General features: G+C 72.8%; 52 protein-coding genes, 4 tRNA genes and 1 pseudogene (2 of these 57 only partly in view). 43 read left to right on the top strand and 14 right to left on the bottom strand.

Going from position 1 to position 54,509, the window contains the following annotated elements:
* Window positions 1-717: the final stretch of an ATP-binding cassette domain-containing protein gene (locus ACP7BI_RS03585; protein WP_425843800.1), read on the top strand. Its footprint begins 1,542 nt before the window's first position; 717 of the gene's 2,259 nt are visible here — the last part of the coding sequence; its start codon lies beyond the left edge, outside the window; its stop codon occupies window positions 715-717.
* A 6-nt stretch (window positions 718-723) separates the two neighbouring features.
* Here ACP7BI_RS03585 and ACP7BI_RS03590 read toward each other — a convergent pair whose 3' ends face one another.
* Complete coding sequence (locus ACP7BI_RS03590; protein WP_425843801.1) at window positions 724-873, bottom strand: hypothetical protein; 150 nt, start codon at window positions 871-873, stop codon at window positions 724-726.
* Between the two features lie 42 nt (window positions 874-915).
* Between ACP7BI_RS03590 and ACP7BI_RS03595 the strand changes: the two genes are divergently transcribed.
* Together ACP7BI_RS03595 and ACP7BI_RS03600 are read left to right on the top strand one after the other, a co-directional pair.
* Window positions 916-1,200: a hypothetical protein gene (locus ACP7BI_RS03595; RefSeq protein WP_425843803.1), complete on the top strand. Its 285-nt coding sequence runs from the start codon at window positions 916-918 to the stop codon at window positions 1,198-1,200.
* A gap of 10 nt (window positions 1,201-1,210) precedes the next feature.
* The gene (locus ACP7BI_RS03600; RefSeq protein WP_425843804.1) at window positions 1,211-2,107 is read left to right on the top strand and encodes an alpha/beta hydrolase; all 897 of its coding nucleotides are present in this window, start codon (window positions 1,211-1,213) and stop codon (window positions 2,105-2,107) included.
* Between the two features lies 1 nt (window position 2,108).
* On the opposite strand, the gene ACP7BI_RS03605 is transcribed toward ACP7BI_RS03600, so the two are convergent.
* Complete coding sequence (locus tag ACP7BI_RS03605; RefSeq protein WP_425843805.1) at window positions 2,109-2,792, bottom strand: helix-turn-helix transcriptional regulator; 684 nt, start codon at window positions 2,790-2,792, stop codon at window positions 2,109-2,111.
* A 131-nt stretch (window positions 2,793-2,923) separates the two neighbouring features.
* On the opposite strand from ACP7BI_RS03605, the gene ACP7BI_RS03610 reads away from it, so the two are divergent.
* The 3 genes from ACP7BI_RS03610 to ACP7BI_RS03620 all read left to right on the top strand — a co-directional run bounded on the left by ACP7BI_RS03610 (window position 2,924) and on the right by ACP7BI_RS03620 (window position 5,514).
* Complete coding sequence (locus ACP7BI_RS03610) at window positions 2,924-3,370, top strand: hypothetical protein (protein WP_425843807.1); 447 nt, start codon at window positions 2,924-2,926, stop codon at window positions 3,368-3,370.
* Between the two features lie 62 nt (window positions 3,371-3,432).
* Entirely contained in the window at window positions 3,433-4,455 is a 1,023-nt protein-coding gene (locus ACP7BI_RS03615) for an alpha/beta hydrolase (protein WP_425843808.1), read from the top strand.
* Between the two features lie 9 nt (window positions 4,456-4,464).
* Entirely contained in the window at window positions 4,465-5,514 is a 1,050-nt protein-coding gene (locus ACP7BI_RS03620; RefSeq protein WP_425843810.1) for a lipoate--protein ligase family protein, read from the top strand.
* Window positions 5,515-5,526: 12 nt separating this feature from the next.
* Here ACP7BI_RS03620 and ACP7BI_RS03625 read toward each other — a convergent pair whose 3' ends face one another.
* Window positions 5,527-6,588 carry a PucR family transcriptional regulator gene (locus tag ACP7BI_RS03625; RefSeq protein ID WP_425843811.1) on the bottom strand — a complete coding sequence of 354 codons (1,062 nt, stop codon included), beginning with the start codon at window positions 6,586-6,588 and terminating at the stop codon, window positions 5,527-5,529.
* Window positions 6,589-6,762: 174 nt separating this feature from the next.
* On the opposite strand from ACP7BI_RS03625, the gene ACP7BI_RS03630 reads away from it, so the two are divergent.
* From ACP7BI_RS03630 to ACP7BI_RS03655, 6 genes are all read left to right on the top strand, one after another.
* Window positions 6,763-8,091, top strand: coding sequence for a cytosine permease (locus tag ACP7BI_RS03630; protein WP_425843813.1), 1,329 nt, complete (start codon window positions 6,763-6,765; stop codon window positions 8,089-8,091).
* On the top strand, window positions 8,091-9,626 hold the full coding sequence (locus ACP7BI_RS03635) for an amidohydrolase family protein (protein ID WP_425843814.1): 1,536 nt from the start codon (window positions 8,091-8,093) through the stop codon (window positions 9,624-9,626). Before ACP7BI_RS03630 ends, ACP7BI_RS03635 begins: the two co-directional genes overlap by 1 nt.
* An 87-nt stretch (window positions 9,627-9,713) precedes the next feature.
* Window positions 9,714-10,556: a TerC family protein gene (locus tag ACP7BI_RS03640; protein ID WP_425843816.1), complete on the top strand. Its 843-nt coding sequence runs from the start codon at window positions 9,714-9,716 to the stop codon at window positions 10,554-10,556.
* A 39-nt stretch (window positions 10,557-10,595) separates the two neighbouring features.
* Entirely contained in the window at window positions 10,596-10,928 is a 333-nt protein-coding gene (locus tag ACP7BI_RS03645; RefSeq protein WP_425843817.1) for a GNAT family N-acetyltransferase, read from the top strand.
* 180 nt (window positions 10,929-11,108) lie between these two features.
* Window positions 11,109-12,593, top strand: coding sequence for a cell wall-binding repeat-containing protein (locus ACP7BI_RS03650; protein WP_425843819.1), 1,485 nt, complete (start codon window positions 11,109-11,111; stop codon window positions 12,591-12,593).
* Window positions 12,594-12,686: 93 nt separating this feature from the next.
* Window positions 12,687-12,760, top strand: a tRNA-Gly gene (locus ACP7BI_RS03655).
* Window positions 12,761-12,807: 47 nt separating this feature from the next.
* On the opposite strand, the gene ACP7BI_RS03660 is transcribed toward ACP7BI_RS03655, so the two are convergent.
* A complete protein-coding gene (locus tag ACP7BI_RS03660) occupies window positions 12,808-13,317 on the bottom strand; it encodes a hypothetical protein (protein ID WP_425843821.1) in 510 nt (169 codons plus the stop codon).
* A gap of 48 nt (window positions 13,318-13,365) precedes the next feature.
* Entirely contained in the window at window positions 13,366-14,307 is a 942-nt protein-coding gene (locus ACP7BI_RS03665; RefSeq protein WP_208064985.1) for an EamA family transporter, read from the bottom strand.
* Between the two features lie 137 nt (window positions 14,308-14,444).
* On the opposite strand from ACP7BI_RS03665, the gene ACP7BI_RS03670 reads away from it, so the two are divergent.
* The 8 genes from ACP7BI_RS03670 to ACP7BI_RS03705 all read left to right on the top strand — a co-directional run bounded on the left by ACP7BI_RS03670 (window position 14,445) and on the right by ACP7BI_RS03705 (window position 25,980).
* Complete coding sequence (locus ACP7BI_RS03670) at window positions 14,445-15,479, top strand: ABC transporter ATP-binding protein (RefSeq protein ID WP_425843823.1); 1,035 nt, start codon at window positions 14,445-14,447, stop codon at window positions 15,477-15,479.
* 77 nt (window positions 15,480-15,556) lie between these two features.
* The gene (locus ACP7BI_RS03675; protein WP_425843825.1) at window positions 15,557-16,582 is read left to right on the top strand and encodes an ABC transporter permease; all 1,026 of its coding nucleotides are present in this window, start codon (window positions 15,557-15,559) and stop codon (window positions 16,580-16,582) included.
* Between the two features lie 142 nt (window positions 16,583-16,724).
* Complete coding sequence (locus ACP7BI_RS03680; protein WP_425843826.1) at window positions 16,725-17,198, top strand: YbaK/EbsC family protein; 474 nt, start codon at window positions 16,725-16,727, stop codon at window positions 17,196-17,198.
* A 144-nt stretch (window positions 17,199-17,342) separates the two neighbouring features.
* Window positions 17,343-19,586, top strand: a complete 2,244-nt coding sequence (gene glgX, locus ACP7BI_RS03685; RefSeq protein WP_425843828.1) for a glycogen debranching protein GlgX — start codon at window positions 17,343-17,345, stop codon at window positions 19,584-19,586.
* Between the two features lie 8 nt (window positions 19,587-19,594).
* The gene (gene treY / locus ACP7BI_RS03690) at window positions 19,595-21,919 is read left to right on the top strand and encodes a malto-oligosyltrehalose synthase (RefSeq protein ID WP_425843830.1); all 2,325 of its coding nucleotides are present in this window, start codon (window positions 19,595-19,597) and stop codon (window positions 21,917-21,919) included.
* 556 nt (window positions 21,920-22,475) lie between these two features.
* Complete coding sequence (locus ACP7BI_RS03695) at window positions 22,476-23,051, top strand: hypothetical protein (protein WP_425843832.1); 576 nt, start codon at window positions 22,476-22,478, stop codon at window positions 23,049-23,051.
* Between the two features lie 68 nt (window positions 23,052-23,119).
* Window positions 23,120-24,844 carry a malto-oligosyltrehalose trehalohydrolase gene (gene treZ, locus ACP7BI_RS03700; protein ID WP_425843834.1) on the top strand — a complete coding sequence of 575 codons (1,725 nt, stop codon included), beginning with the start codon at window positions 23,120-23,122 and terminating at the stop codon, window positions 24,842-24,844.
* Between the two features lie 119 nt (window positions 24,845-24,963).
* Window positions 24,964-25,980 carry a hypothetical protein gene (locus tag ACP7BI_RS03705; protein WP_425843835.1) on the top strand — a complete coding sequence of 339 codons (1,017 nt, stop codon included), beginning with the start codon at window positions 24,964-24,966 and terminating at the stop codon, window positions 25,978-25,980.
* On the opposite strand, the gene ACP7BI_RS03710 is transcribed toward ACP7BI_RS03705, so the two are convergent.
* Window positions 25,947-26,954, bottom strand: a complete 1,008-nt coding sequence (locus ACP7BI_RS03710) for a GlxA family transcriptional regulator (protein ID WP_425843837.1) — start codon at window positions 26,952-26,954, stop codon at window positions 25,947-25,949. The genes ACP7BI_RS03705 and ACP7BI_RS03710 overlap by 34 nt on opposite strands.
* Before the next feature lie 96 nt (window positions 26,955-27,050).
* Between ACP7BI_RS03710 and ACP7BI_RS03715 the strand changes: the two genes are divergently transcribed.
* The 7 genes from ACP7BI_RS03715 to ACP7BI_RS03745 all read left to right on the top strand — a co-directional run bounded on the left by ACP7BI_RS03715 (window position 27,051) and on the right by ACP7BI_RS03745 (window position 33,926).
* Window positions 27,051-27,335: a hypothetical protein gene (locus ACP7BI_RS03715; protein WP_425843838.1), complete on the top strand. Its 285-nt coding sequence runs from the start codon at window positions 27,051-27,053 to the stop codon at window positions 27,333-27,335.
* A gap of 104 nt (window positions 27,336-27,439) precedes the next feature.
* Window positions 27,440-27,619: a hypothetical protein gene (locus tag ACP7BI_RS03720; protein ID WP_425843840.1), complete on the top strand. Its 180-nt coding sequence runs from the start codon at window positions 27,440-27,442 to the stop codon at window positions 27,617-27,619.
* Between the two features lie 45 nt (window positions 27,620-27,664).
* Window positions 27,665-29,131, top strand: coding sequence for an amidohydrolase family protein (locus tag ACP7BI_RS03725; protein ID WP_425843841.1), 1,467 nt, complete (start codon window positions 27,665-27,667; stop codon window positions 29,129-29,131).
* 170 nt (window positions 29,132-29,301) lie between these two features.
* Window positions 29,302-31,491 carry an acyl-CoA dehydrogenase gene (locus tag ACP7BI_RS03730; protein WP_425843842.1) on the top strand — a complete coding sequence of 730 codons (2,190 nt, stop codon included), beginning with the start codon at window positions 29,302-29,304 and terminating at the stop codon, window positions 31,489-31,491.
* A 213-nt stretch (window positions 31,492-31,704) separates the two neighbouring features.
* Entirely contained in the window at window positions 31,705-32,799 is a 1,095-nt protein-coding gene (locus ACP7BI_RS03735) for a fatty acid desaturase family protein (RefSeq protein ID WP_425843843.1), read from the top strand.
* Window positions 32,796-33,434: a 1-acyl-sn-glycerol-3-phosphate acyltransferase gene (locus ACP7BI_RS03740; RefSeq protein ID WP_425843844.1), complete on the top strand. Its 639-nt coding sequence runs from the start codon at window positions 32,796-32,798 to the stop codon at window positions 33,432-33,434. The genes ACP7BI_RS03735 and ACP7BI_RS03740 overlap by 4 nt, the downstream gene beginning before the upstream one ends.
* A gap of 48 nt (window positions 33,435-33,482) precedes the next feature.
* Window positions 33,483-33,926, top strand: a complete 444-nt coding sequence (locus tag ACP7BI_RS03745) for a pyridoxamine 5'-phosphate oxidase family protein (RefSeq protein ID WP_425843845.1) — start codon at window positions 33,483-33,485, stop codon at window positions 33,924-33,926.
* Window positions 33,927-33,937: 11 nt separating this feature from the next.
* Here the strand turns inward: ACP7BI_RS03745 and ACP7BI_RS03750 are convergent.
* The 3 genes and pseudogenes from ACP7BI_RS03750 to ACP7BI_RS03760 form a co-directional block, all read right to left on the bottom strand.
* Window positions 33,938-35,096, bottom strand: a pseudogene (locus tag ACP7BI_RS03750) (RNA polymerase sigma factor).
* Complete coding sequence (locus ACP7BI_RS03755; protein WP_425843846.1) at window positions 35,093-35,479, bottom strand: YciI family protein; 387 nt, start codon at window positions 35,477-35,479, stop codon at window positions 35,093-35,095. The pseudogene ACP7BI_RS03750 and the gene ACP7BI_RS03755 overlap by 4 nt, the downstream one beginning before the upstream one ends.
* A 1-nt stretch (window position 35,480) precedes the next feature.
* On the bottom strand, window positions 35,481-35,867 hold the full coding sequence (locus ACP7BI_RS03760) for a YciI family protein (RefSeq protein ID WP_425843848.1): 387 nt from the start codon (window positions 35,865-35,867) through the stop codon (window positions 35,481-35,483).
* Window positions 35,868-36,075: 208 nt separating this feature from the next.
* On the opposite strand from ACP7BI_RS03760, the gene ACP7BI_RS03765 reads away from it, so the two are divergent.
* Window positions 36,076-36,753 carry an NADPH-dependent F420 reductase gene (locus tag ACP7BI_RS03765; RefSeq protein ID WP_425843850.1) on the top strand — a complete coding sequence of 226 codons (678 nt, stop codon included), beginning with the start codon at window positions 36,076-36,078 and terminating at the stop codon, window positions 36,751-36,753.
* A gap of 54 nt (window positions 36,754-36,807) precedes the next feature.
* Here the strand turns inward: ACP7BI_RS03765 and ACP7BI_RS03770 are convergent.
* The 3 genes from ACP7BI_RS03770 to ACP7BI_RS03780 all read right to left on the bottom strand — a co-directional run bounded on the left by ACP7BI_RS03770 (window position 36,808) and on the right by ACP7BI_RS03780 (window position 37,149).
* Window positions 36,808-36,883 (bottom strand) — tRNA-Phe (locus ACP7BI_RS03770).
* A gap of 74 nt (window positions 36,884-36,957) precedes the next feature.
* Window positions 36,958-37,035: transfer RNA gene (locus ACP7BI_RS03775), tRNA-Asp, on the bottom strand.
* Window positions 37,036-37,076: 41 nt separating this feature from the next.
* Window positions 37,077-37,149 (bottom strand) — tRNA-Glu (locus ACP7BI_RS03780).
* A gap of 222 nt (window positions 37,150-37,371) precedes the next feature.
* Between ACP7BI_RS03780 and ACP7BI_RS03785 the strand changes: the two genes are divergently transcribed.
* Complete coding sequence (locus ACP7BI_RS03785) at window positions 37,372-38,805, top strand: peptidoglycan DD-metalloendopeptidase family protein (protein WP_425843851.1); 1,434 nt, start codon at window positions 37,372-37,374, stop codon at window positions 38,803-38,805.
* Between the two features lie 111 nt (window positions 38,806-38,916).
* Here ACP7BI_RS03785 and ACP7BI_RS03790 read toward each other — a convergent pair whose 3' ends face one another.
* The gene (locus ACP7BI_RS03790) at window positions 38,917-39,462 is read right to left on the bottom strand and encodes an inorganic diphosphatase (protein ID WP_283245015.1); all 546 of its coding nucleotides are present in this window, start codon (window positions 39,460-39,462) and stop codon (window positions 38,917-38,919) included.
* 47 nt (window positions 39,463-39,509) lie between these two features.
* Here ACP7BI_RS03790 and tilS point away from each other — a divergent pair, with 47 nt between their 5' ends.
* The 9 genes from tilS (at window position 39,510) to ACP7BI_RS03835 (ending at window position 47,568) form a co-directional block, all read left to right on the top strand.
* Complete coding sequence (gene tilS / locus ACP7BI_RS03795; RefSeq protein WP_425843852.1) at window positions 39,510-40,502, top strand: tRNA lysidine(34) synthetase TilS; 993 nt, start codon at window positions 39,510-39,512, stop codon at window positions 40,500-40,502.
* Between the two features lie 110 nt (window positions 40,503-40,612).
* Entirely contained in the window at window positions 40,613-41,329 is a 717-nt protein-coding gene (locus tag ACP7BI_RS03800; RefSeq protein ID WP_425843853.1) for a hypothetical protein, read from the top strand.
* 70 nt (window positions 41,330-41,399) lie between these two features.
* A complete protein-coding gene (hpt, locus tag ACP7BI_RS03805) occupies window positions 41,400-41,957 on the top strand; it encodes a hypoxanthine phosphoribosyltransferase (protein ID WP_425843855.1) in 558 nt (185 codons plus the stop codon).
* Between the two features lie 97 nt (window positions 41,958-42,054).
* On the top strand, window positions 42,055-42,789 hold the full coding sequence (locus ACP7BI_RS03810) for a hypothetical protein (RefSeq protein ID WP_425843856.1): 735 nt from the start codon (window positions 42,055-42,057) through the stop codon (window positions 42,787-42,789).
* Between the two features lie 64 nt (window positions 42,790-42,853).
* On the top strand, window positions 42,854-44,833 hold the full coding sequence (ftsH, locus tag ACP7BI_RS03815; protein WP_425843857.1) for an ATP-dependent zinc metalloprotease FtsH: 1,980 nt from the start codon (window positions 42,854-42,856) through the stop codon (window positions 44,831-44,833).
* Window positions 44,833-45,399 carry a GTP cyclohydrolase I FolE gene (gene folE / locus ACP7BI_RS03820; RefSeq protein WP_425843859.1) on the top strand — a complete coding sequence of 189 codons (567 nt, stop codon included), beginning with the start codon at window positions 44,833-44,835 and terminating at the stop codon, window positions 45,397-45,399. Before ftsH ends, folE begins: the two co-directional genes overlap by 1 nt.
* Window positions 45,400-45,401: 2 nt before the next feature.
* The gene (gene folP, locus ACP7BI_RS03825; RefSeq protein ID WP_425843860.1) at window positions 45,402-46,604 is read left to right on the top strand and encodes a dihydropteroate synthase; all 1,203 of its coding nucleotides are present in this window, start codon (window positions 45,402-45,404) and stop codon (window positions 46,602-46,604) included.
* Complete coding sequence (gene folK / locus ACP7BI_RS03830) at window positions 46,601-47,101, top strand: 2-amino-4-hydroxy-6-hydroxymethyldihydropteridine diphosphokinase (protein ID WP_425843862.1); 501 nt, start codon at window positions 46,601-46,603, stop codon at window positions 47,099-47,101. Before folP ends, folK begins: the two co-directional genes overlap by 4 nt.
* Window positions 47,098-47,568: a DUF3180 family protein gene (locus ACP7BI_RS03835; RefSeq protein WP_425843864.1), complete on the top strand. Its 471-nt coding sequence runs from the start codon at window positions 47,098-47,100 to the stop codon at window positions 47,566-47,568. The genes folK and ACP7BI_RS03835 overlap by 4 nt, the downstream gene beginning before the upstream one ends.
* 129 nt (window positions 47,569-47,697) lie before the next feature.
* Here the strand turns inward: ACP7BI_RS03835 and ACP7BI_RS03840 are convergent, their stop codons facing one another.
* On the bottom strand, window positions 47,698-48,696 hold the full coding sequence (locus tag ACP7BI_RS03840; RefSeq protein WP_425843866.1) for an LCP family protein: 999 nt from the start codon (window positions 48,694-48,696) through the stop codon (window positions 47,698-47,700).
* 92 nt (window positions 48,697-48,788) lie between these two features.
* Here ACP7BI_RS03840 and ACP7BI_RS03845 point away from each other — a divergent pair, with 92 nt between their 5' ends.
* From ACP7BI_RS03845 to ACP7BI_RS03865, 5 genes are all read left to right on the top strand, one after another.
* Window positions 48,789-49,286, top strand: coding sequence for a PH domain-containing protein (locus tag ACP7BI_RS03845; RefSeq protein ID WP_425843867.1), 498 nt, complete (start codon window positions 48,789-48,791; stop codon window positions 49,284-49,286).
* Window positions 49,283-51,502 carry a PH domain-containing protein gene (locus ACP7BI_RS03850; RefSeq protein WP_425843869.1) on the top strand — a complete coding sequence of 740 codons (2,220 nt, stop codon included), beginning with the start codon at window positions 49,283-49,285 and terminating at the stop codon, window positions 51,500-51,502. Before ACP7BI_RS03845 ends, ACP7BI_RS03850 begins: the two co-directional genes overlap by 4 nt.
* A 21-nt stretch (window positions 51,503-51,523) precedes the next feature.
* Window positions 51,524-52,240 carry a DUF2520 domain-containing protein gene (locus ACP7BI_RS03855; protein WP_425843870.1) on the top strand — a complete coding sequence of 239 codons (717 nt, stop codon included), beginning with the start codon at window positions 51,524-51,526 and terminating at the stop codon, window positions 52,238-52,240.
* 128 nt (window positions 52,241-52,368) lie between these two features.
* Window positions 52,369-53,229, top strand: coding sequence for a pantoate--beta-alanine ligase (gene panC / locus ACP7BI_RS03860; protein WP_425843871.1), 861 nt, complete (start codon window positions 52,369-52,371; stop codon window positions 53,227-53,229).
* A 62-nt stretch (window positions 53,230-53,291) separates the two neighbouring features.
* Window positions 53,292-54,509: the 5' portion of a lysine--tRNA ligase gene (locus ACP7BI_RS03865; protein ID WP_425843872.1), read on the top strand. 528 nt of this gene lie beyond the right edge of the window; 1,218 of the gene's 1,746 nt are visible here — the first part of the coding sequence; the start codon lies at window positions 53,292-53,294; its stop codon lies beyond the right edge, outside the window.

Below are 54,509 nucleotides of genomic sequence, written 5' to 3' on the forward strand. Positions count from 1 at the left end.
CGGCGGTCGAATCCCGCGACCTACACGGGCATCCTCGAACCCATCCGGAAGGCCTTCGCGACCGCGAACGGCGTGAAGCCCGCGCTCTTCTCCGCGAACTCCGAGGGCGCGTGCCCCGAGTGCAAGGGCCTCGGCGTCATCTACTCCGACCTCGCCTTCATGGCCGGCGTCACGACGCCGTGCGAGCTGTGCGGGGGCCGGCGCTTCACGGCGGAGGTGCTCGAGTACGAGCTGCGCGGCAAGTCGATCGGCGACGTGCTCGACATGTCGATCGAGGAGGCCGCCGCGTTCTTCACCGAGAAGCAGGTACGGCCGATGCTCGGGCGGCTCGTCGACGTCGGCATCGGCTACATCACGCTCGGGCAGACGCTCACGTCGCTCTCGGGCGGCGAGCGGCAGCGGCTCAAGCTCGCGATCGAGATGGGCACGACCGCCGACGTCATCGTGCTCGACGAGCCGACGACGGGCCTCCACATGGCCGACGTCGACAACCTCATCCGGCTCCTCGACCGCATCGTCGACGCCGGTCGCACGGTCATCGTCATCGAGCACAACCTCGACGTCGTCTCGCGCGCCGACTGGCTCATCGACCTCGGCCCCGGCGCGGGCGCGCAGGGCGGTCGAGTCGTGTTCGAGGGCACGCCGATCGCGCTCGCGACCGAGCCGGGCGACTCGCTCACGGGCCAGCACCTCGCGAAGCGGCTCGCGGCGGTGTGATGCAGCTCAGTCGACCGGGCCGGTGAGCTCGCGCACCGCGCGGGCCACCGCAGCCGGCCGGTCGTTCGCGATGTAGTAGCCCGAGCCCGCGGCGGTGGAGATCCGCAGGTCGGCGGCCGTGCCCCGCCACGGCCCGAGCGTCGCCTCGCTGAGCACCGGATCCTCGCCCGCGCGCACGATGCGCGTGGGCGGCGCGAGGTGGCGCCCGTCCCCGTCGAGGCGCTCGTCGAGCAGTCGGCACGGGCGATCGAGCTCGTGACCGGACCGCTGCGCGTGGGCACTGCAGCGCGGCTCGCGCTCTTCCTCGAAGCGTCTCGCGACGAGCGCCTGCGCTCCGCGAGCGAGGGCATCATCCTGCACCGCATCGCGCGACACGACGAGCGCGACCCACGGCCGCTGCTCGAGGCCGTCGTGCGTGGCGCGCTCGCGGCTCCCGCCACTCACCCGGCCGCGCTGTCGGCGGCTCCCGAGCAGTCGACGTAGACTCCGCGGCATGCAGATCACCGCCCTCCGCGACGAGTCGACGTTCGTCGACCTCCAGGGGGTGACGATCCACCTCTACAAGTGGCAGCCGGGGAAGCCCAAGGGAGCGGTGCTCATCGCGCACGGCCTCGGCGAGCACGCGCTGCGCTACGAGCACGTCGCACAGCGGCTCGTGCAGTCCGGTTACGCCGTCTGGGCGATCGACCAGCGCGGGCACGGCGCGACGGGCGTCGAGCAGCACGGCGGCGACCTCACGAAGCTCGGCCGCGTCGGTCCCGGGGGCGTGCGCGCCGTCGTCGGCGACCTCGTGAACGCGCTCAAGCGGCTGCGCGCGGCGCACCCCGCGATCCCGATCGCGATCCTGGGTCACTCGTGGGGCTCGCTCTCCACCCAGATCCTGCTCAACAGCCACAGCGATCTCGTCGACGCGGCGGTCCTGAGCGGTACCGCCTATCGCGTGCCGGGCTGGATGAATGCCGGCGACCTCAACGCGCGCCACGCCCACCTCGGCACGACCGGCTTCGAGTGGCTCTCCCGCGATCCCGCCGTCATCACCGCGTTCGTCGACGACCCGCTCACCTTCCCCGCCGACGCGCGCCGATCCTTGGGCGTCGTCGACGGGCGTCGCCTGTACGGCGTGCCGAAGCGCATCCAGCCGCCCATCCCGCTGCTCATCGCGGGCGGCTCCGACGACTCGCTCGGCGGCGCGAAGTCGCTGCGACGGCTCGCGGAGGCGTACCGCCGTCGCGGCGGCCTCGACGACGTGACGCTCACGATCTACCCCGGCGCGCGGCACGAGATCTTCAACGAGATCAATCGCGCCAAGGTGCTCGACGACCTGGCCGCGTGGCTCGACGAGCGACTGTTCGAGCCTCGGGTCGAGACCGAGCGCCCGATCGGCAGCTGACTCAGCCCGCGCTCGGGCCGATCTCGAGCACGACGCAGCACCGCCCCGGTGCGGGGTCCAGGCGCGCGTGCACCGCCCCGGGTGCGAGTGCCTCGACGAGTCCGCCGATCAATGAGGCGTTCATGCCGCAGACGAGCGCGGTGTGCGCGCGCGAGAGCTCGTGGAAGGGGCAGTTCGCGAGCTCCACCACGTCGCCCTCTCGGTGCGGCTCGAAGCCGAGCTCCGCGAGCGCCGCGGCCGCGGCGTCGAGCGCGTCGCCCGCCGGCACGCCGCCGCGCGTCGCGAGCGCTCGGCCGCGCTCTCGCGCGACGCGCGCCACGGCCGCCGCCACCGGTTCGCCGGTCGCGGTCGCCGCATCGATCGCGCTCGCGAGCAGGGAGCCGGCGAGGTCGTACTCGCGCGGCGGCAGCGAGACCGCGACCTCGCGATCGGCGCGCCGGTACCGCTTCGCGGGGCGCCCGGCGCCTGGGCCGGAGCGTCCCGGGGCGCGCGCGTAGTCGGCTTCGAGCAGTCCCGCCCTCTCGAGCCGCTCGAGGTGGAATCGCACGCGGTGCAGCGGCATGTCGAGGGCCGCGGCCGCCTGCTCGCGCCCGACGGGCGCGCGCTGGGCGACCACGAACTCGTAGAGCGCTCGGCGGGCGTCGTCGGCAAGCGCCGCCACTGCCGCGGTGTCGTCGTCCGGCATGCGGAGCCCTTCTATCGAGCGAAGATCTTGACGATACAGTACGTCGGGTCTATCGTGCGGATCAATGACAGTTACAACCTGATCCGCCGGCGGATCACCGCTCGCGGATCCTTCGAGGAAGGAGCGGTGCCATGGCCACGAGCGTCTCGCCCACCACCGCACGCGGTGGGAGCCGCGATCGGATGCCGGCGCGCAGCGCCTCGGCGTGGGCATTCCTGCTGCTGCGATCGGCCTTCACCGTCGCGCCGATCCTGTTCGGGATCGACAAGTTCACCAACCTGCTCACCGACTGGACGCAGTATCTGGCGCCCTGGATCGACGCGATCGTGCCCGGTGACGCGCAGTTCGCGATGTGGGGCATCGGCATCGTCGAGATCGCCGCGGGTCTGCTCGTCGCGGTGCTGCCCCGCTGGGGAGGCCTCGTCGTGGCGGCCTGGCTGCTCGGCATCATCGTCAACCTGCTGACGCTGCCGGGCTACTTCGATGTCGCGCTCCGCGATGTCGGGCTGCTCGCGGGAGCGCTCGCGCTCGCGCTCCTCGCGCGCGACCACGACCGCCGGGTGCGCACGGCGGCCTGAGCCGGCGCGAGCGCGGAGCCGCGCTGGCTGCCGGTCGGCGCGGTTCCGCTTAGGCTGGCTCGATGGCAGAGCCGTGGATCCCCGACGTGCTCGGCGCCCCGTTCGAGCAGCGCACGCTCCCGCTCGGCGACGACGCCGAGGGCGAGCTCGTCGCGACGCTCGTGCGCAGCCTGCCGGGTTGGGGGCAGCGGTTGCTCGCGCCCCTCGACGACGTCGATGTCCTGTATGTGCACGGATGGTCGGACTACTTCTTCCAGGCAGAGCTCGCGCGGGCGTGGAACGACCTCGGTGCCCGCTTCTACGCGCTCGACCTGCGCAAGTACGGCCGCTCGCTGCGCGACGGGCAGACCCCCGGCTACGTCGACTCGCTCGACGCCTACGACGACGACGTCGCCGCGGCCCTCGACGCGATGGGCCATGCCGGTGAGGAGCGCTCGCGACGGCTCGTGCTGCTCGGCCACTCGACCGGCGGCCTCACGCTCACGCTCTGGGCCGCGCGGCACCCGGGCGTCGCCGCTGCGCTCATCCTCAACAGCCCGTGGCTCGAGCTGCAGACGGGCGCGGTCGCGCGGCAGGCGATCGCGCCGCTGCTGCGTGCCCACGCGCGAGTCGCGCCGCTCAGCGCACCGCCCGCGATCGAGCTGAGCACCTACGCGCGGGCGCAGCGCGAGATCGGCTCGCTCCCCGCCGCCGAGGGGCGAGAGCGCTGGCGTCCCTCCGAGGCCTTCGCGGTCCACCCCGGCTGGCTCAACGCCGTCCTCGCCGGTCACCAGCAGATCGCAGCCGGCGTCGATGTCGGCTGCCCCGCGCTCGTGCTGCTCTCGGCGCGCTCGATGCCGCCCTTCCGATGGGTCGAGGGGCTGACGAGATCCGACTCGGTGCTCACGGTCGACGACATCGCCCGCGCGGCGACGCGGATCGGATCGCTCGTCACGATCGCGCGGATCGAGGACGCCATCCACGACGTCTTCCTCTCGTGGCCGCAGCCGAAGGACGAGGCGTACCGCGTGCTCCGCGCGTGGTCGACCGCGACGCTGCGCGGGCCGCGGTCCGCCCGCCCGCGAGCAGCGCTCGCGCGCGCTTAGGCTGGGGCCATGCACGGCGAGTACAAGGTCCCCGGCGGAAAGCTCGTGGTGGTCGACCTCGAGGAGCAGGACGGCCGCATCGCCGGCTTCCGCCTCGCGGGCGACTTCTTCCTCGAGCCCGACGACGCGCTCGCCACGATCGACGCGGCCGTCGACGGCCTGCCGGTCACCGCGACCGCCGCCGAGATCGGCGATGCGATCAAGCGCGCGCTGCCGCAGGAAGCGGTGCTGCTCGGCTTCACGCCCGAGTCGGTCGGCGTCGCGATCCGGCGCGCGCTGCAGCACGCGAGCTCGTTCAGCGACTACGAGTGGACGATCATCGACGACGAGCCGCGCCTGCCGATCGTGCACGTCGCGCTCGACGAGGTGCTCACGGAGGAGGTCGGCAAGGGCAACCGCGGCCCGACGCTGCGGTTCTGGAACCTGTCGGGCCCCGCCGTCTACCTCGGCTCGTTCCAGTCGTTCAAGAACGAGGTCGAGCCCGACGCCGCCGACCGACACGGCATCCCCGTGCTGCGCCGCATCACCGGCGGCGGCGCGATGTTCTCGGAGCCGAACAACGCGATCACGTACTCGCTCTACGTGCCCGGCGACCTCGTCTCGGGGATGAGCTTCCAGGACTCCTACGCCTTCCTGGATGCGTGGGTCATCGAGGCGCTCAAGGGGCTCGGCATCGACGCGTTCTACGCGCCGCTCAACGACATCACCTCGGCGAAGGGCAAGATCGGCGGCGCGGCGCAGAAGCGGCTCGCGGGCGGCGCCGTGCTGCACCACGCGACGATGTCGTACGACATCGACGCGGACAAGATGACCGAGGTGCTGCGCATCGGCAAGGAGAAGCTCTCCGACAAGGGCACCACGAGCGCGAAGAAGCGCGTCGACCCGCTGCGCTCCCAGACCGGCATGGAGAAGCCGGCGGTGCAGGATGCGCTGAAGGCCAGCTTCCGCAGGCTCTACGGTGGCACCGACGGCGCGCTCACCGACGCGGAGCTCGCGGAGGCCGACGAGCGCATCCGCTCGAAGTTCGGCACGAAGGAGTGGCTGCACCGGGTGCCGTGACCGTGGCGGCCGCTATCGCCGGCACGCGAGCGCGATCGCGAGCGTGGTGCGATCGCGACCGTCGAGCGCGTCGAGGCCGACGACCGCGTGCACGCGCGCCAAGCGCTTCCGCACCGTGTTGGCGTGGACGAAGAGCGCGGCCGCCGACTCCTGCACCGACGCGTCGTGGGCGAGGAAGGCCTCGACGGTGTCGACGAGCCGTGCGTGTGCCCGCCGGTCGTAGGCGACGAGCGGCTCGAGCACGTGCGCGCGGAACGGCGCGAGCTGCTCGTCGGTCAGCCGCTGCAGGAGCCCGTCCCACGAGGCGAGCTGCCGGGGCCCTGTCGTCACGCCGCTGCGGAGGCCGAGCCGGTGCGCGACGACGGCCTCTCGGATGGCGCCCGCGAGGCCGCGGACGTCGACCGGCCCGCTCCACCCGCTCGCGCCGCCCGCTGCGCCGAGCGTCGCCTCCAGGTCGTAGGGACGCACGATCGCGACGGCGAGGTCGTCGATCGTGCCGACCACCGCCGCGCCGGCCGGCTCGGACACGCGCGAGACGCCGGTCACGACGACCGACCACTCGTCGCCGCCGACCCGGTGCAGCAGCGGGAGCAGCACCGCGCCGCTCGCGAGGCCGCGCCGCACCGCATCGATGAGCGCGCCCGCCGCCTGTCGCTCGCTCGCGCGCGCGTCGAAGCGCGCCCGCTCGATCGCGATCCGCTCGGTGATGGAGACGAACGCGACCGAGGGCGGCACGGCGAGCACGGCGAGGCCCGACCGGTTCGCTGCCGCGACGAGCGCATCCGGCACCTCGTCAGCGCCCGCCCCGATCGCGAAGCCGATCGCGGCCGGCCTCGTCCCCGCGATCGCCCCGACGAACGCGGCGCAGTCGCGCGGGCTGCGCAGCGACATCCCGGTCGTCAGCACGAGCTCGCCGCCCTGCAGGTAGGGGCTCGGGTCGAGCAGCTCGGTCGTGAGCGCCCAGCGCACGTCGCGATCGAGCCCCGCCGCGCGGCCGACGAGCCGCAGCTCGAGGTCGTCCCACGCGAGGACGTCGGCGACCGCGATGCGGGCGGATGCGGTGGCGGCGGCCATGACCGCGACGCTAGGGCGGGTGCATGTCGAGCGCGTTTCGCCCCGATTGCGGCCCGGTGGAGCGCGCTCCACCTCCGCCCGGGCGAAGGCATCCTGGGGGCCACTCTTCGCGCCGACGAAACACCGCCGTCACAAGGGCGAGGTCGGATGAGGGCACCAGCAGAAGGAGTCCGCATGACCACCACCGCCAGCAGGCCCGAGGCGACCGCCGCCGGCCCCGACGCGCCGGCCGCGCGCATCGACACCGACTACCCGCTGACGCGCGTGCCGCTCTCCGCCCGACAGGGCTGGTTCGGCGTGCTCGTCGTCGTCGCCGGCTTCCTGTTCTTCACCCCGACCATGGTCACCGGCGGCGCCGTCGCGGGCGCCTTCGGCTTCGCGGGATTCGTGACCCTCGCGATCATCGCCTCGATCGTGCTCGCCCTCTACGTCTCCACGATGGGCGCCGTGAGCGCCCGCACCGGCCTCTCGACCGTGCTGCTCGCGCGCCTCGTGCTCGGCCGCGTCGGCGGCAAGTGGGCGTCGATCGTGCTGGGCGGCACGCAGGTCGGCTGGTACGGCATCACCGTCGGCATCTTCGCCAACCTGCTCGCCTCCGCCCTCGGCTGGGACGTCAGCTGGCCGCTCGCGATCCTCGGAGGCCTCCTCATGGCCACCACCGCCTACTGGGGCTTCAAGGGCATCGAGATCCTCTCGTGGGTCTCCGTCCCGCTCATGCTCGGCCTCTGCTTCTGGGTCATGACGCTCTCGGTCGACGAGGTGGGCGGCTGGGCCAGCATGTGGGCGACCCAGGGTGACGGCTCGATCTCGCCCGGACTCGCCATCACGATGATGATCAGCACCTTCATCTCGGGCGGCACGCAGATCGGCAACTGGACCCGGTTCTCCAAGAAGGCGACCACCGCGTTCATCACCTGCATCGGCGTGGTGCTCGCCATCGAGTTCGCGATGCTCTTCTTCGGCGGCATCGGTGCGATCGCGTTCGGCGAGCCCGACTTCACGAATCTCCTGCTGGGTCTCGGCCTCGCAGTGCTCGCGGTCTTCCTGCTCGTGTTCAACCTCTGGACCACGAACGACAACGCCGCGTACGCGTTCGGCGTCGCCGGCGCCGAGCTCTTCGGCGTCGCGAACAAGCGCCCGTTCATCATCGGCGGGGTCGTCATCGGCATCGCGCTCGCGGTCACGAACGTGGCGGACGCGATGACGGGCTTCCTCGTGCTGCTCGGCACCGTCATCCCGCCGCTCGGCGGCGCGGTGATCGGTACCTTCCTCTTCACCTGGAGGCTGCGCGACCCGGGCACGCACCTCGACACGGTGCCCGCGTTCCGCTGGCCCGGCGTCGCCGCCTACCTGCTCGGCACCGCAGCTGCGTTCTTCGGGTCGCTGACCGGCATCGGCAGCCCGGCGCTCCAGGGCATCCTCGTCGCGATCCTCGCGGTGCCGGTCGCGGACGCGATCACCCGCGCCATGCGTGCGCCGGCCCAGACCGTCGAGGCCGCCTGATGGGCACGCTCATCCGCGGCGGCGAGGTCATCACGATGGACGCCTCGACCGGGTCGACGGCGGTCCGCCGCGACATCCGCGTCGCCGACGGCGCGATCGCCGCCATCGCGCCGGCCCTCGACGCGCAGCCCGGCGACCAGGTCATCGACGCGACGGGGCTGCTCATCACGCCGGGCTTCGTCAACGCCCACACCCATTCGTGGGAGCACCTCTACAAGGGGCGCTACGACAACCTCCCGCTCGAACTGTGGATGCTGCTGTCGTACCCGATCCTGGGCGGCTCGCCGCTACCGCCCGACGTCATCCGGCTGCGCACGCTCATGTTCGCGATGGAGTCGATGAAGCACGGCGTCACCACGCTCGTCGACGACGTGCTCGAGACGCCGGGCCAGGATGCCGCGCAGCTCGGCGCTGTCGTGGACGCCTACGAGGCGATCGGCATCCGCGCGAACGTCTCGGGGCACATCATCAACCGCCCCTTCGTCGACACGCTCCCGTTCGTCGCCGACTGGCTGCCAGACGACGTCGTGCAGCAGGTGCGCGCGCAGCAGGTGCTCACGGCACGCGAGTACCTCGACTTCTCGCGGCAGGCGTTCGCCGACCACCACGGACGGGCGAACGGCCGGCTGCGCTACATGGTGGCTCCGTCGGGGCCGCAGCGCTGCACCGACGAGCTGCTGGTCGGCGCGAACGCCCTCGCGCAGGAGTTCGACGCCGAGATGCACATCCACGTGCTCGAGACGAAGACGCAAGCGGTGACCGGGACGGGGCTCTACGACCGCACGCTCGTGCAGCACCTCGACGAGATCGGGGCGCTGTCGCGGAACACGACCTTCGCGCACGGCATCTGGGTGACCGACGACGACATCGCGCGGATCGCCGCTAAGCAGGTCTCGGTGTCGCACAACGCGATCTCGAACCTCAAGCTCGGCTCCGGCATCCTGCCGTGGCGCGACTACCACCGGCACGGCGTGAACCTGGGACTCGGCACCGACGGGTGCTCGTCGAGCGACACCCCGCGGCTCATGGAGGTCATGAAGATGGCCGCCCTGCTGCACAAGGTGAGCGAGCCCGACTTCGAGGCGTGGCCGACCGTCGACGAGGTGCTCCGCGCGGCGACGATCGGCGGCGCACGCTCGGCGGTGCTCGACCACGCGGTCGGCTCGCTCGAGGTCGGCAAGCGAGCCGACCTCACGATGTTCGACACGTCGACGCTCGCGTTCCTGCCCCGCAACACGCTCGAGAACCACCTCGTCTACAGCGAGAACGGATCGTCGATCGTGCGGGTCATGGTCGACGGCGTCGTCACGGTCGAGCACGGGAGGCTCACGCTCATCGACGAGGACGCGGTCATCGCCGAGTTCCTCACCGTCGCCGACCGCATCCGCGAGGAGCAGGACCGGCTCGACGAGGTGAACCGGGTCTTCATGCCCGCGTTCACCCGCATGCACCGCGAGACGGCGCAGCGCGATGTCGGCATCAACCGCTGGACGGGCGACGAGCGCGCCTGGCTCGCGGGCACGCTCGCCGGCTGAGCCGACGGGAGCGCGACGGCTGACCGCCGTCGCGCTCCGCGCTTCCAAGGTGCCGTTCACCTTGCGCCCGTAGTCTGCTGAGCCACCATGGACTTCTCTCTCGAAGTCACGCCGGATCTCATCGCCGTCTTCCTGACGCTGTTCGTGCTCGAGATCGTCCTCGGCGTCGACAACGTCATCTTCATCTCGATCCTCGCCTCGAAGCTGCCCGAGTCGCAGCAGGCGAAGGCTCGCACCCTCGGGCTCACGCTCGCGATGGTCATGCGCGTCGGCCTCGTGCTGCTCGCAGGCTGGATCATCACCCTCAACGACGAGCTCTTCACGCTCTTCGGGATGGGCTTCTCGGGCCGAGAGCTCATCCTCATCGGCGGCGGGTTCCTGCTCTACAAGGCCGTCCACGAGATCCACCTCAAGCTGGAGGGCGAGGAGGAGGGGCACGGCCCGCGCGCCGGGAAGGCCACCTTCGGCGCCGTGATCGCGCAGATCCTCGCACTCGACCTCGTCTTCTCACTCGACTCCGTCATCACCGCGGTCGGCATGACGAGCAACATGGTCGTCATCATCACCGCGGTCCTCGTCTCGTTCGGCCTCCTGCTCTTCGCCGCCCGCTACATCTTCGAGTTCGTCAACCGCCACCCGACGGTCAAGATGCTCGCGCTGTCGTTCCTGCTGCTCATCGGCGTCTTCCTCATCGCCGAGGGCTTCGGCTTCCACATCGACAAGGCCTTCATCTACGGCCCGATGGTGTTCGCGGTGCTCGTCGAGAGCCTCAACCTCGCGGCAGCGGCCCGCCGCCGCAAGCGCCAGGGCAAGGCCGATGAGGAGGAGGCGGTGCGGCTCCACGTGCGCACCTACGCGACCCCCGTGCGCGGCAGCGCCGACGACGCGGTGACGGGGCACACCCACCCACAGCGCGACAGCTCCGCGTGAGCCTTGCCGCCCATCCGCCTTCGGGGTTGGATGGGCGGCATGACCGAACCCGCAGCGTCCGGCACCCACGTGGTCGTCGGCGACGACTCTGACCGCTCGCGCTTCGAGGCGCACATCGGCAGCCAGCTCGCCGGGGTGCTCTCGTACGCGGATGACGAGGAGACGGGGGAGCGCACGCTCCAGCACACCGTCGTGGGGGAGGCGTTCGGCGGCCACGGCGTCGGCAGCGCGCTCGCCGCGTTCGCGATCGGGGAGGCGCGCGAGGCCGGTCGACGGATCGTGCCGCAGTGCACGTTCGTGCAGCGGTGGCTCGAGAAGCACCCGGATCAGGCCGACGTCGTCGCGCACCCCCACAAGCCGTCCACGCCGTAGTCGCGAGCCGCGCGGGAGGCGCGGCCGATTGATCGCGCGATGAGCCGATGCTGGGCGTCGCCGTCTTCGTGCAGGCTTCGCTCAAGAGTCGCCGAGAGCGCTGGGGGACAGTGCGGACGGTGTTACGTTGCCCCTGCGCGCCGTCGACGGGGACGGCCGACACGGGCCGGGGGACTCCCGATGAAGCAGCAGCTGCTGGCGGTCGTGACCGCCGCGATGGTAGGCATCGGCGTCATCGCCGCCGCGCCGACGCCGGCGCCCGCACCGCCCGAGGTGCCCGCGCAGGTCGAGCGCGTCGCCGCGGTCTTCGACGGCATCAACGCCTACCGCGCGGCGAAGGACCTCGAGCCGCTGCTGTTCTCGCCCGAGATCTCGGAGGGGTCGCTCGAGTGGAGCCTCGAGATGGCCGAGACGGGCGTCTTCGCCCACAGCCCCGACCCGGGGTCGCACCTCCCGCGCGGCTCGTCCCGCGAGGGCGAGATCATCGCGTCGCGCTGGGATCGCGACGCCCTCGGGCTCGTCGACCAGTGGATCGCGTCGCCGCCGCACGAGGCCGCGCTGACGCGCGACTTCACCGTCATGGGCGTCGGCATCGCGATGGGCGACGACGGGAAGATGTACGGCACCGTGCACTTCGGGCGCTACCGGGATGCGGACGCGATCGACGCGTTCGTCGACGTGCGCACGTGGCTCGACGCGATCGGCGCCGAGGGGGCGGCGAGCCTCGAGCCGGCCGCGCCGCCCGTCCCGACCGGACCGACGGTGTCGCGGATCGCGGGCGCCGACCGCTTCGAGTCCGCGGTGCTGCTCTCTCGCCGCTACAACGACCCAGCGGTCACGCAGACCGCCTACCTCGTCTCGGGCGAGGCCTTCGCCGATGCGCTGAGCGCGGCCCCAGCCGCGGCTCAGCCCGGTGGTGCCCTGCTGCTGACCCGGCGCGAGCAGCTGCCGCCGCCGGTCGGCGAGGAGCTCGCCCGGCTCGCTCCCGCGAGGGTCGTCGTCGTCGGCGGCTACGGGGCGATCTCTGCGGGCGTCGAGGCCGCCGTCCGCGAGCTGATGCCGCTCGCGCAGGTCGATCGGGTCGCGGGCGCCGACCGGTACGCGACGAGCGCCGCGATCGCCCGCGATGCGTTCCCCGGTTCAGCCGATGCGTTCATCGCCTCCGGCCTTCGCTTCGCCGATGCGCTGAGCGCCGCGCCGATCGCTGCCCTGCGCGGCGCGCCGGTGCTGCTCACGCCGCCCGGCGAGCTCGCACCGGCGCTGCACGACTACCTCGACGAGCGCAGCCTCGTCTCGGTCACCGTCGTCGGCGGCACGCCGTCGGTGTCGGTCGCGGCCGAGCGCTCGATCACCGAGGTCACGGGCCTGCGGGCGTCGCGGCTCTCGGGCACCGACCGCTTCGCGACCAACGCGCTCGCTGCGCGACGGACCTCCGTCGCGGAGCAGGAGACGGTGCTGCTCGTCTCGGGTCACGACTTCCCGGACGCGCTCGCGGCCGTCGCGGTCGCGAACCGGGTGGGACCGCTGCTGCTCTCGACCCCCACGTGCGTGCCGGCCGGCACGCTCGCCATGCTCGAGAGCACCTACCGGCCGAGCGAGGTGCTGCTGCTCGGGACCGAGGGGACGCTCGGCGCGGGCGTGGCGGCGCTCGAGCACTGCGACTGAGCGGTCCGCCGACCTCACGCGCCGTCCACGACCGGCCACCGATGCGCGGCCGGTCGAGGTGTCGTACGATGGGGGCGCTGCGAGAGCGGCGCTGCGGATGTAGTTCAATGGCAGAACTTCAGCTTCCCAAGCTGATAGCGCGGGTTCGATTCCCGTCATCCGCTCCACGAGGCCCGGTCGACGACCGGGCCTTCGCCGTCGCGGCGCGTCCGCGTCAGCTCGGCAGCTGCAGCGGCTGCAGCACCCCGAGCCGCAGCCAGAGGAGCGGCGCGGCGACCGAGAGCGCGACCGTCAGCAGCAGCGTCAGCACCACGACGACGTACTGCACGCGCCGCCGCCCGTGCGAGATGCGGCGGAAGCCCCACGCGACCGGGATGCCGACGAGCGCGACCATGATCGCCACGGTCGGCGCGACCCAGTGGGGGATGCACGCGAGCACCGCGAGCGCCGCGACGCCGACGGCGATCGGCCACATGCGCGGCTCGCGCCGCGCGCGCCGCTCGAGCTCCGGCGGCGGCTCCCACGGCAGCTCCGGCACGGGCACGGGCCCCGCGCTAGGCGGGGCGGATGCGTCGGCGGGCTCCCGTGGCGGGCGGATCCCGCGCGTCCACGGTGCGGCCGCCGACGGGGCATCCGGCTCGGCGCGACCGTCGCCGCCGGCACCCGCTGCCGCCCGGCGCTCGGGCGGCGCCCAGCGCGCCGCGTCGTCGTCGTGCCCCTCCACGCATCCATCGTGGCAGGCGGCGCCCGCGCCGTCTCCGCCCCGAGCGGTTCAGGGGAGCGGCGGCAGCTGGAGCCCGCTCGGCCCCGTCATGGGCGGCGGTTCGCGCCTCGCGCGCGCGGCGGTGAGCGCGACGCCCGCCGAGGCGATGATCACGAGCGCGATCGCGAGCAGGTCCCAACCGGTGAGCAGCTCGCCGATGACGAGGAAGCCGAACAGCGCCGCCGACGCCGGCTCGAGCGCCATGAGGATGCCGAACACGCGCGTCGGCACGCGCCGCAGCGCGAGCAGCTCGAGGCCGTAGGCGATCGCGCTCGAGAGCATCGCGATCCCGAACGCGGGCAGCAGCACGCTCGGGTCGGCGGCGACCGCGTCGATCGCGCCCAGGAGCCCGAAGGGCAGCACCGCGACGGCCGCGATGACGAGCGCACCCGCGAGCCCGCCGACGCCCGGCACCCGCTGCCCCACCTGCGCCGAGGCGAGGATGTAGGCGGCCCAGCACGCGCCCGCCGCGAGCGCGAGCAGCACGCCCACCGGGTCGAGGTCGCCGCCGATCGACTGCACGCCGATCACGCCGACGCCGAGGGCCGCGACGCCGACCCACGCGAAGTCGACCGCCCGCCGCGACTGCACGAGCGCGAGCACGAGCGGCCCGAGCAGCTCGACCGTCACCGCGACCGCGATGGGGATGCGGGGGAGCGCGAGGTAGAACAGCAGGTTCATGCCCGCGAGCGTGAGCCCGAGGAAGACGATCGAGCGCCATGCCGCGGCGTTCCACGAGCGGATGCGCGGGCGCGCGATCGCGAGGACGACGAGCGCGGCGAAGACGAGCCGCAGGAGCGTGAGCCCGGCGGGGTCGATGCGGTCGAGCACCGTCTTCGCGATCGACGCGCCCAGCTGCACCGAGGCGATCGAGCCCAGCACGAGCAGCACGCCCACGAGCAGCCCGCCGGTCGGGATCCCGCGCAGGAGGGAGCGGGCGGAGGCAGGCACTCCTCCAGGGTAGGACCGCGATCCGTCGCGCCGCCGCGTCACGCTCGAGGATGATCTTCGGGCGCGCCTGTTCCGCTGCTGGGGCGCGAGCCCCAGGATGTGGCTATGGATCGTCCCTGCAGCCAACGGCGGCCGTGGTGAGCGCGCCCGCGAGCCCCGGCGCGCCCGAGCCGCTCACCGCATCCGCCCCGCCCGTCTTCGTCGACCCGGCACTCGTCCACCCCGTGCGCCAGGAGGACGGCGTCGATCTCGCCGCCGACGGCATCGTCGTCGACGGCCTCCGGCGCAGCTTCGGCGGCGTGCACGCGGTGCGCGAGATGACCTTCCACGCGAAGACCGGGCGCGTCACGGGGCTCATCGGCCCGAACGGTGCCGGCAAGACGACGCTCATGCTCATGCTCGCGTCGCTGCTCGCCCCCGACGCGGGCGCGATCCGCGTCGCCGGTGCCGACCCGGTGCGCGACCCGCGCGCCGTGCGGCGCGCGATGGGGTGGATGCCCGACGTGCTCGGCACGTGGCGCACGCTCTCGCCGCGGCAGATCCTCGTCACCGTCGGGCGCCTGCACGGGCTGCCGGAGCACGCCGCGCGGGATCGCGCCGACGAGCTCATCGTGCAAGCGCGGCTCGAGGAGCTCGCGAACCGGCCGAGCCGCGTGCTCTCGCGCGGCCAGCAGCAGCGGCTCGGCCTCGCCCGCGCGCTCGTGCACGATCCGCGCGTGCTGCTGCTCGACGAGCCGGCGGCCGGGCTCGACCCGACGTCGCGGCTCGAGCTGCGCGAGCTGCTGCGCGGCTTCGCGGCCGGGGGCGGCACGGTGCTCATCTCGAGCCACGACCTCTCGGAGCTCGACGAGATCGCGCAGGACGCCGTCTTCGTCGACCGCGGCGAGGTCGTCGGCGGCGAGCGGCTCGTGCTCGCCCGGCAAGCGGCGCGCGAGTGGCGCGTGCGCGCGCTCGACCCGCGCGCGCTCAGCTATCAGCTCGCGAGCATCGGCGTCGCCTTCGACCGCGTGTGGCTCGAGGGCGACGTCGCCTTCATCGCGCTCGACCGGGAGGAGCACGCCGCCGACCTGCTGCAGCGCCTCGTCGCCGCCGGCGTGCCGATCGTCCACTTCGCGCCCGCCGTCGGCGACATCGAGCGCACCTACCTCGGACTCGCGGGAGGCCGCCGATGAGCCAGACAGCGACCGCCCCGCCCGAGGCGCCGGCGCCCGTGCCCCCTCCCGTCCGGGGGGTCGGGGCATGGATGCGCATGCTCGGCGTGGTCGTGCGGCTCGAGCTCGCGCAGCGCGTGCGGAGCGTCGCATGGTACGTGCTGCTCGTCGTCGTCGGACTCGTCGTCGGCGGCGTCATCGTCGTGCTGTTCCTGTCGCTCGCCGGCTACCAGCGCGACCTCGGCGGCGCGATCTTCTCGACCACGATCTTCCTCGTCATGCTCGTCACCTCGCTCGTGACGCCCGCGCTGAGCGGCAACGCCATCAACGGCGACCGCGACGGCGGCACGCTCGCCGCGACGCAAGTGACGCAGGTCACCGCCGCGCAGCTCGTGCTCGGCAAGGTGCTCGGCGCGTGGGTCGCCTCGCTCGGCTTCCTGCTCGTCTGCACGCCGTTCATGCTCGGCTCGGCACTGCTCGGCGGCCTGCGCATCGAGGCGGTCGCGGTCGCGATCCCGGTCGTCGTGGTCGAGATCGGCGTCGTCTCGGCGATCGGCGTCGGCCTCTCCGGCCTGATCCGCCGACCCGTGCTCTCGACCGTCGTCACCTACCTCGTCGTCGCGTTCTTCAGCGTCGGCACGCTCATCGGCTTCGGCGTCGCGACGATCGCCTTCCAGAGCGAGGAGACCCACAACGAGGTCACGTGGGACTGGGACGAGGAGACCGACGAGACGACGTGCCGGGTCACCGATCGCACGTTCGAGACGACCGTGCCGCGGCCCGACCGCGTGTGGCCGCTGCTCGCCGCGAACCCCTACGTGATCCTCGCCGACGCGGTGCCGCCGCACTTCGACGCGTACGGCACTCCCGACGACCTGCTCGGCCAGCTCGCGCTCGGCGTGCGCTACGCGCAGCTGCCGCCGGTCATGGAGGAGTGCCCGGAGATGCTGCCGAACGGCACGTGGGAGGGCGAGACGGCCGAGGAGGTGTACGAGCGCACGGTGCCCAGCTGGTTCGTCGGTCTCGCGATCCACCTCGCGCTCGCGGCGCTGGCGGTGTGGGGCGCGATCGCCGCCGTGCGGGCACCGGCCCGCACGCTCGCGCCCGGCAGCCGCATCGCGTGAGCCACGCCCACGCATCCGCCCCGCCCTCTCCCGTCCCACGCACGACGCAAGCCCGCGGCGGGCGTCCGGCGACGGGATGCGCGGGGCCGGCTCGCGCGCGGCGGATCGCTGCCCAGCGGCTTGCGTTGTGCAGGATGGGAGCATGACGCTGCCTCCCAGGGCCGAGGCGATCCGGCGAGAGCTCGCCGCGCTCGGCATCGTCCGCGAGATCATCCGCTTCCCCGAGGGCACCCACACGGCGAAGGCCGCGGCGGCGGCGCTCGGCATCGACGTCGGCGCGATCGCCAACTCGCTCATCTTCTGGATGGCGGATGCGCCCCTGCTCGTCATGACGTCGGGTCGCCACCGCGTCGACACGGCCGCGCTCGCCGAGCAGCTCGGCGCCGGCCCGATCGAGCGCGCGACGCCGGAGCAGGTGCGGGCCGCGACGGGGCAGGTGATCGGCGGCGTCGCCCCGCTCGGGCATCCCGCGCCCATCCGCACGATCGTCGACGTCGCGCTCGCCGACTACGAGCAGCTCTCGGCGGCGGCCGGCACCGCCGACACCGTCTTCATGCTGAGCTACGAGGAGCTGCTGCGCATCACGGGCGGCGAGGAGCGCGTCGTCGGGGACTGAGCGGTGGAGCTGAGGGTCGAGGCCCTTTCGGGCCTCGACCGCGACCCCAGCTCCGACGCCCGTCCCGGGCGTCGGCTCTCGGCGGGGCTCGCGATGCGACCGCCCCCAGCAGTACCACAGGCACCCCGCCATACACTCAGCCCGATGACTGACACCGCTTCCGCCCCTGAGCTCCAGGTCTGGCCCGGCGAGCCGTACCCGCTGGGTGCGACCTTCGACGGCACCGGCACGAACTTCGCCATCTTCACCGAGTCGGCCGAGCGCGTCGAGCTGTGCCTCTTCGACGACGACGACGTCGAGACCCGTGTCGAGCTGACCGAGGTCGACGCCTTCGTCTGGCACGCCTACCTCCCGAGCGTGCAGCCCGGTCAGCGCTACGGGTACCGCGTGCACGGCCCGTACGAGCCCGAGCGCGGGCTGCGCCACAACCCGGCGAAGCTCCTCCTCGACCCCTACGCGAAGGCGACGAGCGGCACGATCGAGTGGGGCCAGCCGCTCCACAGCTACAACTTCGGCGATCCGCTGAGCCGCAACGACGACGACTCCGCGCCGCACATGGTCAAGGGCGTCGTCATCAACCCGTTCTTCGACTGGACGGGCGACCGCTACCCGCGCACGCCCTACAACGAGACGGTCATCTACGAGGCGCACGTCAAGGGGCTCACGCAGACCCACCCCGACCTGCCCGAGGCGCTCCGGGGCACCTACGCGGGCCTCGCGCATCCGTCGATCATCGCCCACCTGCAGAAGATCGGGGTGACGGCGATCGAGCTCATGCCCGTGCACCAGTTCGTGCACGACGCGGTGCTGCTCGAGAAGGGCCTGCGCAACTACTGGGGCTACAACACCTTGAGCTTCTTCGCCCCGCACGCGGAGTACGCGGGGACGGGCGAGCGCGGCCAGCAGGTGCAGGAGTTCAAGGCGATGGTGAAGGCGCTGCACGCCGCCGGCATCGAGGTCATCCTCGACGTCGTCTACAACCACACCGCCGAGGGCAACCACATGGGCCCGACGCTCTCGTGGCGCGGCATCGACAACCAGGCCTACTACCGGCTCGTCGAGGGCGACGAGCAGTTCTACATGGACTACACCGGCACGGGCAACAGCCTCAACGTCGCCCACCCGCACGCGCTGCAGATGATCATGGACAGCCTGCGCTACTGGGTGACCGAGATGCACGTCGACGGCTTCCGCTTCGACCTCGCCTCCACGCTCGCGCGCGAGTTCTACGACGTCGACCGGCTGTCGACCTTCTTCGAGCTCGTGCAGCAGGACCCGGTGATCAGCCAGGTCAAGCTCATCGCCGAGCCGTGGGACATCGGCCCGGGCGGCTACCAGGTGGGCAACTTCCCGCCGCAGTGGACGGAGTGGAACGGCAAGTACCGCGACCAGGTGCGCGACTTCTGGCGCGGGGAGCCGACCGCGCTCGGGGAGTTCGCGAGCCGCCTGGCCGGCTCCGCCGACCTGTACGAGCACTCCGGTCGCCGGCCCGTCGCATCCATCAACTTCGTCACCGCGCACGACGGCTTCACGCTCCGCGACCTCGTCAGCTACAACGAGAAGCACAACGAGGCCAACGGCGAGGACGGCAACGACGGCGAGAGCCACAACCGCTCCTACAACTACGGCGTCGAGGGGCCGACCGACGACCCCGAGATCCTCGCGATCCGCGCCCGCCAGCAGCGCAACTTCCTCGCGACGCTGCTGCTGAGCCAGGGCGTGCCGATGATCCTGCACGGCGACGAGCTCGGCCGCACGCAGCAGGGCAACAACAACACCTACGCGCAGGACTCCGAGCTCAGCTGGATCGACTGGTCGGCGATCGACCAGCCGCTCATCGAGTTCACGGCCGCGATCGCGCAGCTGCGCCATGACCACCCGACCTTCCGCCGGAAGCGCTTCTTCACCGGCACGACGGTGCGCACGGGCAACGGCGAGCGGCTCAACGACATCGTGTGGCTGCGCGGCGACGGCACCCCGATGGAGGACGGCGACTGGGATGCCGCGGCGAGCGAGAAGACCGTCGGCATGTACCTGAACGGCCACGGCATCGCCGGCCGCGGCGAGCGCGGCGAGCAGATCGTCGACGACCACTTCCTCATCTACTGCAGCGCCTCGGACGAGGAGCGCGAGCTCACGCTGCCGCCGAGCGAGTACTCGGAGGCGTGGGACGTGCTGATCGACACCGGCGCGCACGAGCCGCACGACGGCCGCGTCGATGCCGGCAACGCGCTCCGCATCGCGCCGCGCGCGCTGCTCGTGCTCCGCGAGCACCGGCCGCCGGTCGAGCAGGACTTCTCGGTCGCGGCCTCGATCGCGGCGACGAACGGTCTCGCGACCGGTGCGATCCCCACGGTCGCCGCCGACGCATCCGAGCCCCAGGACTGAGGAGATCCGTGCACGCGCCGCAGAGCACCTACCGACTGCAGATCAGCGAGGAGTTCACGCTCCTCGACGCGGCCGCCCGGCTCGAGGCGCTCGCCGATCTCGGGGTCGACTGGGTGTACCTCTCGCCGATCCTCGACGCCGAGCCCGGCTCGAACCACGGCTACGACGTCGTCTCGCACGCGCGGATCGACGCGTCGCGCGGCGGCTCTGAGGGGCTGGATGCGGTGGCGCAGGAGGCGCGCAGGCTCGGCATGGGCGTGCTCGTCGACATCGTGCCGAACCACATGGGTGTCGCGGTGCCCGAGCACAACGCGTGGTGGTGGCAGCTGCTGCGAGAGGGGCGCGAGAGCGCGATCGCGCCGTACTTCGACGTCGACTGGGACGCGGGCGGCGGCAAGCTGCTGCTGCCGATCGTCGGCGACGACGACTGGTCGGAGGACGGCACCGTCGGCCACCTCGCCATCGAGGTCGGCGGCGAGGCACTCAGGTACTGGGACACGCGGCTGCCGATCGCACCCGGCACCGGCGAGGGCACGCCGCAAGAGGTGCTCGAGCGGCAGCACTACCGGCTCGGGCACTGGAAGCAGGGCGACGACCAGCTGAACTACCGGCGCTTCTTCGCCGTCTCGACGCTCGCCGCCGTGCGGGTCGAGCTGCCCGAGGTCTTCGAGGCGACGCACGCCGAGATCGCGCGCTGGTTCGACGAGCGGCTCGTGCAGGGCCTGCGCGTCGACCACCCGGACGGCTTGCGCGACCCCGCGGGCTACCTCGACGACCTCGACCGGCTCACGGGCGGCGCGTTCGTGCTCGTCGAGAAGATCCTCGAGCCGGGGGAGGAGCTGCCGCGCTGGGCGACCGCCGGCACGACCGGCTACGACACGCTCGGGCTCATCGACCGCGTGCTCACCGACCCCGCCGGGGCCGAGCCGCTCGACGCGCTCGACGCGCGGCTGCGCGGCGGCGAGCGCGTCGACTGGGCCGAGATGATCCACGGCACGAAGCGCGGCATCGCCGACGGCATCCTGCGCGCCGAGGTGCTGCGGCTCGAGCGCGAGGTGCGCGCGGCGGATGCGTGGGGCGATCGGGGCGCGCCGGCCGACGCAGCCGACGCGATCGCCGAGCTGCTCGCGTGCTTCCCCGTCTACCGCTCCTACCTGCCCGAGGGGCGCGACCACCTCGGCCGCGCGGCCGAGCTCGCGAAGCAGCACCGGCCCGACCTCGCCGACGCGATCGACGCGCTGCTCCCGCTGCTCGGCAACCCCGAGCAGCCCGCCGCGCTGCGCTTCCAGCAGACGAGCGGCATGGTGATGGCGAAGGGCGTCGAGGACACCGCGTTCTACCGCTACTCGAGGCTCACGAGCCTCAACGAGGTGGGCGGCGATCCGGAGGTGTTCTCCGTCGAGGTCGACGAGTTCCACTCCTCGATGGCGAAGCGCCAGCAGGAGTGGCCGCTCGCGATGAACGCGCTCTCGACCCACGACACGAAGCGCGGCGAGGACGTGCGCGCGCGCATCACGACGATCTCCGAGGTGCCGGGCGAGTGGGAGGCCCTGCTCGACAAGCTGCTCGTCTTCGCGCCGAAGCAGGGCCGGCCCTTCGTGAACCTGCTGCTGCAGGCGATCGTCGGCGCGTGGCCGGCGAGCGAGGAGCGGCTGCTGGCCTACATGGAGAAGGCGGCGCGCGAGGCCGACGACATCACGCACTGGACGGCCCCCGACGCGGAGTTCGAGGCCAACCTCACCGACCTCGTGCGGCAGGTGCTGCGGGAGCCGGCGAGCCGCGACGTCGAGGCGTTCCTCGAGGCGACCGACGCGGGCTTCCGCGCGAACGTGCTGAGCGCGAAGCTGCTGAGCCTCACGATCCCCGGGTTCCCCGACGTGTACCAGGGCTCCGAGGCGCTCGAGCAGTCGCTCGTCGACCCCGACAACCGCCGCCCGATCGATTGGGAGCGGATGGATGCGCTGCGCGAGTCCGCGCGCTCGCCCCTGTCGGGCGGGTGGGACCTCGAGGTCGCGAAGACCAGGCTCGTGCGCGAGGCGCTGCGCTTGCGCCGCGATCACCCCGAGCGCTTCGCGGGCTACGCGCCGATCCTGCCGCACGGCGAGGCGGCCGCGCACGCGATCGCGTTCGACCGCGGCGGGGCGATCGCAGTCGCGACGCGCATGCCGATCGGGCTCGCCGAGCGCGGCGGCTGGAGCGACACGACGATCCAGCTGCCCGAGGGCCGCTGGCGCGAGCTGCTGACGACGAAGGAGCTGCGCGGCGGGGAGACCCGGCTCGCCGACCTCCTCTCGACACTGCCGGTCGCCCTCCTCACGCGCGCCGACGACTGACCGCTCACGTCCGCGCGCTCGAGCGGTCGCTTCCGCGCTCGAGCGGTCACTTCGGCCTTCGAGCGGTCACTTCCGCGTTCGAGCGGTCGCTTCCGCGTTCGAGCGGTCAGCTGCGCCCGCCCGCGGCTCTGCCGACGCCGCGTCCGCAGCAACGCTCGATCGGCGGCTCGGACGCGCGGCATCGACCGCTCACGGACCGAACTGACCGCTCACGGGCGGAACTGACCGCTCACGAACCGAACTGACCGCTCACGGACCGAACTGACCGCTCACGGGCGAAACTGACCGGTCACGGGCGGAAGTGACCGGTCACGGGCGGAAGTGACCGCTCAGGGTGGAGGTGCTCTCGGCGCGTTCGCAGACGCTGTTACTACGATGTGCGGGTCTCGCGTGCTGGAGCTCGCGACTCGGTTCGCGTCGCATCGACCGCGGCGCCGAGTCGGTCGCGCCGCCGCCGGAGGGGTCGGGCGGCTGGTGGGTGTGCTCGGCCCCTCCGCCGCGGCGCGCCGCGAGGCCGAGGGTGCGCGTGGGCACAGGGGAGGCATAGCCTGCCCTCATGCAGCACGACGCGCACTCGCCCGACGACCACCAGCAGCCGCGCTACGGCCAGCCTCAGCAGGGCCAGCCCTACGGCGGTCAGCCGTCCAGCCAGCCCTCCGGCGATCAGCCGGTGAGCTACGCGCCGTACGGCCAGGGCGCCGAGTACGGCCACGGCGCCCAGCACGGCCAGCCCGCCTACGGCGCGGCCATGCCGATGCCTGCAGTCGTCAAGTGGGGCCTCGGCATCCAGTGGGCCGGCGTCGCGCTCGGGGTCATCGGCATCGGCATCGCCGGGCTCGGCCTGCTCGCGTTCGCCGGCGCGGGCGACGCGGGGATGCTCGGGGCCGTCGGGATGCTGCTCGCGGTCGCGGCCGTGCTCGTCGTCGCGCAGGTCGTCGTGCTGCTGTTCGCCACGAAGGGCCGCAACTGGGCGCGCATCGTGCTCGCCGTGCTCGCCGCGATCGGCATCATCACGTCGCTCTCCTCGGGCCAGGGCCTCAACTTCGGCTCGCTCATCTCGATCCTGAGCGTCGTGCTGCTCTTCCTGCCCGCGGCGAACGAGTGGTTCCGCGCGCGCTCCGCGCAGCGGTAGCGCGGCGACCCGGCCGGCTCCCAGGCAACCGGCAGGCTCGCGCGGCGCGGCCGTCCTAGCCTCGACTCATGCTGCACGAGTACCGGGTCTGGGCGCCGAACGCCGAGCGGATGCGCGTCGTCGCCGCCGACGAGTCCGTCGAGATGACGAGCGCCGAGGGCGGCTGGTGGCACGCGCTCGCGCCCGCGGGCGACTACGGCTTCCAGATCGACGACGACGAAATGGTGCGGCCCGACCCGCGCAGCATGCGCCAGCCCGGCGGCGTGCACGAGCGCTCCCGCGTGTGGGACGCATCCGCCCACCCCTGGCAGGACGCCGGCTGGACGGGCAAGCCGATCGCCGGCGGCGTCATCTACGAGCTGCACGTCGGCACGTTCACGCCCGAGGGCACGCTCGAGGCGGCCGCGGGCCGGCTCGACCACTTGCGCGAGATCGGCGTCACGCACGTCGAGCTGCTGCCGATGAATGCCTTCAACGGCACGCACAACTGGGGCTACGACGGCGTCGCCTGGTTCGCGGTGCACGAGGGCTACGGCGGGCCCGACGCCTACCAGCGCTTCATCGACGCCGCGCACGGCGCGGGGCTCGCGGTCGTGCAGGACGTCGTCTACAACCACCTCGGGCCGTCGGGCAACTACCTGCCGCTCTACGGGCCCTACCTCTCGAGCGCGGGCCGCTCGACGTGGGGCGAGCACGTCAACCTCGCCGAGCCGGCGGTGCGCCGCTACATCCTCGACAACGTGCGCTTCTGGTTCGAGGACATGCACGTGGATGCGCTGCGGCTCGACGCGGTGCACGCGCTCCACGACGAGGCCGACACGCACATCCTCGAGGAGATGGCGATCGAGACGGCCGCGCTCTCGGCGCACCTCGGGCGGCCGCTCGAGCTCATCGCCGAGAGCGACCTGAACGACCCCAAGCTCATCACGCCGCGCGAGGGCGGCGGCTACGGGCTCGACGGGCAGTGGTCGGATGACTTCCACCACGGCGTGCACGTCGCCCTCACGGGCGAGACGGCGGGCTACTACGCCGACTTCGAGCCGCTCGCGGCGCTCGGCAAGGCGCTCGAGCGCGGCTTCTTCCACGACGGCACCTACTCGTCGTTCCGCGGCCGTGACCACGGGCATCCGATCGACGTCGAGCGCTCGTTGTCGTGGCGGCTCGTCGTGGCGGCGCAGAACCACGACCAGATCGGCAACCGCGCGCGCGGCGACCGCATCACCGAGGTGCTCGACGAGTCGCAGCTGCTGTGCGCGGCGCTGCTGCTCTACGCGGGCCCGTTCACCCCGATGCTCTTCATGGGCGAGGAGTGGGCGGCATCGACGCCGTTCCAGTTCTTCACGTCGCACCCCGAGCCCGAGCTCGGCACGGCGACCGCCGAGGGTCGGCTCGAGGAGTTCGAGCAGATGGGCTGGGATCCGGCCGTCGTGCCCGACCCGCAGGACCCAGCGACCTTCGAGCGCTCGAAGCTCGACTGGGCTGAGGCCGAGGGCGGGCGCCACGCGCGCGTGCTCGAGGGCTACCGGCAGCTCGCGCGGCTGCGGCGCGAGCTCGAGGCGCTCACCGACCCGCACTACGCGCGCAATCGCGTCGAGGTCGACGAGGAGCGGCGCGTGCTGCGGCTCGTGCGGCGCGCAGGGCTCGCGGATGCGGTCGAGATCGTCATCAACGTCGGTCGCGAGCCGCAGACGGTCGCGGTCGAGCGCACGGAGCTGCGCTTCCAGACCCACCCCGACGTCGCGCTCGCGGATGGGCTGACGCTCCCGCCCGGCTCCGGCGCCCTCCTCGCCTGACCCCTTTCGCTCGCGCAGCCCCGTCGGCCGAGCAGCCCGGCCGCGGGCCGTCCCTCCGCCCGTTGGTCGAGCAGCCCGGCCGCAGGCCGGGCGCATGCAGACCCGGCTACCGTTGACCCGTGACCCAGCTCGTCGGCGACCTCTCCTTCCCGCACGTCGGCTACCTCGAGTCGCGTCGCGGCCCGATCGTCGAGATCCGCCTCTCGCACCACCCGATCGGCCAGCGCCGCACCTACCTGCGGGTGCCCGAGGGCGCGGGTGAGATCCCCGCGGGCATCTACAGCACGGCGGTCAAGCGGATCGACGGGGTCGACGAGGACGGCTGGTTCGCCGAGGTCGAGCTCGAGCGCGAGCGGCCCGACGGCACGGTGCGCACCGACGCGACGCGCGACGACGAATGGCGCTCGGAGGAGCGCGGCCTCTACGTGTCGAGCAGCATGCAGGACTTCCTCCCGCAGGAGCCGCCCCTCGAGCGGGAGGGCGAGCAGCCGGTCAATCCCTACGGGCTCTGGGCGCTCGATCCGCAGGGCGAGGCATTCCTCGTCGACGCCGAGTTCGACGACGCCGGTGGGCTGGTGATCGAGCCCGCGACCCGCTTCGGCAAGTCGCTCCATCCCTGGACGTACCGAGCAGCGCTGCCGGACGGGCTCGCGGTCGACGAGACCGCGCTCGACGACGTCGACGCGCTCATCGAGGTGCAGCTCTACGACTTCGACGGGTCGGCCGAGCGGGTGTACGAGCTGTGGCAGCTCGGTGCGCGGCGAGCGATCGAGCGGTCGGCGACGCAGCCGCTCCCCGACTTCGACCCGGGGGTCTGGATGCGGTGGCTCGCTCCCGTGGACGGCGGGAACCCCGTCGCCTTCGGCGGCTTCATGTTCCCCGGGGATCGCGTCATCGAGCTGCAGCCCGTCATGCCGGTGGAGCCGGAATGGGCGACCGGTCGCGTGCTGACGATCCCGATGCCCAGGCCCGGCGTCGAGTTCGAGGATCGCCGCGAGGTGACGGTGTACGGCAAGCCGTTCAAGGAGCTGCGCTCGTCGGTGCCGAAGATCCAGAAGCGCCCGCCGACGCCGCTCGGCCGGTTCGTGCTCGAGGCGGAGGGCTACATGCCGCCGGGCTGGAGCGCGCTCGGCTGAGCCGCGGCGGCGGTCTCGGGGACCGCGAAGCGCCGCCGGTACGCCGAGGGCGAGACGCGCAGCTGCCGGGTGAAGTGGTGCCGCAGCAGCGCCGCCGTGCCGAACCCCGCCTGCTGCGCGACGACGTCGAGGCCGAGGTCGGTCGCCTCGAGCAGCGCCTGGGCGCGCTGCACGCGCTGCGACGTGAGCCACGCGGCCGGCGTCGTGCCGAGCTCCTCGCGGAACCGGCGCGCGAACGTGCGCTCCGAGAGGTTCGCGCGCCGCGCGAGCGATGCGACGGTGTGCTCCTCGTCGAGGTGCGCGACCATCCAGTCGATGAGCGGGGCGAGCGTCTCGGCGCGCTGCTCGGCGACCGGCCCGACCGCGAACTGCGACTGGCCGCCGTCGCGCAGCGGCGGCACGACCATCGAGCGGGCGATGACCGCGGCGGCCTGCGCGCCGTGCAGCTGGCGCACGACGTGCAGCGACGCGTCGATCGCCGCCGCCGTGCCGGCGCTCGTCGTGACGGGTCCGTCGTCGACCCACAGCGCGTCGCGCTCGAGCGCGATGTGCGGGAACTGCGCGGCGAGGCCGTCGATGTGCCGCCAGTGCGTCGTCGCTCGCCGGCCGTCGAGGATGCCGGCCTTCGCGGCGACGAACGCCCCCGAGCACAGCGCGAGCACGCGAGCGCCGCGGTCGACGGCGCGCTGCAGCACCCGCGAGACGGCGAGCGAGCACTCGCCGTCGTACTCGCACTGCGCGTACGGCGTGAGGATGAGCAAGTCGGCCTCGTCGGCGAAGTCGAGTCCGTGCTCGACCATCATCGGCAGGCCGAGCCCGCCGGCGACCCGCACGGGCCCGGGCGTCTGCGTGACGACGCGGAAGTCGTGCCGCGGCACGCCGCGGTCGGTGCGGTCGTAGCCGAAGACCTCGCCCGCGACAGCGAGCTCGAACGCACTGACGTCGTCGTCGACGATGCAGGCCACCTTGAGCATCGCGTGCCCCCTCCCGGAGATGATTGGCAGGATGTTGTCGGACGTTGACGATTCTGCCACTCGTGGCGGGATCTTGGCAAGCGCAGACTTCCTGCCATGAACATCACCTGGCTCCTCATCCTCCTCGCCCTCGGTGCCGTCGCGATCGTCGCCACCGTCTCCGCGCTGGTCCGCCAGCGCGCGCCCCGTGTCGCCACCGATGCGGAGCGCATCGCCCGGCTCCGCGACCGCTCGCTCGACCACGACGCGCGACGCGTCGCCGCCGCGCTCGAGGAGCAGGTCTCGCACCGCCTCGATGCGCCCGGCAACGGCCTCGCGCCGCAGATGACGCAGCCCGTCATCGACGCCGCCATCTGGGGCGGCGCGGTGCCCGCCCGATGACCCACCCGCATCCCGACCGCTGACGGCCCGGCGACTCGATCGCCGGGCCGTCTGCCGCGAATCGGCCCCTGGCGCTCGCGCGGCGGCGAGCGCATCATCGACGCATGGAAGCGACCTGGGCCAGCAGCGTCGCCACGGACCCCACGTGGCTCGCCATCATCGCCGCGATCGGCGCCGTCGGATCGCTCGCGACGGTCGTCGTGCTCCTGCGCCAGCAGGCGCCTCGCCGGAAGCCCGATCTCGAGCGCATCGCGCGCCGCCGCGAGCCGCGATCCGCGCACTGACGCGGCGCGCACGGCGGGCTCGCGCTGCGGCCCCACAATGGAGCCATGCGACTCGCGAACGCCCGGCTCCTCGACGGCTCCCTGACCGACATCGACATCGTCGACGGTGAGATCGAGCGCGTCAGTCCGGCGGGATCGACGCCGTCGACGGGGGAGCGCCGAGACCTCGAGGGCGCGGTCGTCATCCCCGGGCTGTGGGACGAGCACACGCACATGAGCCAGTGGGCGCGGCACCGCACGCGTCAGAGCGTGCTCGCCGCGGAGTCGGCCGAGGAGGCCGCCGCGATCGCCGCCGCGGCAGTCGTGCGCCACTCGGGGCCCGACCCGCTCGTGCTCGTCGGCATGCGCGACGGCCTCTGGCCCGCCGCCCCGACCCGTGCGCTGCTCGACGAGGCGACCGGCTCGGTGCCCACGCTCGTCGTCTCGAGCGACGTCCACTGCTCGTGGCCCAACACCGCGATGCTCGAGCGCCTCGGGCTCGAGCGCGACGGTGCGCTGCTGCGCGAGGACGCCGCATTCGCCGCGCTCGGCGACGTCGAGGCGATGCTCGACCCCGATGCGCTCGACCGCCACGTCGTCGACGCCCTGGCTGCCGCGGCGACGCGCGGCGTCGTCGGCGTCGTCGACCTCGAGTTCGGCGACGCCGTCGGGCAGTGGATGCGCCCCGGCAGGGCGACGCCGACGCGCGTCGACGTCGGCATCTACGCCGACGAGCTCGAGCTCGCCGCCGAGCGCGGGCTGCGCTCGGGCGACGTCATCGCGGGCCGCGCCCGCGTGGGCGGGCTCAAGGTGATCTCCGACGGCTCGCTCGGCACGCGCACGGCGTGGACAGCGCATCCGTACGGCACCTCGAGCGCCAAGGTCGACGGCGGCGACTTCGGCCGGGGCGTGCGCAACGTCGACGACGAGGCGCTCGATCGGCTGCTCGCACGGGCCGCCGAGCTCGGGCTCGATGCGATGGTCCACGCGATCGGCGATGCGGCCGTCACCGCGGCGATCGACGCCTTCGAGCGCGCGGGCGCCCGCGGGCGCATCGAGCACGCGCAGCTCGTCGCGGGCGTCGACATCCCGCGCATGGCGACGCTCGGCATCGTCGCCTCCGTGCAGCCGGAGCACGCGCTCGACGACCGCGAGCTCATGGCCTCGCTGTGGTCGGATCGCTCGCGCGATGCCTATCGGCTGCGCTCCCTCGTCGACGCGGGCGTACGCGTCGTGCTCGGCTCCGACGCCCCCGTCACGCCCCTCGACCCCTGGCTCGGCATCGCGACCGCCGTCACCCGCACGCGCGGCGACGAGGCGCCGTGGCAGCCGGAGGAGGCGCTCTCGCTCGAGCAGGCGATCGCCGCATCGAGCCGCACGCGCATCGCCGTGGGCGAGCCCGCCGACCTCGTCGTGCTCGGTGCGCCGCTCCCCGCGACCGACGACCCGCAGGAGGCCGCCGCGGCGCTGCGCGCCATGCCGGTCGCGCTCACGCTCGTCGCGGGCGAGTCGATCTTCGACGCGATGGGCTGACTCGGGACCCTGCGGACCCGGACAGCGGATGGGTCGGACCGTTGTGGATCCGGCACAACAGGTCGTGAGGCGTCCCTGGCCGCGATTGCGGTCGCGACCAACGGCTTCGCGCGGTCTCGAGGGTCGTGCCTACCGTGAGGACGCATCCGTCCTGTCCTGAAGGGGGAACCATGGCCGACCGCACCGACCGCCAGCGCTCCACGAGCCCGCGCACGCACGCCGCAGTCGACGTCGACTGGCTGAGCCGCGACCTGCTCGGCACGTGGGCGGAGCGCCGCATCGCCGCGCGAGCGAAGGCCGCCGACCCCCGCTACCAGCGCGTCGACGACCTGACGGTCGCCGACCACCGCGCGCGCGTGCTCGAGCAGCTGCAGCTGCTCGTCGACGACGGCGCCGTGCTCGCGGCGTTCCCGAAGCGCCTCGGTGGCGACGACGACCACGGCGGCAACATCGCGGGATTCGGCGACCTCGTGCTCGCCGATCCGAGCCTGCAGATCAAGTCGGGCGTGCAGTTCGGGCTCTTCGGCGCCGCGGTGCTGCACCTCGGCACCGAGCACCACCACGACACCTTCCTGCCGCCCATCATGCGGTTCGAGGTCCCCGGCGCCTTCGCGATGACCGAGACGGGCCACGGCTCGGACGTCGCCTCGATCGGCACGACCGCGACGTACGACGAGGCCACCGAGGAGTTCGTCATCCACACGCCGTTCCGCGGCGCGTGGAAGGACTACCTCGGCAACGCCGCGCTGCACGGCAAGGACGCGGTCGTCTTCGCGAAGCTCATCACGAAGGGCGTCGACCACGGCGTGCACGCCTTCTACGTGCCGCTCCGCGACGAGGACGGCGCGTTCCTGCCCGGCATCGGCGGGGAGGACGACGGCTACAAGGGCGGGCTCAACGGCATCGACAACGGCCGCCTGCACTTCACGAACGTGCGCGTGCCGCGCACGAACCTGCTCAACCGCTATGGCGACGTCGCGCCCGACGGCACCTACTCGAGCCCGATCGCCAGCCCCGGCCGCCGCTTCTTCACCATGATCGGCACGCTCGTGCAGGGCCGCGTCTCGCTCGACGGCGCCGCGGTCATGGCGCAGCAGGCGGGGCTCGCGATCGCGATCCGCTACGGCACCGAGCGGCGCCAGTTCAACGCCTCGAGCAACGCCGAGGAGGAGGTGCTGCTCGACTACCGCCGGCACCAGCGCCGCCTGTTCACGCGGCTCGCGAAGGCCTACGCGCAGTCGTACGCGCACGAGATCCTGCTGACGAAGTTCGACGGCGTCTTCTCGGGCCAGCACGACACCCCGGAGGAGCGCGAGGACCTCGAGACCCTCGCCGCTGGGCTGAAGGCGCTCTCGACGTGGCAGGCGCTCGACACGCTGCAGGAGGCGCGCGAGGCGTGCGGCGGTGCGGGCTTCCTCGGCGAGAACCGCATCGTGCAGCTGCGCGCCGACCTCGACGTCTACGTCACGTTCGAGGGCGACAACACGGTGCTGCTGCAGCTCGTCGGCAAGCGCCTGCTCGGCGACTTCTCCAAGCAGTTCAAGGGCGCCTCGAAGGCCGACATCGCCCGCTTCGCGGCCGACCAGCTCTTCGATCGCGCGACGTCGTTCGTCGGCCTGCGCACGCTCTCGCAGGACGTGCGCGACCTCCGCAACGTCAAGAAGTCGTCGCTCGCGCTCCGCGACCGCGACGTGCAGCGCGACCTGCTCGAGGACCGCGTCGAGCAGATGGTCGCGGACATCGCAGGCCGGCTGCGGAACGCGCCGAAGGACCAGGCCGGCGCGGCCGCCGCCTTCAACGATGAGCAGCACGAGCTCATCGAGGCCGCGCGCGCGTGGGTCGAGCTGCAGCAGTACGACGCGCTCGACGTGGCCGTCGAGCGGATGCCCGCGGCGACCAAGGAGGTCATGACGCACGTGCGCGACCTCTTCGCGCTCACGATCATCGAGGAGCACGCCGCGTGGCACCTCGAGAACGGCCGGCTCTCGGGTGCCCGCTCGAAGGCCGTGACCTCGACGATCGAGGTGCTGCTGCAGAAGCTGCGGCCGCACGCGCTCGACCTCGTCGCGGCCTTCGGCCTCGGCGACGAGCACCTGCGCGCGCACATCGCGACCGGCGCCGAGGCCGAGCGCCAGGCCGAGGCGATGGCGCACTACGCGCAGCTCCGGGCCGCCGGCACCCTTCCGGTCCCCGAGAAGCGGGGGCGCGCGTCCGACCCGTCGGCGCAGCCCATCGCGACCGCGGGCGCGGCGCCCGTGCCGCCGGCCGACGTCATGTCGGCGCCCTCGGCCGATTCGGCGTCGGCGCCGTCGGCGGATGCCGCTGACGACGAGCAGGATGCGGAGCTCGCGACCCGCTGAGCCGCCGCCGTCCATCGAGGGGATCCGCCGCAGGGCGGGTCCCCTCGATGCCGTCGCGAGCCGCGCACCTGCGGATGCAGACGCGATCCACAGGGCGTATGCGGCCTACGGAATTGCGTACGCCATACGCTGTAAAGCATCCGGGGTCACGATCGTGAAGGTCGCCAGGCCCGCATCGGCTGGGAAGTCGCCGACGAGCCCGAGAGGGGCACCATGACCACGATGACCGCCGTGAGGAGCTCGCAAGGCGAGCTCCGGGCCACCACACCGCCCTCCGAGCGAGGAGCGCGCGCCGACTTCCGGGTCGTCGCGAAGGCCGTGCGAGACGCAGGCCTGCTCGAGCGCAGGGTGGGCTTCTACGCGTGGCTCATGGCCGGTCTCGGCATCGCACTCGTCGGGCTGCTCGTCGGCTCCGTGCTGCTGGGCGACTCGTGGTTCCAGCTGCTCATCGCGGCCGGCCTCGGCATCGTGCTCACGCAGATCTCGTTCATCGCGCACGAGGCGTCGCACCGGCAGGTGCTGAAGTCCGGCCCCGCGAACGACCGGCTCGGCCGCATCCTCGCCGCGGGCGTCGTCGGCATCAGCCACCAGTGGTGGATGACGAAGCACTCGCGCCACCACGCGAACCCCAATCAGATCGGCCGCGACCCCGACATCGAGATCGACACGATCTCGTTCCTGCCGAGCGACGCCAAGAAGGCGCGCGGCATCCAGCGCTGGGTGACCCAGCGCCAGGGCTGGCTGTTCTTCCCGCTGCTGACCTTCGAGGGCGCCAACCTGCACGTGCGCTCGATCATCACCCTGCTCGAGCGCCGCCCGGTCGTCGGCCGCTGGCTCGAGCTCGGCCTCATCGCCGGCCGCTTCGCCCTGCTCATCACCTTCCTGCTGCTCGTCATGCCGCCGCTCATGGCGCTCGCCTTCCTCGGCGTGCAGCTCGCCGTCTTCGGCATCGGCATGGGCGCGTCGTTCGCGCCGAACCACAAGGGGATGCCGACCGTCAGCCGCGACGCGAAGCTCGACTTCTTCACGAAGCAGGTGCGCACCTCGCGCAACATCCGCGGCTGGGGCACGACGATGCTCATGGGTGGCCTCAACTACCAGGTCGAGCACCACCTGTTCCCCAACATGGCTCGCCCGCACCTCCGCGCCGCGAGCGAGATCGTGCGCGCCCACTGCCGCGAGCACGACATCACCTACACCGAGACCGACATGGTCGGCGCCTACGCCTCCGTCATCCGCTACTTGAACCGCGTGGGCCTCGCCGCCCGCGACCCGTTCGAGTGCCCGATGCTGGCGACGAGGCGATGAACCGGAGGGCACCGAAGCGGCAGCCCGTCCGCCACGCGCTCGCGCGGCTGCACTGGGCGCTCAGCCCTTGGCGGCTCGTCCGCGAGCAGCCGCCCGTCGACGGTGCGCGGCTGCTCATCGGCGCCCCCCACACCTCGAACCGCGACTTCGTGCTCATGCTCGGGATCGCGTGGGATGCGCGACTGCCGGTGCGCTGGCTCGGCAAGCGAGAGCTGTTCCAGGGGCCGCTCGGCTGGCTGATGCACCGCCTCGGCGGCATCCCCGTCGACCGGGACGACCCGGCCGGGCTCGTCGACCGCGTCATCGCGCTCGTGCGCGACGACCCGCGCGCCGCGATCGTCGTCACGCCCGACGGCACTCGCCGCTCGACGCAGTGGCGGAGCGGCTTCTACCGCATCGCCCTCGAGGCGGGCCTGCCCGTCACGCTCGGCTTCGTCGACGCGACGACCCGCACCGCGGGCCTGGGCCCGACCATCTCGCTCACGGGCGACGTCCCGGCCGACATGGACCGCATCCGCGCCTTCTACGCCGACAAGGCGGGCGTGCGCCCCGAGCTGCGCACCGAGCCGCGGCTCGCCGACGAGGCGGGCCTCTCGGCGCGCTTGCGGGAGGAACGGGCGCAGCGCGAGCGCTGACCGCCGCCGCCTCTGGCGCGGCCGCCGGGGCTTTGGCACGATGAGGCCATGAGCACGGCCGGGATGATCGAGATCAGCGAGGACGAGTGCCTCAAGCTGCTCCGCGCCTTCGAGTTCGGGCGCATCGCGTTCCGCGTCGGCGACGTGCTCGAGGTGTTCCCGATCAACTACCACGCAGACGGGCGCGACGTGACGTTCCGCACGGCGCCGGGCACGAAGCTCGCCGGGGTGCTGCTCGCCGACGACGTGGTCTTCGAGATCGACCACATCGGCGAGCGCGAGGCGTGGAGCGTCGTCGCGCACGGCAGGGCGCGCAGGCTCGACTCGGGCAAGGAGCTCGAGGAGGCCGAGCAGCTGCCGATCCGCTCGCTCGTGCCGAGCGTGAAGCGCGAGTTCGTGCGCATCGAGATCTCGCGGGTGAGCGGCCGCCGCTTCCACCGCGGGCGTCAGCCCGACCCGGCTGCGGAGCCGCTCGTCGACTCGACCGACTGACCGGCGCGCGATCACTCGTCGAGCTCGTCGCGCCGCCGGGCGAGGTAGGCACGCTCGGCGGCATTGCTCGTGAGCTCGAGCGCCCGGTCGTAGGCGGCGCGCGCCTCGTCGCTCCGCCCGAGCCGGCGCAGCAGATCCGCTCGCGTCGCGTGCAGCGCGTGGTAGCCGTCGATCTCGACTGCCACGCGGTCGACCTCGGCGAGCGCCGCACCAGGGCCGTGCACCTCGCCGATCGCGACCGCTCGGTTGAGCCGCACGATCGGCGACGGGTCGAGCGCGACGAGCCGGTCGTAGAGCGCGAGGATCCGCGGCCAGTCGGTCTCCCGCGCGGTCGACGAGGCGGTGTGCACGGCGCTCATCGCGGCGAGCAGCTGGAAGCGGCTGGGCGCCTCGCCAGTCGCGGCGCGCTCGCGCACGAGCGCGTGCCCCTCGTCGATCAGGTCGCGATGCCACGCGGCGCGGTCCTGCCGGTCGAGCGTCACGAGCTCCCCCTCGGGCGAGACCCGCGCGGGCCGCCGAGCCTCGGCGAGCAGCATGAGGGCGAGCAGGCCCGCGACCTCGCCGTCGTCGGGGCGCAGCTCGCGCAGCAGCCGGCCGAGCCGGATCGCCTCGTCGGTGAGCTCGCGGCGCACGGGCTCGGCGCCGGAGCCCGCGAGGTAGCCCTCGTTGAAGACGAGGTAGACGACCGTGAGCACGCCCTGGAGCCGCTCGCCGACGTCCGCCTCCGAGGGCACGCGGTAGGGGATCCGCGCCACCCGGATCTTCCGCTTCGCCCGCGTGAGCCGCTGCGCCATCGTCGACGCCGGCACGAGGAAGGCTCGTGCGATGTCGGCGACCGCAAGCCCGGCGACGAGCCGCCGGGTCAGCGCGACGCGCGCCTCGATCGCGAGCGCCGGGTGGCAGCACGTGAACAGCAGCCGCAGCCGGTCGTCGTCGACCGCGCCGGTCGGCTCGGGAGGGGAGTCGTCGAAGACCATGAGCGCCGCCTCGTGCTTGCCGTGCCGCTGCGCCTCGCGGCGCAGCCGGTCGATCGCGCGTCGCGAGGAAGGCCTCGCCCGCGGCGTCCTCCGCGAGCTCGAGGTCCTCGAAGCGGCGGACGAGCCCGGCGACCACCCGCGCCCATTCGGTGCGGTGGGCGCGGGCGATCGCGAGGCCGGCCTGGTCGGTCACGCGTCGAGCGTGGCCCGGACGGACTCCGCCGTGTTGAACGGGCGCACCTCGACGGGGTCGCGGCACGCCCTCGAGCCCTCCGCGGCGAGCGCGATCGCCTCGTCGAGACCGGCTGCCTCGATGACCCAGAAGCCGCCGAGGTGCTCCTTCGACTCGAGGTAGGGGCCGTCGGTGACGATGGGCCGCTCGCCCCGCCCGTCGACGGTCGTCGCGGTGCTCGCCTCGGCGAGCCCGTCGGCGAAGACGAAGTGCCCGCCGCGCTCGAGCCGCTCGTTGAAGGCGCCGGTGTCGGCGAGCGCCTGCGCCATCGCCTCCCGCGAGCCGTACTCCCCGAACGGCGCGCGCTCGGCGGGCCCGAACACCGACAGCATGTAGCGCGCCATCTCAGTCGTGCTCCTGCGCGTGCCGCTCCACGATCTCGGTCATCCCGGAGGGGAAGCGGTGCACCTCCTGCGGCCAGTCGAGCGCCACGGCGAGCCGGCCCGCCCAGTGGCGCGCGGTCTCGTCGTCGGGCACGTCGATCACCGCGAAGCCGCCGAGGTGCTCCTTCGTCTCGACGTAGGGCCCGTCCGTGAAGACGGGCTCGCCGCCTTGGTTCACGACGCTGCAGACGACGGTGGATGCGTCGAGCCCGCCGTCCCCGAACACGTAGACGCCCGCCTGCTGCATCTGCGCGATCACGGCACCGGAGGCCGCGCTCTTCGCGCGCAGCTCCTCGGCGGTGTGCGCCGGGACCCACTCGTCGTTGAACGCGATCAAGTACTGCGCCATCTCTGTCTCCTCTCGAGCGGCCCCATCGACCGCCTCACATGATCTACGAACGGGAGGCGCCGGATACGACACCCGCGGTCATGATCCGCCGGTGACGCCGCTCAGGGAAGGCGTCGAGCGCGTCCGGGCGGAATGGGGAACCCTCAGGGCGCGTTGGCACACTCGGGTCGACACGACGAGAGATCCGCACGACGAGGAGAGCACCCGCATGACGCACACGGTCGCATCGAGCATCGCCGACGCCGAGCGACCGCGCGAGACGCTCACGATCGGCATCCTCGGGGCCGGCAAGATCGGCACGGTGCTCGCGCGCCTCTCGCTCGCCGCGGGGCACCGCACGCTCATCGCCGCCTCGGGCTCGCCCCAGCGCATCCGCCTCATCGCGGAGTACATGGCGCCGGGCGCCGAGCCCATGCTCGCCGCCGATGCCGCGGCACAGGCCGACCTCGTGATCCTCGCGCTGCCGCTCGGCCAGTACGACCGGCTGCCGGTCGAGGCGCTGCGCGGCAAGGTCGTCGTCGACGCCATGAACTACTGGTGGGAGACCGACGGCCTCCGCGACGAGTTCACCGACCCCGAGCGGCCGACGAGCACCATCGTGCAGGAGTTCCTGCCCGAGTCGCGCGTCGTGAAGGCGTTCAACCACATGGGCTACCACGACCTCGCCGACTGGCCGCGCTCGACCGGGAGCCCGCAGCGCCGCGCGATCGCCGTCGCGGGCGACAGCCCGGAGGATGTGCGGCTCGTGGCGCAGCTCGTCGACGACTTCGGCTTCGACCCGGTCGTGCTCGACTCGCTCGCAGCAGGCCTGCGGCTGCAGCCGGGCTTCCCGGCATTCGGTGCGAACGAGGACGCGCCGACGCTCCGGGCGCTCATCGGCGACTGACGCCTCCGCTGCCCGCCGAACGACGAAGCCCCCGCCGAGGCGGGGGCTTGTCGATGGTGGCTCCGACCGGCATCGATCCGGTGACCTTTCGATTTTCAGTCGAACGCTCTACCAACTGAGCTACAGAGCCAAGCTCTCGAGGAGCCGAAGCGGGCTCTCGCCCGCCCTTGCACAAGGCCCTCTCTCTCGAGAGGGCCAGGGCAATGGCGACCCTGACGGGACTTGAACCCGCGACCTCCGCCGTGACAGGGCGGCGCGCTAACCAAACTGCGCTACAGGGCCATTCCGGTAGTCCCCATCGTACAGATGAATCCGCGAGTGAGTGACCCCAACGGGATTCGAACCCGTGCTGCCGCCGTGAAAGGGCGGTGTCCTAGGCCGCTAAACGATGGGGCCATGCGCCGGAGCACATGACTACCGAGGGGAAACGTTACATGAGACCCGGGTCGCGTGCAAACCGACGCCGCTCCAGCGCGACACGCCTCGCCGCATCCGTCGAATCTCAACCTTCAGGTCGAACATGATAGTTGCTAGGGTTGCTCCCGTTGTGTCGTCGCCCACGCTCATTCGGGGTGCACGATGGAGTCTTCAGCAGCCCTGCGCTGCGGCAGGAGCGAGATGCACGAGCCCGACCAGTCGGCCCGAGTCGCACGGGGCCGCGCCCATCCGCGCGGCTACCGACGAGCGTTCGCGACGACGGTCGCGGTCGCCGCTCTCGTGGTCGGCTTCGTCGTCCCGGTCGCGCCGTCGGCCGAGGCGGTCGACGAGTACGGCTTCCCGACGTGGGCCGAGGTCGAGCAGGCGCGCGGCAACGAGGCCGCGAAGAACCAGCAGATCGCCGACATCCGAGCGCTCATCGGGCAGCTCGAGAGCGAGCTCGCGAGCGCCCGTGCGTTCGCAGACCAGAAGGCCGCCGAGGCCATCGAGGCGCAGCGCGTGTACGACGAGGCCGTCGCGGTCGCCGAGCGGCTGCAGCAGCAGGCCGACGACGCGTTCGCGCGGGCCGACGAGTCGGAGCTCGCCGCGGGCCAGCTCGCCGCGCAGCTCGCTCGCACGGGCGGCACGGGCGACATGAGCGCCGAGCTCTTCGCCAACCCCGGCTCGGCCGACACGTGGCTGTACCGGCTCGACCTCATGGACCGCGTCGCCGGCACGGCCGACTCGCTCTACGAGCAGGCCCAGCAGGACGCCAACACCGCGTCGGCGCTCCAGGCGCAAGCGGTCGTCGCCCGCGATGCGCTGCAGGAGCTCAAGGAGGCGGCCGACGCCGCCTTCGCCGCTGCGGCCGACGCCGCCGTCGCCGCCGAGGCGGCCGTTGCCCGAGAGCAGGAGCACCGGGCGCAGCTCGAGGCGCAGCTCGCGGTGCTCGAGGAGAACCGCGCAGCGACCGAGGCCGACTACCAGGCGGGCCAGCGCCACCGGGCGTGGCTGGCCGAGCAGGAGCGACTCCGTCGCATCGAGGAGGAGCGCCGCGCCGCAGCAGCGCGCGCTGCCGCGGAGGCTGAGGCACGGCGTCTCGCCGAGGAGGCGGCTCGAGCCGCTGCCGCCGCCGGTTCCGGCGGATCGGGCGGAGGCTCCGGCGGAGGTTCTGGCGGCGGCTCGGGCGGCGGTGGCACCGTGCCCGTCGCGCCGCCCGCGAGCAGCGGTTGGCAGACCCCGCACTACGGCCGGTTCACGTCCGCCTACGGCTGGCGCAACGACCCGGTCGGCAAGCTGGGCCGCAAGCTCCACGCAGGCATCGACATCGCCGCCGGATGCGGCACACCGATCTTCGCTCCTGCGGCCGGCACGGTCGTCTTCCGCGGTCGCGACATCTACGGCGCGAACATCCTCTACATCAACCACGGGGGCGGCATCCAGACCGAGTACGCCCACATGTCGCAGCCCGCGAGCGTCGGCTACGGCGCGCGCGTGAGCCGAGGGCAGGTCGTCGGGTACGAGGGCAACACCGGCCACTCGACCGGCTGCCACCTGCACTTCCAGGTGCGCGTGAACGGCGCGCTCGTGAACCCCGAGCCGTTCCTCAACGCGCGGGGCGTCTACCTGCGCTGACGGGCTTCGACACGCTCAGCGCCCCGCGGGCGCGGAGCGGCTCAGCCATCGGAGCGCGCAGACGCGAAGAGGGGCGCACCTCGCGGTGCGCCCCTCTTCGGTCGATCGGTGTCAGTCGGTGACGTCGCGGCCACCCTCGGGCTTCTCGACGCCCTCGCCGCTCTGGTCTCCGTGCTCAGCGTCGAAGGCTGCGAGGCCGGCCTGCACGGTCGCCTCGGCGGCCTCCGCGCCCTCCCAGTCGCCCAGCTTCGCCCACTTGCCGGGCTCGAGGTCCTTGTAGTGCAGGAAGAAGTGCTCGATCTCGTCGCGGATCTGCTGCGGCACGTCGGCGATGTCTTGGATGTGGGCCCAGCGCGGGTCCTTCTCGAGCACGCAGATGACCTTCGTGTCGATGCCGCCGTCGTCCTCCATGTTGAGCTGGCCGACGGGGCGCACGCGCACGAAGACGCCCGGCGGCACCGGGTACTCGAGCAGCACGAGCGCGTCGACCGGGTCGCCGTCGAGGCCGAGCGTGCCCTCGAAGAAGCCGTAGTCGGTCGGGTAGACGAAGGTCGTGAACAGCACCCGGTCGAGGTAGACGCGACCCGTCTCGTGATCGACCTCGTACTTGTTGCGGCTCCCCTTCGGGATCTCGATGACGACGTCGTAGGCGGCCAAGAGCGGCTCCTTCTCGTGGGGATGAGGAATCGGCATAAGGTTACTTCATGCCCGAAAGCGACCGTCGACCGCGGCTGACGCCTGCCGTCGCCGACGTGCGTCGGGCGGTGCGCGAGGCCCTCGCCGACCTCCCTGAGGGCGCCCTCGTGCTCGTCGCGCTCTCGGGCGGCGCCGACTCGCTCGCGCTCGCCGGGGCGGCGGCCTTCGAGGCGCAGCGCGCCGGCCTGCGCGCCGGCGCGGTGGTCGTCGACCACCAGCTGCAGGCGGGCAGCGCCGAGATCGCCGAGCGCGCGGCCGAAAAGGGGCGAGCGCTCGGCCTCGACCCGGTGCGCATCGTGCCCGTGCATGTCGCGCCCGACGGGAGCCCCGAGGCGGCCGCCCGTCAGGCCCGCTACGCGGCGCTCCTGCAGGCGCGGAAGGACACCGGCGCATCCGCCGTCCTCCTCGGGCACACGCTCGACGACCAGGCCGAGACGGTGCTCATCGGCCTCGCGCGCGGCTCGGGCCCCGAGAGCCTCTGGGGCATGCACCCGCGCATCGGCTTCCTGCGGCGGCCGCTGCTGCAGGTGCGGCGCGCGACGACGCACCAGGCGTGCCGCGACCAGGGGCTCGAGCCGTGGAGCGACCCGCACAACGACGACGAGCGCTTCCTGCGCGTGCGCGTGCGGCACCGGGTGCTGCCGATGCTCGACGAGGTGCTCGGCGGGGGAGTGGCGCTCGCCCTCACCCGCACCGCCGACACGCTGCGGGAGGACGCCGAGGCGCTCGCGCACTTCGCGCAGGAGCAGATCGGCGACCTCGTCGAGCACGCCGAGGGCGGGCTCTCGCTCGACGTCGGCGGCCTCGGCGCGAACCCGCCTGCGCTGCGGCAGCGCATCATCCGGCTCGCGGTGCAGAGCGAGTTCCACACCGCCCTCACGCGGCAGCAGACGCTCGAGGTCTCGCGCCTCGTGACCGATTGGCACGGCCAGGGACCGATCCACCTGCCCGGCATCCGGGTCTCGCGCGAGGGCCGTCGGCTCGTCTTCGTCGCGGCGTGAGGCGCCCGCTCGGCAGTCGTCGCCGAATCGTGACCTCCCGGGAGTGACGCCTCGACGATGGTGGACATGACGGGGTGAGGATGTCTTCCGTCACCGCCGAGAGGACCCCCATGACACACGCTGTCACGATCGCCGCCGCCGTCGCCGCGCTGCTCGCGCTCACCGGCTGCGCCGGCGCAGCCGCGCCCGCGCCGAGCGAGCCCGCGCCGTCCTTCACGGCTGCACCCTCCGCGAGTGCCCCGACAGATCCGTCGGCCGAGCCGAGCGCGAGCGCCGCCCCGCCCGTCATGACGGACGACTGGCTCGAGTACGCCTCGAGCGACGGCAGCGTCTCGTTCCGCTACCCGCCGACCTGGACGCTCGAGGCGACCGCCGAGCCGCACCCGGATCCCGACGAGCTGCCGTGGGAGGCAGCCACGCTGACCGCCCCGAACGGCCAGGAGCTGCTGCGCATGGCGCAGTTCCCCGACATCGGGGGCTCGTGCGAGGCGCCGCTCGCGTTCGACGTGCTCGCGGTCGAGCCTGCCGCCTCGATGCCCTTCGAGCAGGAGGACGACGCAGTGATCGCGACCGTGGCCGTGCCCATCGGCGAGCGATGGGAGATGGGCATCGGCATCACGAGCACGACGCGGTCCGCGGGCGCGGGATGCCAGCTCTACTTCGTCGGCATGTCGTCCGCGCATCCGGTCAGCATGGGGACGCACTTCTCGATGCCGCGCGAGGACCCGCTCTGGATGGTCGACTCGCTCGACGACGCCCGCGCCTACATGGAGACGGACGAGTACGCGACCATCATCGAGATCCTGCGTTCCTTCGAGACGAGCTGACGCGCGACGGCCGGAGGAGCGGTGCGCGCCGGTAGGTTTGTCTCACCCACGCCGACCGCCAGGAGCGCAGATGGACTTCAGCCACGTCGAGGCCGACCTCGCCAAGACACTCATCACCGAGGAGGAGCTCCACGCGAAGCTCCAGGAGCTCGCGCGCGAGATCGAGGCCGACTACGAGGGCAAGGACCTCCTGCTCGTCGGCGTGCTGCGCGGCGCGGTCATGGTGATGGCCGATCTCGCCCGCGCCCTGCAGCGCCACATCGAGATGGACTGGATGGCGGTCTCGTCCTATGGCTCGGGCACCGTCTCGTCGGGCGTCGTCCGCATCCTGAAGGACCTCGACAGCGACCTCACCGGCCGCAACGTGCTCATCGTCGAGGACATCATCGACTCGGGCCTGACCCTCTCGTGGCTGCGCGCCAACCTCGAGTCGCGCGGCGCCGCATCCGTCGAGATCTGCACGATGCTCCGCAAGCCCGACGCGCTCAAGGTGCAGGTCGACGTGAAGTACTGCGGCTTCGACATCCCCAACGAGTTCGTCATCGGCTACGGCCTCGACTACGCCGAGAAGTACCGCAACATGCGCGGGATCGGCGTGCTCGCGCCGCACGTCTACTCCGGCGAGTAGTGCGGATGCCGTGGGTCGCGCTCGCGCGCTCGTCGCGGTCGCCGCAGGGCGGCGCGCTCACAGCGGCGCTCGCGCGCGCGTCTGGGACGATGGTCGCGTGAAGCCGCTCCGCCGTCCGCTCGCGCCCCTCGCCCTCCTCGGAGCGGCGCTCGTGCTCGTCGGCTGCTCGGGCGCGCCGTCGCCGGACCCCGACGCCGGGCCCTCCATCCCGCCCGGCATCACCGCGCCGCCGCCGACCGCGCCCGCGGCCGAGGCGCCGCCAGAGGTCGAGTCGTCGCTGCCCGCCGAGATCGCCGGCGTCGACACGACGGGCTGGCAGCAGATCCCCGTGCCGAGCGGCACCGCGACCTTCCGCATCCCCGCCGAGTGGACCGTCGCCGAGGCGCCCGGGGGGCTCGACGTCCGCAGCGCCGACGGGGAGCGGCAGCTCGGCTACGCCGAGGATCCCGACACGGGCGACGGCACGTGCGTCGACGGCTCCGGCACGCCGGTCGGGTGGCGCACGCTCGGCCTCGACCGGCAGGAGGTCGCGATCGACGGCGCCGCCGGCGCCGCGTTCGGCGCCGCGGCCCTGCAGCTGGGCGATCAGTGGGTCTTCAGCATGGGCCTGCTGCCCGCCGACGCCGCGCAGCGGCCGCAGTGCCCGATCGTCAACGCGATCGAGACACCCTCGGGCGTCGTCTCGTTCGGCTCCGAGGTCGTCGCGAGCGGCGCGGGCGCCGGAGCCCCGTGGGCCGTGCCGTCGCTCGAGGCCGCGCAGCAGTACGTCGCCGACCCCGAGTACGCGACGCTGCGCGCCGTCGTGATGTCGCTCGAGCTGCTCGAGGGCTAGCCGGCCGCCGCGCCGACAGCGAACAGCCGGATGGGCGCGGGGCGCGCGGCGATAGCCTGGGCGAATGGCGACTGAGAAGGACAAGGACAAGGGCTTCAAGAGGTTCTTGCGCGGACCCATCCCGTGGATCGTGCTCGCGCTCCTGATCGTCGGCATCGCGTTCAGCTTCTTCATGACGCCGCAGTACCGGCCCGTGCAGACCGACGTCGGCATGCAGCTCATCGCCGACGGCGACATCGCGCAAGCGCGCATCGTCGACGGCGAGCAGCGCGTCGACCTCACCCTCAGCGAGCCGCACGAGGAGTACGGCGAGCGGGTGCAGTTCTACTACGTCGAGCCGCGCGGCGAGGAGCTCGTCGACGCGATCACCGCGGCGAACCCCGAGAACGGCTACATCGACGAGGTGCCGCAGGCCAACTGGCTGCTGTCGCTGTTCAGCATCCTGCTGCCGGTGCTGCTGCTCGGCGCCCTCTTCTACTTCTTCATGACCCGGCTCTCGGGCGGCAACCGCGGCGTGATGCAGTTCGGCAAGTCGAAGGCCCAGCTCATCTCGAAGGACATGCCGCAGGTGAAGTTCGCGGATGTCGCGGGTGCCGACGAGGCGGTCGAGGAGCTCGGCGAGATCAAGGAGTTCCTGCAGGACCCGTCGAAGTTCCAGGCGGTCGGTGCGCGCATCCCGAAGGGCGTGCTGCTCTACGGCCCTCCCGGCACCGGCAAGACGCTCCTCGCGCGAGCCGTCGCGGGCGAGGCGGGCGTGCCGTTCTACTCGATCTCGGGCTCCGACTTCGTCGAGATGTTCGTCGGCGTCGGCGCGAGCCGCGTGCGCGACCTCTTCGAGCAGGCGAAGGAGAACGCCCCGGCGATCATCTTCGTCGACGAGATCGACGCCGTCGGCCGCCAGCGCGGCGCGGGCCTCGGCGGCGGGCACGACGAGCGCGAGCAGACGCTCAACCAGCTGCTCGTCGAGATGGACGGCTTCGACGTCAAGACGAACGTCATCCTCATCGCGGCGACGAACCGCCCCGACATCCTCGACCCAGCGCTGCTGCGCCCGGGCCGATTCGACCGCCAGATCGGCGTCGACGCCCCAGACATGAAGGGCCGCGAGACGATCCTGAAGGTGCACGCGAAGGGCAAGCCGATCGCCGAGGGCGTCGACCTGTCGGTGCTCGCGCGGAAGACCCCCGGCTTCACGGGCGCCGACCTCGCGAACGTGCTCAACGAGGCGGCGCTCCTCACCGCGCGCGGCAACCTCACGCAGATCACCGACGCGGCGCTCGACGAGGCGGTCGACCGCGTGATGGCGGGCCCACAGCGCCGCACGCGCGTCATGAACGACAAGGAGCGGCTCATCACCGCCTACCACGAGGGCGGCCACGCGCTCGCGGCGGCAGCGATGCGCCACTCCGACCCCGTCACGAAGGTGACGATCCTGCCGCGCGGCCGCGCCCTCGGCTACACGATGGTGCTGCCGGTCAACGACAAGTACTCCGTCACGCGCAACGAGCTGCTCGACCAGCTCACCTACGCGATGGGCGGCCGGGTCGCCGAGGAGATCGTCTTCCACGACCCCACGACCGGCGCCGGCAACGACATCGAGAAGGCGACCGGCATCGCGCGGAAGATGGTGACCGAGTACGGCATGACCGCCGCGATCGGCGCCGTGAAGCTCGGCAGCGCGCAGTCGGAGGCCTTCTTCGGCCGCGACATGGGCGGCGGCCGCGACTACTCGCCGTCGCTGTCCGAGGCCGTCGACCGCGAGGTGCGCGCGCTCATCGAGCAGGCCCACACCGAGGCGTGGCAAGTGCTCAACCAGAACCGCGACGTGCTCGATCGGCTCGCGGGCGAGCTGCTCGAGCGCGAGACGCTCGACCACCTCGCGCTCGCCGAGATCTTCGCCGACGTCGAGAAGCTGCCCGAGCGGCCGCAGTGGCTCTCGCACCCCGACCGGCCGGTGAGCGACCGGCCGCCGATCGAGCTGCCGGTGTCGCAGCACGTCGACGAGGTCGTCGAGCCCGACGTCGCCACCGAGCCCGCGGGCTGATGGCCATCGACCGGGCGCGCGTCGCCGCGGCCGTGCGCGAGCTGCTCGCGGCGATCGGCGACGACCCGGCCAGGCCGGGCCTCGCCGAGACGCCGCGCCGGGTCGCCGAGGCGTACGCCGAGTACTTCGCGGGCGTCGGCGAGGATGCGTCGGCGCACCTCGACACCTCCGACCTCACGGGCGAGCGGGGCGAGATGGTGCTGCTGCGCGACATCGAGTTCCGCTCGATGTGCGAGCACCACCTGCTGCCGTTCACGGGCATCGCGCACGTCGCCTACCTGCCGGGCGACCGCATCGTCGGCCTCGGCCGCATCCCGCGCGTCGTCGAGACCATCGCCTCGCGGCCGCAGATCCAGGAGCGGCTCACCGACGAGATCGCCGACGCGCTCGTCGCGGGCCTCGATCCCGAGGGCGTGCTCGTCGTCGTCGACGCGGTCCACGGTTGCGTCGGGGCACGCGGGTCGCGGCAGGTCAACTCGTCGACGGTGACCGTGGCGAGCCGCGGCCGGCTCGCCGAGCCGATCGAGCGGGCTGAGATCATGGCCCTCATCGGGGAGCGGAGGTAGCGATGACCGAGGTGTGGGGCATCCTCAACGTCACGCCCGACTCGTTCAGCGACGGCGGCCGCTACGTCGACCCTGGCGCGGCGATCGCGCACGCGCGCCGGCTCCGCGCGCAAGGCGCCGACGTCATCGACATCGGCGGCGAGTCGACCAGGCCCGGCGCCGATCCGATCGATCCGGCCGAGGAGCTCGCGCGCATCCTGCCCGTCGTCGAGGAGCTCGTGCGCGAAGGCACCCGCGTCTCGGTCGACACCATCCACGCATCCACCGCCCGTGCCGTCATCGCCGCGGGGGCCGAGATCGTCAACGACGTCACCGCCGGCATGCACGACGAGGGGATGCTCGACGCGGTCGCCGAGGGCGGCGCACGCATCGTGCTCATGCACTCGCGCGGCATCGACGTGACGCAGGACACGCACTACGACGATGTGGTGGGCGAGGTCGCCGACCACCTCAGCTCGCGGATCGATGCCGCGGTCGAAGCGGGCATCGAGCGCGACCGGATCATCGTCGACCCCGGGTTCGGCTTCTCGAAGGAGCCGCGCGACAACTGGCGGCTGCTGGCCGGCCTGTACTTCATCGCCAGGCTGCAGCTGCCGGTGCTCGTCGGCACGAGCCGCAAGCGCTTTCTCGGCGCGCTGCTGCCCGACGGCGCGGACGCGGCTGAGCGCGACGCCGCGACGGCGGCGACATCGCTGCTCGCGGCGCAGGGTGGCGCTGCAGCCGTGCGCGTGCACGATGTCGCGTCGACGGTCTCGGCGCTGCGGGCACTCAAGTCGATGCAGGATGCGGCTGGCGGGTCGCAGCCCACGCGTCACGGCGAGCCCCACGAGCTCGTGCACCGGGCCAGCCGCATCTCTCTCCGCGGCATCCGCGCGCGCGGCCACCACGGTGTGCTGCCGGAGGAGCGCCGCGATGGCCAGGAGTTCGTCGTCGACGTCGACCTCGAGCTCGACCTCGCGGCGGCTGTGGCGAGCGACGACGTCCGCCGAACGGTGCACTACGGGGAGCTCGCCGAGCGAGTCGCCGCCGCGGTCTCGAGCGACCCGGTCGACCTCATCGAGACGCTCGCGGATCGCATCGCCCGCGTCTGCCTCGACGACGAGCGAGTCCAGCGGGCGTCGGTGACGGTCCACAAGCCGAACGCCCCCATCGCCGTACCGTTCGCCGACGTGGCCGTCTCCTTGGCGCGGTGGAGGATCGGATGAGGCTCCAGCTCGAGCGCCGCGCCGTCCTCTCGCTCGGCGCCAACCTCGGCGACCGGGTCGCGACCATCGACGCTGCCGTGCGCGCCCTCGACGCGATCGACGGCATCCGCGTCCTGCTCCGCTCGAGCGCGTGGGAGTCGCCGTCGTGGCACCCCGACGGCGAGGGGCTCTCGCCCGACTACGTGAACATCGTCGTCATCGTCGGCACGACGATGGAGCCGGTCGACCTGCTCGACGCGGTGCAGGCCGTCGAGGCGGCGCTCGGCCGCGAGCGCTCGCAGCGGTGGGGGAACCGCACGATCGACATCGACATCGTCGCGATCGGCGAGATGGAGCACGCCGAGGATCGGCTCGTCATCCCGCACCCGCGGGCGCACGAGCGGCAGTTCGTGCTGCAGCCGTGGCTCGAGGTCGATCCGCGCGCGTCGATCCCCGGCCACGGGCCCATCGCCGAGCTCGCGGACTACGCGCACGGCGATGCGTGGAAGCTGCCATGACCCGCACGAGCCCGCTCGTCGTCGGGCTGCTCGTCGTGGCGGCGGCGCTCGCGGGCTGGCTGCTCGAGGCGGTGCTCGTCATGACCGGCCGCGCGGCGCTCGTGCCGCCGCTCACGCTCGGGCCGGCGCTCGCGGTGCTGGGCGGCGTGCTGCTCATCGTCGCGTGGCCCGTGCGGCAAGCGGGTCGCGGCACACGGCGCATCGACTACCGGCACGCGACCGGCGTGCTCGGCTTCGCCAAGGCATCCTCGACGCTCGCAGCGCTGCTCGCGGGAGCCGCGCTCGGCGCGATCGGCTTCTTCTCGACCCGTCCGGCCATCGCCGAGCAGGCGCTCGTCGCGCTCGGCGTCGTGCTCGTCGGGGCGCTGCTGCAGCTCGTCGCGGGAATCGTCGCCGAGTCGTGGTGCGTGCTGCCGCCCGACGACGACGCGACCGCGCCGAGCGCGTCGGCGCCCGAGCCGGCCTGAGTGGACCTCGATGCGCGCGGCCCGGGGCGCTCCTCCGGGGCGAGGCCTCGATACGCGCGCCTGCGGCGCGCTACTCGACCTTGAGGCCTTCGCGCTGAAGCCGGCTGCGCCGGCTTGAGCGCTTCGGCCTCAACGCTCGGGAGCTGGCTGGAAGCTCGTCATCGACTCGGCGTCGAACGCCTCGCGGATCTGCTCGACGCCGTCCCAGTTGACGTAGACGACCGACTGCGAGCCCTCCATGCCGGTGCCGAGCGTCGGCATCGTGAAGGTCTGCACGCGCGACGAGTCGAGCTGCGCCATCTGCGTCGCGAGCTGGACGCCGACGGGGAGCGAGAGCGTGTCGGTCATCGCCATGTGCGGCGAGACGGTCGCGAAGATGCCGGCGAGCCGGTCGGGGTTCGTGAGGTTCTCGCGCGTCATGAGCTGCTCGATCGCGCCGCGCAGCAGCGCCCGCTGGTTGTGGGCGCGCTGGTAGTCGCCGTCGCTGAAGGGGTAGCGGGCGCGCACGTAGGCGAGCGCCGCGTCGCCCTCGACGGTGATCTCGCCCGCGGGGAACGAGTGGCCGTTCTGCTCGAAGGCGATGTCGTTCTGCAGCGTCACGCCGCCGAGCGCGGTCGTGAGCCCCTTGAACCCCTCGAAGTCGATCACCGCGACGTGGTCGATGCGCTGGTCGATGATGCCCTCGACCGTCTGCACCATGAGCGGCACCCCGCCGAGCGCGAGCGCCGCGTTGACCTTGCGCATGCCCGGGTGACCGGGGATCTCGACCCACGAGTCGCGCATGATCGACATGATCTGCACCGTCTCGCGGTCGGGCGGGATGTGGGCGACGAGGATGGTGTCGGCGCGGTCGCCGAGGCCCGTGAGCAGCGAGCCGTCGGTCGCGCGCGAGTCGCTGCCGAGCAGCAGCACGTTGACGGGGGCGTTGCCCTCGACCGGCTCGACCGTCGGCCGCAGCGACTCCTCGGGGAACGCCGTCTCGATCGTCTCGACCTGCTGCAGCGACGGGTTGACGCGCAGGAAGTACCAGCCGATCGCGGCGAGGAGCGCGAGCACGATGACCCCGATGATCCCGACGGCGATCCATCGGCCGGTGTGGCGCTTGCGCGGCGTGGTGTCGGCAGTCATCCGACGAGTATCCCAGACGGACCGACGGGCGCGGGGCGGCTAGCCTGGGCCACGCCTGGATCGATCGCCGGGGAACCGGCAGAGGAGGAACTGTGGCCGAGCGCCTGGACGTCCCCGGCGAGTGGCAGCGCGTCAGCATGCGCTACGCCCTCGTCGACTCGATCGGCAGCGTGATCGGCTGGGCGGTGCTCGGCATCGGCGTGACCGTGCCGATCTGGTTCGCGAACGACCAGCAGCTGCCGATGCCGTGGGGCTGGATCCCGATCGCGGCCGCCGTCGTGCTCTCGATCGTGAGCGCCGTGTGGGCGTTCCTGCGCACGCGCACGATCGGCTACCTGCAGCGCGCCGACGACCTGCTCGTGCGCCGCGGCATGCTCTTCCGCCGGTTCGTCGCGGTGCCCTACGGCCGCATGCAGATCGTCGACATCACCCAGGGACCCATCGAGCGGATGTTCGGGCTCAAGACCCTGAAGTTCGTCACCGCGGCCGCGTCGAGCGCGATCACGATCCCCGGCATGCCCGGCTCGACGGCGGAGGAGCTGCGCGACCACCTCGTCGACGTCTCCGAGTCGCGACGGGCGGGCCTGTGACCGACCCGCAGCAGCCAGGCCCCGGCTCGCACCCGCAGGCGGGGTGGCAGCCGCCGCAGCAGGCGCCGGACTGGCAGCAGCAGGGCGCGCCGACGCATCCGCCCGCCTTCGGCATGCAGCAGCAGCCGGGTGGGGGACCCGCCCCGAGCGCGCAGCAGCAGGCCCACCGGAAGGCCATCGAGCTCGTCGACGGCGAGTGGCACCGGCTGCACCCCGCGACCCCGCTGCTGCGCGGCGGCCTCGCGCTCATCATCGTGCTCGGCATCCTCATCTCGACGTTCCGCGACCGCTTCCTCGCCGCGTTCGTGCCGGACGAGTTCGATGAGTTCAACGGCGACCCCTTCGGCGACTTCATCGTCGAGCAGCTGCTGTGGGTGCTGCTCGGCGTCATCGCGCTCGTCGTGCTGGCGGTCGCGCTCTTCTGGGTCGCGTGGCGCGTGCACCGCTTCCGCATCACGGGCGACGCCGTCGAGGTGCAGCAGGGCATCCTCGTCAAGAAGCACCGACGCGCGCCGCTCGCGCGCATCCAGGCCATCAACATCCAGAAGCCGTGGTTCGCGCGGCTGCTCGGCGCGTGCAAGTTCGAGGTGCAGCAGGCCGGCAACGACTCGAACGTCGACCTCAACTACTTGAGCTCGTCGGTGGCGGATGCGCTGCGGTACCAGATCATGGATCGCGCGTCGGGCCGCTCGGCCGCCGACGCCGAGCGGCTCGCCGCCGAGCGCGGCGCAGCCGCGGGCGCCTCGGTCGTCGACGACATCCTGCGCCCGGACGCCGAGATCGCCCACCTCGCGCCCGACTCGCTCGTGCGCATCCCGATGCAGCGCATCGCGCTCTCGTCGCTGCTCGACGGCACGATCGTGTGGGCGGTGCTCTACCTCGTCGTGACGCTCGTCGTGATCGTCGGCCTCCAGCAGTGGTGGGCGGTGTTCGCGCTCCTGCCGGGCGCGTTCGCGTTCTTCGCCGCCGGCATGAAGTCGCTCGGCTCGAAGCTGCGCTACTCGATCGCCGCGACGCCCGACGGCATCCGGCTCGCGTACGGCCTCGCGTCGACGACGACCGAGATCATCCCGCCGGGCCGCATCTTCGCGCTGCAGATCAAGCAGCCGCTCCTGTGGCGCCCGTTCGGCTGGTGGCAGGTGACGTTCACGCGCGCCGGCAAGATGAAGCCCGACGGCTCGGGGCAGGGCGGGAGCGGCCAGATGGCCAGCTATCTGCTGCCCGTCGGCGACCTGCGCGACGTGCGCACCGTCGTGGGGCTCGTGCTGCCCGAGCTCGCCCACTCGCCGCTCATCGACGCCGGGCTCCTCGGCCAGGCGCCCGACGCGTTCGTCGTCAGCCCGCCGCGAGCGCGCGCGTTCCGGTGGTTCTCGCTCAAGCGCAACGGCTTCCACGTGCACGACGCCGCGTTCCTGCTGCGCCACGGCCGCATCTGGCGCTCGATGCACCTCGTGCCGCAAGCGCGCGTGCAGTCGGTCGCGCTGCAGCAGGGCCCGATCTACGGGCTCGCCCGCCTCGCGCGCGTGCAGCTCCACGTGCCCGACACGGTGCTCTCGCCCGGCATCGGCGCGCTCGACCAGGGCGACGCGAGCACGCTGTTCGAGCACGCGATGCGCTCGATCAAGGTCGCGATCGACCGGGATGCGTCGGAGTCGTGGGCGAGCGCGCTCTCCCGCAACGCCGTGCTCGAGACCGCACCCGCGGTGCAGGACGGCCTCATGGCGCCGCCGAGCGGCCCCGGCGCCGGCGGGCAGCCGCACGCGCCCTCGACGCCTGCGGGTGCCGGGTGGGCGGCCGTGCCGGGGCAGCGGCAGCCGTGGCCGCCTCAGCGGGCGGAGCAGCACCAGCCGTGGCCGTCTGCGCCGGCGCAGCAGCAGGCGTGGCCGCCTGCGCCCGGGCAGCAGCAGGCGTGGCCGCCTGCGCCCGGGCAGCAGCAGCCGTGGCCGCCCGCGCAGCAGCAGCCGCAGCAGCAGTGGGGACCTCCGCAGCCGCAGTCCGCGCCGCCCGCGGCGGGTCCGCAGCAGTGGTCGTCTGCGCCCGCGCCGCAGCAGCCCTGGCCGCCGCAGCGCGCGACGCCGAGTGCGCCGCAGCAGGCCGCGACGCCGTCCGTGCCCGGCGCCGCCGCGCCGGTGGCTCCCGCGAGCGCGCCCGACGCATCCCGACCCGACGAGACCGACCCCGACGCGCGCTGGCGTCGTCCTCGCCATGGGCGCTGACCTCCCGGCCGGGAGCGGCTCGTGAGCGCCGCGGACGCGACAGCCCGACCCGGCCGCCTCGGCGTCGGCGTCGTCGGCGCGGGCCGCGTCGGTCCGGTGCTGGGGGCGGCGCTCGCAGGCGCCGGTCACGCGATCGTCGGCATCGTCGCCACGGGCGCCGACGCGATCGACCGCGCGGAAGCGCTGCTGCCCGGAGTGCCGATGCTCGACACCCCCACGCTCGTCGAGCGCAGCGAGCTCGTGCTGCTCGCGGTGCCGAGCGCCGAGCTGCCCGGCCTCGTCGCGGGCCTCGCGGCCACCGGCGCGTGGCAGCCGGGGCAGCTCGTCGTGCACACCGCGGCCGAGCACGGCGTCGAGGTGCTGCGGCCCGCGCGCGAGCGAGGTGCGATCCCGATCGCGCTGCACCCGGCGATGTCGTTCACCGGCACGTCGCTCGACCTCTCGCGACTGCTCGAGTCGACGATCGCCGTCACCGCGCCGGGCCCCGTGCTGCCCATCGGGCAGGCGCTCGCGGTCGAGATGGGTGCCGAGCCGATCGTCGTCGACGAGGCCGACCGGCCCGCGTACGCCGAGGCGATCGGCGCTGCTCGCGACTTCGCCGAGGGGATCGTCGCGCAGGCGCTGCGGCAGCTGCACGAGCTCGGCGTCGAGCGGCCCGGGCGCGTGCTCGGCGGCGTCGTGCGCTCGGCGGTCGAGACGGCGCTCGCGCGCTATCCCGACCCGCCGCTCGAGCCCTGAGCCCGACTCGACCGGTCGGGTGCGCGGCCGACCGGACGCCGGGTCGCTGGGGCGCACCGAGCCGGTCGAGCGCCCGCGCACCCCGCCCGTGGAGCGGCCGAGCGCCCGCCGACGCCTATCCTTGGCTGGTGCCCGAGCCCATCCAGAGCCTCACGACCGTCGACGAGGCGCGCGACTTCGTCGCCGCCGAGCGCGCTGCCGGGCGCCGCGTCGCGCTCGTGCCGACGATGGGCGCGCTCCACGAGGGCCACCTCGAGCTCGTCCGCACCGCGCGCGAGCACGCCGACACCGTCGTCGCCTCCGTCTTCGTCAACCCGATGCAGTTCGGCGCGAACGAGGATCTCGACCGCTACCCGCGCACGCCCGAGACCGACACCGCGCAGCTCATCGTGCTCGGCGCTGAGGCGCTCTTCATGCCCGAGGTCGACGAGATGTACCCGGACGGCGGCCGCTCCGAGACGCTCGTGACCGCGGGCCGCCTCGGCACGGTGCTCGAGGGCAGCAGCCGCCCCGGCCACTTCGACGGGGTGCTCACGGTCGTGACGAAGCTGCTCTCGATCATCACGCCCGACGTCGCGGTGTTCGGCGAGAAGGACGCGCAGCAGCTCTTCCTCGTGCGCCGCATGGTGCGCGACCTCGACCTGCCGGTGCGCGTCATCGGCGTGCCGACCGTGCGCGAGCCCGACGGCCTCGCCCTCTCGAGCCGCAACCGGCTGCTGCGGCCCGCCGAGCGCACTGACGCGCTCGCGCTCTCCCGCGCGCTCGAGGCCGCCGGCGCCGCCGCCGACCGGGGCGTGCAGGCGATGCTCGCGGCCGCCCGCGCCGAGCTCGAGCGCGAGCCCGGCGCCGAGCTCGACTACCTCGCCGTCGTCGACCCCGCGACGTTCCTCTACGCCCCCGACGACCACCGGGGCCGCGCGCAAGTGCTCGTCGCCGCCCGCGTCGGCAGCGTGCGCCTCATCGACAACGCGGTGTTCGAGATCTCCTGATGCGCGAGCCGGCGGATGCGCTCCGGCGCCCGGGCGGACGGCGCTCGGTAGGATCGGGAGTCGTGACCGAGACGCCGAACGCACCCGCCGCATCCGCCGAGCACGAGCGCGCCGACTGGGTCTCGCGCCTCGCCGACGAGGTGGTCGCCGAGGCCGCCGCGCGCGGCACGAAGCCCGTCGCGGCATCCGGCATCTCGCCCTCCGGCCCCATCCACCTCGGCAACTTCCGCGAGGTCATGAGCCCGCACCTCGTCGTCGACGAGCTGCAGCGCCGCGGCATCGAGGCCGAGCACATCTTCAGCTGGGACGACTACGACCGCTTCCGGAAGGTGCCGGCCGGCATCGAGGGCGTCGACGACTCGTGGGCCGAGCACATCGGCAAGCCGCTCACGAGCGTGCCCGCCCCGCCCGGGAGCGAGCACGAGTCGTGGGCCGCGCACTTCCGCAGCGCCGCGGAGGCCTCGTTCGCCGAGGCGGGCATCCGCTACCGCGGCATCAGCCAGACCGAGCAGTACCGGGCGGGCGCCTACACCGAGCAGATCCTGCACGCGATGCGCCACCGCCGCGAGATCGACGCGATCCTCGCGCAGTTCCGCACCCTGCCCGCCGCGAAGGACGAGGACGAGGAGCTGCAGCGCGCCCTCGACGCCTCCTCGGGCGCGGCGAGCGAGAGCGACGGCTCCGGCGGTGCCGAGTACTACCCCTACAAGCCCTACTGCACGAGCTGCGGCAAGGACCTCACGACCATCGAGGCGTACGACGACGACTCGACCGAGATGACCTACGCGTGCCAGTGCGGGCACCGCGAGACGGTGCTGCTGCGCGAGTTCCGCTCGGGCAAGCTCGTCTGGAAGGTCGACTGGCCCATGCGCTGGGCGTACGAGCGCGTCGTGTTCGAGCCGAGCGGCGTCGACCACCAGTCGCCCGGCTCGTCGTTCCAGGTCGGGCTCGAGCTCGCGCCGGTGTTCGGCTGGCAGCGGCCGCTCGGCCCGATGTACGCGTTCGTCGGCTTCGGCGGCGTCGCGAAGATGTCCTCCTCGCGCGGCGGCGCGCCCGTGCCGGCCGACGCGCTCGCCGTCATGGAGGCGCCGGTGCTGCGCTGGCTCTACGCCCGCCGCCGCATGAACCAGTCCTTCGACGTCGCCTTCGGCTCCGAGCTGCAGCGCACCTACGACGAGTGGGACGCGCTCGCGCGGAAGGCCGCCGCCGGCACCGCGCAGCCCGCCGAGCTCGCGGCGCTCGAGCGCGCGACCTCCACCGCGCACGAGCGGCTCCTCGAG

Origin of the sequence: Agrococcus sp. TSP3-2-1 (assembly GCF_049897585.1) — a bacterium.
Lineage (GTDB): Bacteria > Actinomycetota > Actinomycetes > Actinomycetales > Microbacteriaceae > Agrococcus.

What these genes read in the sequence shown, in the direction of transcription:
- ACP7BI_RS03785 (WP_425843851.1), top strand. Translation starts at nt 37,372, where the DNA reads ATGCACGAGCCCGACCAGTCGGCCCGAGTCGCACGGGGCCGCGCCCAT.
- ACP7BI_RS03605 (WP_425843805.1), bottom strand. Translation starts at nt 2,792, where the DNA reads ATGCCGGACGACGACACCGCGGCAGTGGCGGCGCTTGCCGACGACGCC.
- ACP7BI_RS03730 (WP_425843842.1), top strand. Translation starts at nt 29,302, where the DNA reads ATGGCCGACCGCACCGACCGCCAGCGCTCCACGAGCCCGCGCACGCAC.
- ftsH (WP_425843857.1), top strand. Translation starts at nt 42,854, where the DNA reads ATGGCGACTGAGAAGGACAAGGACAAGGGCTTCAAGAGGTTCTTGCGC.
- ACP7BI_RS03745 (WP_425843845.1), top strand. Translation starts at nt 33,483, where the DNA reads ATGAGCACGGCCGGGATGATCGAGATCAGCGAGGACGAGTGCCTCAAG.
- ACP7BI_RS03650 (WP_425843819.1), top strand. Translation starts at nt 11,109, where the DNA reads ATGAAGCAGCAGCTGCTGGCGGTCGTGACCGCCGCGATGGTAGGCATC.
- ACP7BI_RS03760 (WP_425843848.1), bottom strand. Translation starts at nt 35,867, where the DNA reads ATGGCGCAGTACTTGATCGCGTTCAACGACGAGTGGGTCCCGGCGCAC.
- ACP7BI_RS03835 (WP_425843864.1), top strand. Translation starts at nt 47,098, where the DNA reads ATGACCCGCACGAGCCCGCTCGTCGTCGGGCTGCTCGTCGTGGCGGCG.
- ACP7BI_RS03800 (WP_425843853.1), top strand. Translation starts at nt 40,613, where the DNA reads ATGACACACGCTGTCACGATCGCCGCCGCCGTCGCCGCGCTGCTCGCG.
- hpt (WP_425843855.1), top strand. Translation starts at nt 41,400, where the DNA reads ATGGACTTCAGCCACGTCGAGGCCGACCTCGCCAAGACACTCATCACC.
- ACP7BI_RS03640 (WP_425843816.1), top strand. Translation starts at nt 9,714, where the DNA reads ATGGACTTCTCTCTCGAAGTCACGCCGGATCTCATCGCCGTCTTCCTG.
- ACP7BI_RS03710 (WP_425843837.1), bottom strand. Translation starts at nt 26,954, where the DNA reads ATGCTCAAGGTGGCCTGCATCGTCGACGACGACGTCAGTGCGTTCGAG.
- ACP7BI_RS03635 (WP_425843814.1), top strand. Translation starts at nt 8,091, where the DNA reads ATGGGCACGCTCATCCGCGGCGGCGAGGTCATCACGATGGACGCCTCG.
- ACP7BI_RS03735 (WP_425843843.1), top strand. Translation starts at nt 31,705, where the DNA reads ATGACCACGATGACCGCCGTGAGGAGCTCGCAAGGCGAGCTCCGGGCC.
- treZ (WP_425843834.1), top strand. Translation starts at nt 23,120, where the DNA reads ATGCTGCACGAGTACCGGGTCTGGGCGCCGAACGCCGAGCGGATGCGC.
- tilS (WP_425843852.1), top strand. Translation starts at nt 39,510, where the DNA reads ATGCCCGAAAGCGACCGTCGACCGCGGCTGACGCCTGCCGTCGCCGAC.
- ACP7BI_RS03725 (WP_425843841.1), top strand. Translation starts at nt 27,665, where the DNA reads ATGCGACTCGCGAACGCCCGGCTCCTCGACGGCTCCCTGACCGACATC.
- ACP7BI_RS03630 (WP_425843813.1), top strand. Translation starts at nt 6,763, where the DNA reads ATGACCACCACCGCCAGCAGGCCCGAGGCGACCGCCGCCGGCCCCGAC.
- ACP7BI_RS03620 (WP_425843810.1), top strand. Translation starts at nt 4,465, where the DNA reads ATGCACGGCGAGTACAAGGTCCCCGGCGGAAAGCTCGTGGTGGTCGAC.
- ACP7BI_RS03840 (WP_425843866.1), bottom strand. Translation starts at nt 48,696, where the DNA reads ATGACTGCCGACACCACGCCGCGCAAGCGCCACACCGGCCGATGGATC.
- folK (WP_425843862.1), top strand. Translation starts at nt 46,601, where the DNA reads ATGAGGCTCCAGCTCGAGCGCCGCGCCGTCCTCTCGCTCGGCGCCAAC.
- ACP7BI_RS03600 (WP_425843804.1), top strand. Translation starts at nt 1,211, where the DNA reads ATGCAGATCACCGCCCTCCGCGACGAGTCGACGTTCGTCGACCTCCAG.
- ACP7BI_RS03755 (WP_425843846.1), bottom strand. Translation starts at nt 35,479, where the DNA reads ATGGCGCGCTACATGCTGTCGGTGTTCGGGCCCGCCGAGCGCGCGCCG.
- glgX (WP_425843828.1), top strand. Translation starts at nt 17,343, where the DNA reads ATGACTGACACCGCTTCCGCCCCTGAGCTCCAGGTCTGGCCCGGCGAG.
- ACP7BI_RS03740 (WP_425843844.1), top strand. Translation starts at nt 32,796, where the DNA reads ATGAACCGGAGGGCACCGAAGCGGCAGCCCGTCCGCCACGCGCTCGCG.
- ACP7BI_RS03625 (WP_425843811.1), bottom strand. Translation starts at nt 6,588, where the DNA reads ATGGCCGCCGCCACCGCATCCGCCCGCATCGCGGTCGCCGACGTCCTC.
- ACP7BI_RS03610 (WP_425843807.1), top strand. Translation starts at nt 2,924, where the DNA reads ATGGCCACGAGCGTCTCGCCCACCACCGCACGCGGTGGGAGCCGCGAT.
- ACP7BI_RS03720 (WP_425843840.1), top strand. Translation starts at nt 27,440, where the DNA reads ATGGAAGCGACCTGGGCCAGCAGCGTCGCCACGGACCCCACGTGGCTC.
- folE (WP_425843859.1), top strand. Translation starts at nt 44,833, where the DNA reads ATGGCCATCGACCGGGCGCGCGTCGCCGCGGCCGTGCGCGAGCTGCTC.
- ACP7BI_RS03615 (WP_425843808.1), top strand. Translation starts at nt 3,433, where the DNA reads ATGGCAGAGCCGTGGATCCCCGACGTGCTCGGCGCCCCGTTCGAGCAG.
- folP (WP_425843860.1), top strand. Translation starts at nt 45,402, where the DNA reads ATGACCGAGGTGTGGGGCATCCTCAACGTCACGCCCGACTCGTTCAGC.
- ACP7BI_RS03680 (WP_425843826.1), top strand. Translation starts at nt 16,725, where the DNA reads ATGACGCTGCCTCCCAGGGCCGAGGCGATCCGGCGAGAGCTCGCCGCG.
- ACP7BI_RS03645 (WP_425843817.1), top strand. Translation starts at nt 10,596, where the DNA reads ATGACCGAACCCGCAGCGTCCGGCACCCACGTGGTCGTCGGCGACGAC.
- ACP7BI_RS03715 (WP_425843838.1), top strand. Translation starts at nt 27,051, where the DNA reads ATGAACATCACCTGGCTCCTCATCCTCCTCGCCCTCGGTGCCGTCGCG.
- ACP7BI_RS03765 (WP_425843850.1), top strand. Translation starts at nt 36,076, where the DNA reads ATGACGCACACGGTCGCATCGAGCATCGCCGACGCCGAGCGACCGCGC.
- ACP7BI_RS03675 (WP_425843825.1), top strand. Translation starts at nt 15,557, where the DNA reads ATGCTCGGCGTGGTCGTGCGGCTCGAGCTCGCGCAGCGCGTGCGGAGC.
- ACP7BI_RS03695 (WP_425843832.1), top strand. Translation starts at nt 22,476, where the DNA reads ATGCAGCACGACGCGCACTCGCCCGACGACCACCAGCAGCCGCGCTAC.